General features: G+C 59.6%; 53 protein-coding genes (2 of these 53 only partly in view). 36 read left to right on the top strand and 17 right to left on the bottom strand.

The genetic code is table 11. The features are described from left to right. The 3 genes from BLW70_RS03825 to BLW70_RS03815 all read right to left on the bottom strand — a co-directional run. A protein-coding gene (locus tag BLW70_RS03825; RefSeq protein ID WP_074871813.1) for a DUF2388 domain-containing protein crosses the window boundary here: on the bottom strand, positions 1-309 show its 5' portion. It extends 9 nt beyond the left edge of the window; 309 of the gene's 318 nt are visible here — the first part of the coding sequence; it begins with the start codon at positions 307-309; its stop codon lies beyond the left edge, outside the window. Between the two features lie 72 nt (positions 310-381). Continuing rightward, positions 382-2,166: a type IV pilus assembly ATPase TfpB gene (locus tag BLW70_RS03820; RefSeq protein ID WP_074871812.1), complete on the bottom strand. Its 1,785-nt coding sequence runs from the start codon at positions 2,164-2,166 to the stop codon at positions 382-384. Between the two features lie 90 nt (positions 2,167-2,256). Then, on the bottom strand, positions 2,257-2,595 hold the full coding sequence (locus BLW70_RS03815; RefSeq protein ID WP_074871810.1) for a hypothetical protein: 339 nt from the start codon (positions 2,593-2,595) through the stop codon (positions 2,257-2,259). A gap of 125 nt (positions 2,596-2,720) precedes the next feature. Between BLW70_RS03815 and BLW70_RS03810 the strand changes: the two genes are divergently transcribed. Next, entirely contained in the window at positions 2,721-3,191 is a 471-nt protein-coding gene (locus BLW70_RS03810; RefSeq protein WP_018927598.1) for an Lrp/AsnC family transcriptional regulator, read from the top strand. Positions 3,192-3,317: 126 nt separating this feature from the next. Here BLW70_RS03810 and BLW70_RS03805 read toward each other — a convergent pair whose 3' ends face one another. Continuing rightward, a complete protein-coding gene (locus BLW70_RS03805; RefSeq protein WP_074871808.1) occupies positions 3,318-4,685 on the bottom strand; it encodes a CYTH domain-containing protein in 1,368 nt (455 codons plus the stop codon). 157 nt (positions 4,686-4,842) lie between these two features. Here BLW70_RS03805 and argE point away from each other — a divergent pair, with 157 nt between their 5' ends. Continuing rightward, a complete protein-coding gene (argE, locus tag BLW70_RS03800) occupies positions 4,843-6,012 on the top strand; it encodes an acetylornithine deacetylase (protein WP_074871807.1) in 1,170 nt (389 codons plus the stop codon). Between the two features lie 265 nt (positions 6,013-6,277). Continuing rightward, positions 6,278-7,576: an amino-acid N-acetyltransferase gene (gene argA / locus BLW70_RS03795; RefSeq protein WP_074871805.1), complete on the top strand. Its 1,299-nt coding sequence runs from the start codon at positions 6,278-6,280 to the stop codon at positions 7,574-7,576. A 133-nt stretch (positions 7,577-7,709) separates the two neighbouring features. Here the strand turns inward: argA and tauA are convergent, their stop codons facing one another. Next, entirely contained in the window at positions 7,710-8,699 is a 990-nt protein-coding gene (gene tauA, locus BLW70_RS03790; protein ID WP_074871803.1) for a taurine ABC transporter substrate-binding protein, read from the bottom strand. Between the two features lie 350 nt (positions 8,700-9,049). Between tauA and BLW70_RS03785 the strand changes: the two genes are divergently transcribed. The 9 genes from BLW70_RS03785 to BLW70_RS03745 all read left to right on the top strand — a co-directional run bounded on the left by BLW70_RS03785 (position 9,050) and on the right by BLW70_RS03745 (position 17,924). Further along, positions 9,050-10,381 (top strand): OprD family outer membrane porin, encoded by a 1,332-nt coding sequence (locus BLW70_RS03785; protein ID WP_074871802.1) that lies wholly within the window; start codon positions 9,050-9,052, stop codon positions 10,379-10,381. Between the two features lie 348 nt (positions 10,382-10,729). After that, positions 10,730-12,073, top strand: a complete 1,344-nt coding sequence (locus BLW70_RS03780) for an OprD family porin (protein ID WP_074871800.1) — start codon at positions 10,730-10,732, stop codon at positions 12,071-12,073. Between the two features lie 296 nt (positions 12,074-12,369). Further along, complete coding sequence (locus BLW70_RS03775; RefSeq protein WP_046053759.1) at positions 12,370-13,008, top strand: peroxiredoxin; 639 nt, start codon at positions 12,370-12,372, stop codon at positions 13,006-13,008. Positions 13,009-13,245: 237 nt separating this feature from the next. Next, the gene (gene ssuE, locus BLW70_RS03770) at positions 13,246-13,839 is read left to right on the top strand and encodes an NADPH-dependent FMN reductase (RefSeq protein WP_074871799.1); all 594 of its coding nucleotides are present in this window, start codon (positions 13,246-13,248) and stop codon (positions 13,837-13,839) included. A gap of 101 nt (positions 13,840-13,940) precedes the next feature. Then, positions 13,941-14,906, top strand: coding sequence for a sulfonate ABC transporter substrate-binding protein (locus BLW70_RS03765; protein ID WP_074871797.1), 966 nt, complete (start codon positions 13,941-13,943; stop codon positions 14,904-14,906). Between the two features lie 26 nt (positions 14,907-14,932). Beyond that, positions 14,933-16,081: an FMNH2-dependent alkanesulfonate monooxygenase gene (ssuD, locus tag BLW70_RS03760; protein WP_008026018.1), complete on the top strand. Its 1,149-nt coding sequence runs from the start codon at positions 14,933-14,935 to the stop codon at positions 16,079-16,081. An 8-nt stretch (positions 16,082-16,089) separates the two neighbouring features. After that, on the top strand, positions 16,090-16,872 hold the full coding sequence (gene ssuC / locus BLW70_RS03755) for an aliphatic sulfonate ABC transporter permease SsuC (protein WP_074871795.1): 783 nt from the start codon (positions 16,090-16,092) through the stop codon (positions 16,870-16,872). Next, positions 16,869-17,675 carry an aliphatic sulfonates ABC transporter ATP-binding protein gene (gene ssuB / locus BLW70_RS03750; RefSeq protein ID WP_074871793.1) on the top strand — a complete coding sequence of 269 codons (807 nt, stop codon included), beginning with the start codon at positions 16,869-16,871 and terminating at the stop codon, positions 17,673-17,675. Before ssuC ends, ssuB begins: the two co-directional genes overlap by 4 nt. A 33-nt stretch (positions 17,676-17,708) precedes the next feature. After that, on the top strand, positions 17,709-17,924 hold the full coding sequence (locus BLW70_RS03745; protein ID WP_003229256.1) for a TOBE domain-containing protein: 216 nt from the start codon (positions 17,709-17,711) through the stop codon (positions 17,922-17,924). 94 nt (positions 17,925-18,018) lie between these two features. On the opposite strand, the gene BLW70_RS03740 is transcribed toward BLW70_RS03745, so the two are convergent. The 3 genes from BLW70_RS03740 to BLW70_RS03730 form a co-directional block, all read right to left on the bottom strand. Continuing rightward, positions 18,019-18,783 carry a hypothetical protein gene (locus BLW70_RS03740; protein WP_074871791.1) on the bottom strand — a complete coding sequence of 255 codons (765 nt, stop codon included), beginning with the start codon at positions 18,781-18,783 and terminating at the stop codon, positions 18,019-18,021. A 15-nt stretch (positions 18,784-18,798) separates the two neighbouring features. Beyond that, positions 18,799-19,431, bottom strand: a complete 633-nt coding sequence (locus BLW70_RS03735; protein WP_074871789.1) for a TetR/AcrR family transcriptional regulator — start codon at positions 19,429-19,431, stop codon at positions 18,799-18,801. A gap of 214 nt (positions 19,432-19,645) precedes the next feature. After that, a complete protein-coding gene (locus tag BLW70_RS03730) occupies positions 19,646-21,022 on the bottom strand; it encodes a glutamine synthetase family protein (RefSeq protein WP_008150449.1) in 1,377 nt (458 codons plus the stop codon). Between the two features lie 278 nt (positions 21,023-21,300). On the opposite strand from BLW70_RS03730, the gene BLW70_RS03725 reads away from it, so the two are divergent. From BLW70_RS03725 to BLW70_RS03690, 8 genes are all read left to right on the top strand, one after another. Next, a complete protein-coding gene (locus BLW70_RS03725) occupies positions 21,301-22,077 on the top strand; it encodes a gamma-glutamyl-gamma-aminobutyrate hydrolase family protein (protein ID WP_074871787.1) in 777 nt (258 codons plus the stop codon). Between the two features lie 37 nt (positions 22,078-22,114). Beyond that, positions 22,115-23,473 (top strand): glutamine synthetase family protein, encoded by a 1,359-nt coding sequence (locus tag BLW70_RS03720; RefSeq protein ID WP_074871785.1) that lies wholly within the window; start codon positions 22,115-22,117, stop codon positions 23,471-23,473. Positions 23,474-23,531: 58 nt separating this feature from the next. Beyond that, the gene (locus BLW70_RS03715) at positions 23,532-24,896 is read left to right on the top strand and encodes an aspartate aminotransferase family protein (protein ID WP_074871784.1); all 1,365 of its coding nucleotides are present in this window, start codon (positions 23,532-23,534) and stop codon (positions 24,894-24,896) included. A 197-nt stretch (positions 24,897-25,093) separates the two neighbouring features. Then, entirely contained in the window at positions 25,094-26,191 is a 1,098-nt protein-coding gene (locus BLW70_RS03710) for a polyamine ABC transporter substrate-binding protein (RefSeq protein ID WP_074871782.1), read from the top strand. A 244-nt stretch (positions 26,192-26,435) separates the two neighbouring features. Next, entirely contained in the window at positions 26,436-27,533 is a 1,098-nt protein-coding gene (locus BLW70_RS03705; RefSeq protein WP_074871779.1) for a polyamine ABC transporter substrate-binding protein, read from the top strand. A 73-nt stretch (positions 27,534-27,606) separates the two neighbouring features. Then, the gene (locus BLW70_RS03700) at positions 27,607-28,749 is read left to right on the top strand and encodes an ABC transporter ATP-binding protein (protein ID WP_074871777.1); all 1,143 of its coding nucleotides are present in this window, start codon (positions 27,607-27,609) and stop codon (positions 28,747-28,749) included. Continuing rightward, positions 28,746-29,666: an ABC transporter permease subunit gene (locus tag BLW70_RS03695; RefSeq protein WP_074871776.1), complete on the top strand. Its 921-nt coding sequence runs from the start codon at positions 28,746-28,748 to the stop codon at positions 29,664-29,666. The genes BLW70_RS03700 and BLW70_RS03695 overlap by 4 nt, the downstream gene beginning before the upstream one ends. Continuing rightward, on the top strand, positions 29,663-30,556 hold the full coding sequence (locus BLW70_RS03690) for an ABC transporter permease subunit (protein ID WP_074871774.1): 894 nt from the start codon (positions 29,663-29,665) through the stop codon (positions 30,554-30,556). Before BLW70_RS03695 ends, BLW70_RS03690 begins: the two co-directional genes overlap by 4 nt. A 124-nt stretch (positions 30,557-30,680) precedes the next feature. Here the strand turns inward: BLW70_RS03690 and BLW70_RS03685 are convergent, their stop codons facing one another. Then, a complete protein-coding gene (locus BLW70_RS03685) occupies positions 30,681-31,322 on the bottom strand; it encodes an HD domain-containing protein (RefSeq protein ID WP_074871772.1) in 642 nt (213 codons plus the stop codon). Positions 31,323-31,695: 373 nt separating this feature from the next. Here BLW70_RS03685 and BLW70_RS03680 point away from each other — a divergent pair, with 373 nt between their 5' ends. Next, the gene (locus BLW70_RS03680; protein ID WP_074880398.1) at positions 31,696-32,661 is read left to right on the top strand and encodes a GlxA family transcriptional regulator; all 966 of its coding nucleotides are present in this window, start codon (positions 31,696-31,698) and stop codon (positions 32,659-32,661) included. A gap of 122 nt (positions 32,662-32,783) precedes the next feature. Here the strand turns inward: BLW70_RS03680 and BLW70_RS03675 are convergent, their stop codons facing one another. Further along, the gene (locus BLW70_RS03675) at positions 32,784-35,195 is read right to left on the bottom strand and encodes a penicillin acylase family protein (protein WP_074871771.1); all 2,412 of its coding nucleotides are present in this window, start codon (positions 35,193-35,195) and stop codon (positions 32,784-32,786) included. Positions 35,196-35,273: 78 nt separating this feature from the next. Next, positions 35,274-35,885, bottom strand: coding sequence for a DUF6436 domain-containing protein (locus BLW70_RS03670; protein ID WP_074871769.1), 612 nt, complete (start codon positions 35,883-35,885; stop codon positions 35,274-35,276). 97 nt (positions 35,886-35,982) lie between these two features. Here BLW70_RS03670 and bipL point away from each other — a divergent pair, with 97 nt between their 5' ends. Continuing rightward, entirely contained in the window at positions 35,983-36,930 is a 948-nt protein-coding gene (bipL, locus tag BLW70_RS03665) for a phospholipase BipL (RefSeq protein WP_074871768.1), read from the top strand. 105 nt (positions 36,931-37,035) lie between these two features. Here the strand turns inward: bipL and BLW70_RS03660 are convergent, their stop codons facing one another. Continuing rightward, positions 37,036-37,767, bottom strand: coding sequence for a DUF2059 domain-containing protein (locus BLW70_RS03660; RefSeq protein ID WP_074871766.1), 732 nt, complete (start codon positions 37,765-37,767; stop codon positions 37,036-37,038). Positions 37,768-37,875: 108 nt separating this feature from the next. On the opposite strand from BLW70_RS03660, the gene BLW70_RS03655 reads away from it, so the two are divergent. Next, positions 37,876-38,508 carry a 2OG-Fe(II) oxygenase gene (locus tag BLW70_RS03655; protein ID WP_074871765.1) on the top strand — a complete coding sequence of 211 codons (633 nt, stop codon included), beginning with the start codon at positions 37,876-37,878 and terminating at the stop codon, positions 38,506-38,508. Between the two features lie 2 nt (positions 38,509-38,510). Then, on the top strand, positions 38,511-38,996 hold the full coding sequence (locus tag BLW70_RS03650) for a 2-thiouracil desulfurase family protein (protein WP_074871764.1): 486 nt from the start codon (positions 38,511-38,513) through the stop codon (positions 38,994-38,996). A gap of 128 nt (positions 38,997-39,124) precedes the next feature. Here BLW70_RS03650 and BLW70_RS03645 read toward each other — a convergent pair whose 3' ends face one another. Next, on the bottom strand, positions 39,125-39,709 hold the full coding sequence (locus tag BLW70_RS03645) for a transporter substrate-binding domain-containing protein (protein WP_074871762.1): 585 nt from the start codon (positions 39,707-39,709) through the stop codon (positions 39,125-39,127). Positions 39,710-39,844: 135 nt separating this feature from the next. Here BLW70_RS03645 and BLW70_RS03640 point away from each other — a divergent pair, with 135 nt between their 5' ends. Next, positions 39,845-40,270, top strand: coding sequence for a DUF4399 domain-containing protein (locus BLW70_RS03640; protein ID WP_008150497.1), 426 nt, complete (start codon positions 39,845-39,847; stop codon positions 40,268-40,270). A gap of 63 nt (positions 40,271-40,333) precedes the next feature. Here BLW70_RS03640 and serA read toward each other — a convergent pair whose 3' ends face one another. After that, positions 40,334-41,563 (bottom strand): phosphoglycerate dehydrogenase, encoded by a 1,230-nt coding sequence (gene serA / locus BLW70_RS03635; RefSeq protein ID WP_074871760.1) that lies wholly within the window; start codon positions 41,561-41,563, stop codon positions 40,334-40,336. Positions 41,564-41,767: 204 nt separating this feature from the next. Between serA and BLW70_RS03625 the strand changes: the two genes are divergently transcribed. The 4 genes from BLW70_RS03625 to BLW70_RS03610 all read left to right on the top strand — a co-directional run bounded on the left by BLW70_RS03625 (position 41,768) and on the right by BLW70_RS03610 (position 46,123). Further along, positions 41,768-43,162 (top strand): FAD-binding oxidoreductase, encoded by a 1,395-nt coding sequence (locus tag BLW70_RS03625; protein WP_074871758.1) that lies wholly within the window; start codon positions 41,768-41,770, stop codon positions 43,160-43,162. 36 nt (positions 43,163-43,198) lie between these two features. Further along, the gene (locus BLW70_RS03620; protein ID WP_074871756.1) at positions 43,199-43,864 is read left to right on the top strand and encodes a fumarylacetoacetate hydrolase family protein; all 666 of its coding nucleotides are present in this window, start codon (positions 43,199-43,201) and stop codon (positions 43,862-43,864) included. Between the two features lie 281 nt (positions 43,865-44,145). Beyond that, positions 44,146-45,075 carry an SdiA-regulated domain-containing protein gene (locus tag BLW70_RS03615; RefSeq protein WP_074871755.1) on the top strand — a complete coding sequence of 310 codons (930 nt, stop codon included), beginning with the start codon at positions 44,146-44,148 and terminating at the stop codon, positions 45,073-45,075. Between the two features lie 130 nt (positions 45,076-45,205). After that, positions 45,206-46,123 carry an SdiA-regulated domain-containing protein gene (locus tag BLW70_RS03610; protein WP_074871753.1) on the top strand — a complete coding sequence of 306 codons (918 nt, stop codon included), beginning with the start codon at positions 45,206-45,208 and terminating at the stop codon, positions 46,121-46,123. A 123-nt stretch (positions 46,124-46,246) separates the two neighbouring features. Here the strand turns inward: BLW70_RS03610 and rpiA are convergent, their stop codons facing one another. Continuing rightward, positions 46,247-46,921 (bottom strand): ribose-5-phosphate isomerase RpiA, encoded by a 675-nt coding sequence (rpiA, locus tag BLW70_RS03605; protein ID WP_074871751.1) that lies wholly within the window; start codon positions 46,919-46,921, stop codon positions 46,247-46,249. A 339-nt stretch (positions 46,922-47,260) separates the two neighbouring features. Here rpiA and ilvA point away from each other — a divergent pair, with 339 nt between their 5' ends. After that, positions 47,261-48,775: a threonine ammonia-lyase, biosynthetic gene (gene ilvA / locus BLW70_RS03600; protein ID WP_074871749.1), complete on the top strand. Its 1,515-nt coding sequence runs from the start codon at positions 47,261-47,263 to the stop codon at positions 48,773-48,775. 39 nt (positions 48,776-48,814) lie between these two features. Beyond that, positions 48,815-49,243 (top strand): DUF2269 domain-containing protein, encoded by a 429-nt coding sequence (locus BLW70_RS03595; RefSeq protein ID WP_074871748.1) that lies wholly within the window; start codon positions 48,815-48,817, stop codon positions 49,241-49,243. Between the two features lie 119 nt (positions 49,244-49,362). Here the strand turns inward: BLW70_RS03595 and BLW70_RS03590 are convergent, their stop codons facing one another. After that, entirely contained in the window at positions 49,363-50,019 is a 657-nt protein-coding gene (locus tag BLW70_RS03590; RefSeq protein WP_074871746.1) for a histidinol-phosphatase, read from the bottom strand. A gap of 143 nt (positions 50,020-50,162) precedes the next feature. Here BLW70_RS03590 and BLW70_RS03585 point away from each other — a divergent pair, with 143 nt between their 5' ends. Both BLW70_RS03585 and ptsP read left to right on the top strand, forming a co-directional pair. Then, on the top strand, positions 50,163-50,642 hold the full coding sequence (locus BLW70_RS03585; protein WP_008150514.1) for an RNA pyrophosphohydrolase: 480 nt from the start codon (positions 50,163-50,165) through the stop codon (positions 50,640-50,642). 22 nt (positions 50,643-50,664) lie between these two features. Continuing rightward, positions 50,665-52,944, top strand: a complete 2,280-nt coding sequence (gene ptsP, locus BLW70_RS03580; RefSeq protein WP_074871745.1) for a phosphoenolpyruvate--protein phosphotransferase — start codon at positions 50,665-50,667, stop codon at positions 52,942-52,944. Between the two features lie 174 nt (positions 52,945-53,118). On the opposite strand, the gene BLW70_RS03575 is transcribed toward ptsP, so the two are convergent. After that, a complete protein-coding gene (locus tag BLW70_RS03575) occupies positions 53,119-53,850 on the bottom strand; it encodes an NRDE family protein (RefSeq protein WP_074871743.1) in 732 nt (243 codons plus the stop codon). Between the two features lie 134 nt (positions 53,851-53,984). Here BLW70_RS03575 and BLW70_RS03570 point away from each other — a divergent pair, with 134 nt between their 5' ends. The 3 genes from BLW70_RS03570 to BLW70_RS03560 form a co-directional block, all read left to right on the top strand. Further along, positions 53,985-54,767, top strand: a complete 783-nt coding sequence (locus BLW70_RS03570; RefSeq protein ID WP_074880394.1) for a sulfite exporter TauE/SafE family protein — start codon at positions 53,985-53,987, stop codon at positions 54,765-54,767. A gap of 82 nt (positions 54,768-54,849) precedes the next feature. Continuing rightward, complete coding sequence (gene lgt, locus BLW70_RS03565; protein WP_074871742.1) at positions 54,850-55,656, top strand: prolipoprotein diacylglyceryl transferase; 807 nt, start codon at positions 54,850-54,852, stop codon at positions 55,654-55,656. A gap of 48 nt (positions 55,657-55,704) precedes the next feature. After that, positions 55,705-56,265: the 5' portion of a thymidylate synthase gene (locus tag BLW70_RS03560; protein WP_033060541.1), read on the top strand. 411 nt of this gene lie beyond the right edge of the window; the window shows 561 of its 972 coding nt (coding positions 1-561); it begins with the start codon at positions 55,705-55,707; its stop codon lies off the right edge, out of view.

The raw sequence follows: 56,265 nt of genomic DNA, 5'->3' as shown, positions 1-56,265 counted from the left end.
CGCGACGGCATTCTTCGCCAGGATCGCGTTCGCCAGTTCCATGTCCGTGGCTTGCAGGCCAGGGTTGTCGGCACGGACTTTCTGCATCGCGGCCTCCAGGTATGGACCGCGAATGCCGCCGTCGCTGGCGACAAAGCTGCCGGCATCGTCCTGGGCAGCAACGATCAGTTTGTGATCCTTGAACGTCAGGTAGGTCGAACCGGTGGTCGCACCGGATGAGATGACGTTACGCCAAAAGCTATCAGCCATCGCCGAACCGACAGGAAGGGACAACAAGGCGATGGTAGCGACAGCAAGTTTGAAACGCATATTGGGTGACTCCACTGGTTAACTACGGCCTTTGATTGCCAATTCCCCAATCGAGTTCCATAGCGGCCGCGCCTACTTTTGCTCGCTCTGCGGCGTTACCCGCAACACCTCCTCAATCGTCGTCAAACCCGCCGCCACTTTCTGCGCGCCTGACAATCGCAAGCTGCGCATGCCTTCCTTGAACGCCTGTCGCCGCACGGCCAGCAAATCGGTGTCGGGGCTGATCAGCGCTTTGACGCCGTCCGTCAGCTGCATGATTTCGTAGACCCCGGCGCGGCCGCGGTAACCGGTATCGCGGCATTCAAGGCAACCGATGGCACGATGTGCGTTGTGCGGCAACGGTGCCTGCCAGGGCCGCGTCAGGGTTTGCCAGTCTTCTTCACCCAGGGTCAGCGGCGCCTTGCAATGCGGGCACAAGGTGCGGACCAGGCGCTGGGCCATGACGCCAAGCACCGTGGCTTTGATCAGGTAATGCGGCACGCCCAGTTCCAGCAAGCGGCTGATTGCGCTCGGCGCATCGTTGGTGTGCAGCGTCGAGAGCACCAAGTGGCCAGTGAGCGCAGCCTGGATCGCCATTTCAGCGGTTTCCAGATCACGGATCTCACCGATCATGATGATGTCGGGATCCTGCCGCATCAGCGCGCGCACACCGGCGGCGAAGGTCAGGTCGATGTTGTGCTGGACCTGCATCTGGTTGAACGCCGGCTCGACCATTTCGATCGGGTCTTCGATGGTGCAGAGGTTGACCTCCGGCGTCGCCAGTTTCTTCAGGGTGGTGTACAGCGTGGTGGTCTTGCCGGAACCGGTCGGCCCGGTGACCAGGATGATGCCGTTGGGCTGGCTCGTCATGTCCTGCCAGCGGCGCAAGTCATCGGCGGAGAAGCCCAACTGATCGAAGTTCTTGAGCAGTACTTCCGGGTCGAAGATCCGCATGACCATTTTTTCGCCGAACGCAGTGGGTAATGTCGACAGCCGCAGCTCGACTTCGCCACCGCCCGGGGTCTTGGTTTTCACCCGGCCGTCCTGGGGTTTGCGTTTTTCTGCGACGTTCATCCGCCCCAGGCTTTTCAGGCGGCTGACGATGGCCATGGTCACTTGCGGCGGGAATTGATAGACGTTGTGCAGCACGCCGTCGATGCGAAAGCGCACCGTGCCTTGTTCGCGCCGGGGTTCGATGTGGATGTCACTGGCGCGTTGCTGGAACGCGTACTGAAACAGCCAATCGACGATGTTGACGATGTGCGCGTCGTTGGCGTCCGGTTCCTGGTCGCTGGCGCCGAGGTTGAGCAACTGCTCGAAATTGCCCAGGGTGTTCATCTGCTGATCGGCGTTGGTCGCGCCGCTGACCGATTTGGCCAGGCGGAAAAACTCCACGCTGAAGCGCTGGATATCCACCGGGTTGGCAACCACACGCTTGATCGGCAGCTTCAGCACATGGGTCAGGTCGGCTTCCCAACCGGTGACGTAGGGCTGGGCGCTGGCCACGGTCACCGCGTCGCGGTCGATGGACACCGCCAGAATCTTGTGGCGCTGGGCGAAGGCGTAGGACATCAGCGGCGTAATCGCTGCAACGTTGATTTTCAGCGGATCGATACGAAGATAAGGCTGACCGGCCTGTTGCGACAGCCACAGGGTCAGGCTTTCCAGATCAAGGTGTTTACCGGGACGGCTGAGATCGTCCAGCAGTTGGCTGGCAATGAATTCCAGCGGGTGCATCTGGCCATTGGCAGCGTGACGGCGTCGAGCATTGAGCGCGTGTTCGGCCGAGTCCTGGCTGATGAAACCTTGGGCGACCAGTTCACGCAGCAAATCATTGAGATCCAGCCAGCGGTCCTGAATGGCAAGTTGAACGGACATGCGGGCTCCTCATGAACAACAGTTCGCAAAGGATAGTCGCGGACCCGCAGACCGTTGGGCCACTACGCGACGAAGCCGTGTCGAGTTTTTTCAGCCCGCCGCCTGAGCCGGTTCATTCCACATGCAATCAACCGCTTGCAGATCAACCGAACAGACGCTGATCAGGTTACGTAATTTTTCTGCGATCACCTGGGCGCGGTGCCAGCTCAGGCCGTCTATCACGATGGCGATCGACAACAGATCGTCCATTCGCTGCACGCTGACCTGTTGCGGTGTCAGAAACTGCAAAGCGAACAGGTTGAGCGCCCGGCACAGCAGGTCGGGTTCGGCCTCGGCTAACAGTTGATAGTGCACGCGGCAGTGGGCGTTGCTGACGTTCCAGACATCGGCGCGGGTGTGCGGGGTGTTGACGGCTTCTAGATGCGGCATGCTCGTTCTCCAAACTGGTGGAGGAATTTTTACATTCGGTGCCGGGCATTTCTTATCTATGATTGGGCATATTGGCGATTGTTTGAATTGCTCGATTCGGTAAGTTATCAATTTAAGGTTTTTTTATGCATAGCGAATTGGATGGCTACGACCGCAAGATTCTCGCGTTGCTGCAAGAGGACGCTTCGCTTTCCAGTGCACAGATTGCCGAACAGGTGGGGCTGTCGCAGTCGCCGTGCTGGCGGCGGATTCAGCGGATGAAGGAGGAGGGGATCATTCGCGGGCAGGTGACCTTGCTTGACCGGAAGAAAATCGGGCTTAACACGCAGATCTTCGCCGAAATCAAACTCAACGCTCACGGGCGATCGAACTTCACCGAATTCACCGAGGCGATTCGCGGTTTTCCCGAAGTGCTGGAGTGTTATGTGCTGATGGGGTCGGTGGATTTCTTGCTGCGGATTGTGACGGCGGACATCGAGGCGTATGAGCGCTTCTTCTTCGAGAAGCTGTCGATGGTGCCGGGGATCCAGGAGGTGAACTCGATTGTGGCGTTGTCGGAGATCAAATCAACGACGAGTTTGCCGGTGTTGCGCTGACCCTACACTGATCGTTCCCACGCTCCTGCGTGGGAATGCAGCCTGTGACGCTCCGCGTCACCTGGACGCGGAGCGTCCCTTGAGGCATTCCCACGCAGAGCGTGGGAACGATCATCATCGCGAGATTTACATGCGCAGCAGCATTTTCCAGGCACGATTCTGATACACCGCAATCGCCTGCTGCTTACGCGCATCCAGCGATTCATCGGTGATCGGCTCGTTGGCCAATTGAGCAAGCTGTTTCAGCTCACCGTACAGGCGATCCATTTCCGGGATGTCCAGCACGTTGCGGGCGTGGTGCAGCCAGGCCTGGATGCGCTCGATACGCGGCAGTTGCTCGGCCAGGTCTTCCGGTTGTTGCTGATAACGCTGCAGTTGCAGGGAAGTCGCTTCCTCGCCCAGCAGACGCGGCAGCCAGCTACCCAATTGCGCAGCGCCCTGGCGATTGCCGCGGACGTTGCGATCGGCAGCCCAGGTGCGGGCCAGCAACCAGCGCGAAGTGTTCAACGAGAACAAGCCCCAGCGCGGATCTTCCAGTTCTTCGAGGAACTGCTCCGGCGCGGCTTTGCGCACGTCTTCGTCATCGATACCGGCCTGTACCAGCGGACGCCAGTCTTCGAGCAAGGCGTCCAGCGCGACGCGCAGATCGTGCGTTGACTGACGTGGCGCGGCTTGGCCCAGGCTGCTCAGCAGCGCGCGCAATTCAGCCAGGTTTTCGACCCAGTCCTGCAACAGGCGCCAGTGGCCATTGAAGCGATACTGCTCGGCCAGGCGCTGGCTGCTGCTCAGCAAGTGCCAGCTCAGCGCGGCAAAAGCGTCGTCCAGCGGCATTTCGGCAGTGATCTGCGGCGCCGGCAGGCTCAACGAATAGCTGTTGGCGTCGTACAAGCGATAACCGCGCTCGGCCTTGCTGATGTCACATGGCATCAGGGCCAGGGTCGCGGCCAGTTCGGCGGCCAGTTCCAGCAGTGCGGCCGGCTCGCCTTCGCGCAGTTCCAGTTCCAGCTCGCAGATTTCTTCTTTCTGCTTGCCCACGATCACATGTCCCAGGTCCAGTGCGGCTTCGATCACCACTTTGGTCTTGCCACGGCCCCAGGCGATTTCCGCGCGTTCGCGGACGAAATCGGTGGTGAAGATCGGCTTGAGGGTTTTCTTGTCCAGCTCGGCCAATTCTTCAGGCCAGCATTCGCCGTCGAGTTTCTTCACGTCGAGCTTGGCTTTGGGCAGGTTCCAGTCGTATTCGTTACGCTCGGACAAACCGGCGACGCTCTGGCCGCGGGTCTTGAGGGTCTGAATCACTTCTTCGCCATCGCGGCGCAGGCGCAGGGCAACCTTGGCGCGGGCCAGGTCGCGCTCAGGCGTGTCGAAGTACTGGTTCATCAACTCACGGCGTTCCCAGCCACTTTTGTTGCGTTTTTTCAGGAGCGGGTGCTCGCGCAGGGCAGCGAGCGTTTCTCGGCTGACGCGGAGTTTGATTTCGGTTTCTTTCTGCATGGCCGGAAAATCCAGGATCGGGAGCGCAGCCGGGGGAAATGTGTGGCTGCCAAGGTCGTGCAGTGTACAGGACTCCTCCGAGATAGGGTCCGCGACGGTTTATTCCTGTCGCCGGATGGTTCTATGATGGAGTTCAAATCGGGAGTTGGAGTCAGCGATGCCTTTGCCGTCCATGAAAGATCAGTTCGCTGCGCTGATCGCCGCGCCGTCCGTCAGCTGTACGCAGGCCCGCCTCGATCAATCCAACCGACCGGTGATTGATTTGCTGGCGACGTGGCTCGGCGATCTGGGTTTTGCCTGCGACATCCAGCAGGTCAGCCCCGGCAAATTCAATCTGCTGGCCAGTTTCGGCTCCGGCCCCGGTGGCCTGGTGCTGGCCGGTCACAGCGACACCGTGCCATTCGATGGTGCGCTGTGGCAGACCGATCCGCTGAAACTGACCGAAGTCGACGGCCGCTGGGTCGGGCTGGGCAGTTGCGACATGAAGGGCTTTTTCGCGCTGGCCATCGAGGCCGTCATACCGCTGCTCGATCAGCCGTTCAAGCAACCGCTGCTGATCCTCGCCACCTGCGATGAAGAAAGCTCGATGTCCGGCGCTCGCGCCCTGGCCGAAGCCGGGCGGCCGCTCGGTCGTGCGGCGGTGATCGGCGAGCCGACCGGGCTCAAGCCGATCCGCATGCACAAAGGCATCATGATGGAGCGCATCGACATCCTCGGTCAGAGCGGCCACTCCTCGGATCCGCGACTGGGTCACAGCGCCCTCGAAGCCATGCACGATGCCATCGGTGAACTGCGTGGTTTGCGATTGGCATGGCAGCGTGAGTTCCGTAATCCACAGTTCAGCGTGCCGACGCCGACCCTGAATTTCGGCTGCATCCATGGTGGCGATAATCCCAACCGTATTTGCGGCCAGTGCTCGCTGGAATTCGATCTGCGTCCATTGCCGGGCATGGACCCCAATGCCCTGCGTGCGCAGATTCTGCAGAAGCTCAAGCCCATTGCCGAGTGGCATCAGGTGAAGATCGATTACGCGCCACTGTTCCCCGAAGTGCCGCCGTTCGAGCAGGCCGAGGACGCCGAATTGGTCCGTGTCGCGGAAAAGCTCACCGGCCATCGTGCCGAAGCAGTGGCGTTTGGCACCGAAGCGCCTTATCTTCAGCGTCTTGGCTGCGAAACCCTGGTGCTCGGCCCTGGCGACATCGCCTGTGCGCACCAACCGGGGGAATACCTCGAAATGTCACGTTTGCAGCCTACGGTGCATCTATTACGTCAACTGATTGAACATTACTGCCTGACACCGGCCAAAACGCCAATGCCAGTCGGTTGAGCGAGATCCCTGTGGGAGTGAGCCTGCTCGCGATAGCGGTGTGTCAGATACTTCAGTATCGACTGACATTCCGCTATCGCGAGCAGGCTCACTCCCACAGGGGCTGTGTCACGGCTGGCAAGCCTCGTAAATTGCCGGTGTCCCAACCCGTATTCATGAGGAGAGCGCGCGTGTCGCCAAGCCTGTTCCGACGATAACCATCAGCCCGCTGTGCGTTTTCTGTTTCGCCCATTTTTTGGCTGCTATTTATTACAGGCCCAGGTTCATGCCCGAATACGTTAATTGGCTTCGTCACGCTTCGCCTTACATCAACGCCCACCGTGATTGCACGTTCGTCGTCATGCTGCCCGGCGACGGCGTGGAGCACCCGAACTTCGGCAATATCGTCCACGACCTGGTGCTGTTGCACAGTCTGGGCGTGCGGCTGGTGCTGGTTCACGGTTCCCGTCCGCAAATTGAAACCCGCCTCGCTGCACGCGGCCTGACCCCGCATTACCACCACGGCATGCGCATCACCGATGCCGCAACGCTGGAATGTGTGATCGATGCGGTAGGCCAGCTGCGCATCGCCATCGAAGCGCGGCTGTCGATGGACATGGCTTCATCGCCAATGCAGGGCTCGCGTTTGCGGGTGGCCAGCGGCAACCTGGTGACGGCGCGGCCGATTGGCGTGCTGGAAGGTGTCGACTATCACCACACCGGCGAAGTGCGTCGGGTCGACCGCAAGGGCATCAATCGCCTGCTGGATGAGCGTTCCATCGTGCTGCTGTCGCCGCTGGGTTACTCGCCGACCGGTGAAATTTTCAACCTCGCGTGCGAAGACGTCGCCACCCGCGCGGCCATCGATCTGGGGGCGGACAAGCTGCTGTTGTTCGGCGCCGACCTCGGCCTGATCGATGAAAACGGTCGCCTGGTTCGTGAGCTGCGTCCGCAACAGGTGCCGGCGCATTTGCAGCGACTGGGCAGCAACTATCAAGCAGAGCTGTTGGATGCGGCTGCCGAGGCCTGCCGCGGTGGTGTGGCGCGCAGTCATATCGTCAGCTACGCCGAAGACGGCGCGCTGCTGACCGAACTGTTCACCCGCGACGGTGGCGGTACGCTGGTGGCCCAGGAGCAATTCGAGATTGTCCGCGAAGCGGCCATCGAAGACGTCGGTGGTTTGCTGGATTTGATCAGCCCGTTGGAAGAGCAGGGCATTCTGGTGCGGCGTTCCCGCGAGGTGCTGGAGCGTGAGATCGAGCAGTTCAGCGTGGTCGAGCGCGAAGGCATGATCATCGCGTGTGCGGCGCTGTATCAGATTGCTGATTCGGATGCGGGGGAGTTGGCGTGTCTGGCGGTGAACCCGGAGTATCGCCATGGCGGTCGTGGAGATGAGCTGCTGGAGCGCATCGAAACCCGCGCCCGGGCGCAGGGGCTGAAAACCCTGTTCGTACTGACGACCCGCACCGCTCACTGGTTTCGCGAGCGTGGGTTTGTGCCGAGCAGCGTTGAACGTCTGCCATCAGCGCGTGCGTCGCTGTACAACTACCAGCGTAATTCGAAGATCTTCGAAAAAACCCTGTGACCTGATCGTTCCCACGCTCTGCGTGGGAATGTAGCCCGGGACGCTCCGCGTCCCATCCAGAGCCGAACGCGGAGCGTCCGTTGAGGCATTCCCACGCGGAGCGTGGGAACGATCATCACAGGTTTTCAGCCTGTTACTCAGTGACAAACTTCGCGCTGACATACGGCGAATAATCCGGCAGCACCGTCTCGACCTTCCCCTGTTCCTTCAAGAACTTCGCCGTCTCGCCAATCGCCTTGGCCGTGCCGCCGTTCAGCAACGCAGCGGTCTGTTGAGCCTTAGCGTCCGGGAACGTGGAACCGGCCAGCAACTCCGGCACATCCACAGCATTGGCACCGGTCAGTTTGGCGATTTTTTGCACCGGTACCGAGTCGGCAGTCCAGCTGTCCTTATGCGCGGCATAGTCGGCGAAAGAGTCCAGCGTGACCTTGGCGAATCTGGCCACAACCTCTGGGTGCTTCTCGGCGTAATCCTTGCGCGCGACCCAGACCTCGAAGGTCGGTGCTCCCCATTGGCCGACCTGTGCCGCGTCGGTCAACGTCTTGCCAGTCTTGCGAATTTCCCCCAGCGCCGGCGACCAGACAAACGCCCCATCGATATCACCGCGCTTCCACGCGGCAGCAATTTCCGCTGGCTGTAAATTCACCACTTTGACTTTCGAGGCATCCAGGCCCCAGTGCTTCAACGCACCCAGCAAACTGTAATGGGAGGTTGAAACGAAGGGTGTGGCGATGGTCTTGCCGATCAAATCTTCCGGTTTATCAATACCGCTGTCGTTGCGTACCACCAGTGCTTCAGCGGCGTTGATCTGGGCGGAAACAATAAACGCAACGATTGGCAGATTGCGCGAAGCGGCGGCAGCCAGCGGACTGGAGCCGAGATTACCAATCTGCACGTCGCCGGAAGCGATGGCTGTAACCACTTCCGGGCCGCTATTGAAACGACGCCAGTCAATTTTCTGACCCAGGGTTTTCTCGTACAGTCCGTCTGCCTGGGGGACTTTGCTGGGGTCGATACCGGTTTGATAACCGATCGTGAGGTTCGCCGCCTGAGCGCTGACGGAAATTAATAGCGATACACAAACTGTAACAATTGGACCGGATAGTGCGCGTTTGGTCGTCATGGCGCTGCCTTTCGATAGGGATTGATCGTGTGTGGCATCAAGCTAATCGATCTAAAAAAAGGCTAATAAATACCATTTAGGAATTAGCTTATGAGTCGGTGACCGTGTCCCGACTCAAGGGAGAGTTCGGAGCTAAATTCCTGAACAGTATGAAAAAGAACGGGGTGATTCTTTTTGGGTTTAAGGCCCGAAAAGGAAGGGATTTAGAGAGGGGTTAGACCATGGTCGTAGACACACGAAGTTACGATTGACTTGTGAGTCACGGTCTGGCGCTAATCGCGGATCTTAGGAGCCCGGGCGAACGACCCAGGACCAGGAACACAAGAATTAGAAACGAGAGGAGCGAAACAATGAACAAGTCCACCTTGGCTCTGGCCGTGGCTGTAGGGGTTTTGGCGCAGCAGGCAGGCGCCGCCGGTTTCCTGGAAGACAGCAAGGCTTCCGTCAGTTCCCGCACCATGTATTTCAACGACGATAACCGTGATGCCGGTGGCTCGGATCAGAGAGAGAGCGGTGAAGGCCTCAAGTTCGATTATCTGTCCGGTTTCACCCAAGGGACGGTCGGTTTCGGTATCGACGCCCAGGCCCTTGTGGGTATCCATCTGGACGGCGGCAAAGGTCACCACCCAGCCAACAACAACACGTTCTTCCCAAGCGACACCGATGGTTCGGCCGTGCACGAGTGGAGCCGCGCGGCAGCCAACGTCAAGGCCCGCTTCTCGAAGACCGAAGCCCACCTGGGTGGCGCGCTGCAACCGAACATGCCGATCCTGGTTGCGAACGACAGCCGCCTGCTGCCACAGACCTTTGACGGTGGCACCCTCACCTCGAAGGAAATCGACAACGTAACCCTCAATGTGGGTCAGTTGGAGCACTCGGCGGGTCGCGCTTCTTCAAACTCCACCGGCCTGGCCGTGGCTGGCGGTACTCAGGACAGCAACCAGTTCCGCTACGCCGGTGCTGACTGGAAGGTCACCAAGGACCTCACCCTGCAGTACTACCACTCGAATCTGAAGGATTACTACAAGCAGGACTTCCTTGGCTTGATTCACGTTTTTCCGATCGACGCCAAACAGTCCTTCAAGACGGACCTGCGCTATTTTGACAGCGGCTCCGATGGCAAGAACGGCGATCCCGGTTACCGCTTCAACAACAACGGTGGTTTCGCCAAGACGCCAGGCGAGGTCGATAACAAGACCTGGAGCGCCATGTTCACCTACACCCTGGGTGGCAACGCTTTCCTGCTTGGTCACCAACGCGTCAATGATGACGGCGGTTTCGTCTACCTGAACCAGGGCAACGTGGTCGACAGCAATGGTCGTCCGGAAGCCAACGGAGGCGCGAGCTTCTACCTGTTCACCGATGCCATGATCAACGGTTTTGTCCGTGCCGGTGAAAACACCACCTTCGGTCAATACAGCTACGACTTCGCCGCTGCGGGTGTGCCGGGTCTGAAAGCCTCGGTGGCTTACTTGAAGGGCGAAAACATCAAATCCGCAACCGGTGGCAGCGATGCGTCCGAGTGGGAGCGCGATATGCGGGTGGACTACACCATTCAGCAAGGCGCGCTCAAAGGCTTGGGCGCAACGGTGCGTCATGGCGTCTACCGTGGCGACGCTGCTGGCATTGCCGACAAGGACCAGACCCGTCTGATCTTCAACTACACCTACAGCTTCCTCTAAAAACCATCCGGAAAAGCCTCGCTGGCAAGCGAGGCTTTTTTGTGGGCTTGTATATTCCAAATAGCAATTAATCAGTAATTTATTATTCTTTTTAGCTTTTATGATAAACGCCTAAAGTGAGTGGCACAGGAGCCGATACCTTGTGTCCCGACTCAGCGTAATAGCGCGAAGCCATATTCCTGAATGGCATGAAAAAAGATGAAATAATTCTTTTTGTGTTTATTATGCGGGCCAAAATCACAGGGTCAGACCAACGCCGTAGTTATACGGTCTGGTACTCACCGAGCTTTCAGGATCCAGGGCATTCGACCCAGGACCTAAAAATTAGAAACGAGAGGAGCGAAACAAATGAACAAGTCCACCTTGGCCCTGGCTGTGGCCGTAGGGGTTGTGGCGCAGCAGGCAGGCGCCGCCGGTTTCATCGAAGACAGCAAAGCTACTTTGGGGCTGCGTAACTTCTACATCAACACCGATAACCGTAGCGGTGCTGCCGATCCAAGCAGAAACGAAGAATGGGGCCAAGGCTTCGACCTGCGCTTCATCTCCGGCTACACCCAAGGCACCGTAGGTTTTGGTATCGATGCTATCGGCCTGCTGGGTGTGCGTCTGGATTCGGGCGGCGGCACTAATGGCAACGTTAGCGCCAATGGCTCCCCTGGTAGCGCTTATGGCGGCACTGTTTTCCCAAGCGAGTCCAACGGCGAAGCGGTTGATAACTTCTCCAGCCTGGGCCTGACTGCCAAAGCCAAGATTTCCCAGACCGAACTGAAGCTGGGTACCTTGCAGCCAAAACTGCCGGTGATCGTGACCAACGACGGTCGTCTGCTGCCGCAAACTTTCCAGGGCGGCCAGATCACTTCGGGCGAGATCAAGGACCTGACATTGATCGGTGGTCAGATCGAGCACGTAAAGGGTCGTAACTCCAGCAACAATGAACAAATGTCTATCGGGGGCGCTTCCGCGCGTACCGCCAACAGCAACAAGTTCATTTACGCCGGTGGTGACTACAAGATCACCAAAGACCTGACTGCCCAGTACTACTACGGCAATCTGGAAGACTTCTACAAGCAACACTTCCTGGGTCTGGTACACAACTGGGCGATCGGTCCAGGTGTGTTGAAATCTGACCTGCGTTACTTCAACAGCTCCGATGACGGTCTCAATAGCAACACTCCGACCTATTACAGCAGCGGTAACTACAACAGCACCCCCAACGGTAAAGGCAAGGTCGACAACAACCTGTACAGCGGCCTGTTCCTGTACACCGTTGCCGGTCATACCTTCGGCGGCGGTTATCAGGTCAGCAACGGCAGCAGCGACTTCCCTTGGTTGAACCAGGGTGACGGCTCGTCGGCTTACCTGACTACCGACAGCCAGATCGCCAAGTTCGCCCGTGCCGGCGAACGTACCTGGCAGGCACGCTACTCGTATGACTTCGCCAAGGTTGGCGTGCCTGGCTTGACCGCCGGCATGGTTTACTTGCATGGCGACGACATCGATACCCGTTCCCCAGCAAGCACTGGCAGCTCCGAATGGGAACGCGATCTGACTGTTGGTTATGTCGTACCGGAAGGCCCGTTGAAAAACGTTGGCCTGATGTGGAAAAACGCTACATGGCGCACCAACATCCCGGGCCAACGCGACCAGGACGAAAACCGCCTGATCGTCAGCTACTCGATCCCGCTGTTGTAATAGCGCTCGGGTAACTGAAGTAAAAAAAAGCCCCGCCCGGCATCTCGCCGGGCGGGGCTTTTGCGTTTTCAAGTCAGGCTCACCCCCGTAAACCCTCCTCGAAATTTCCCTCTTTGTGCAGCAACTCAAGGCCTTCTCGAACCTTGAGGGCGATAGTCGTCCTGACCGCTGCCGAGGTCCAGTGAACAGTTTTTTAATATTCATTAATGATCTAAATAAATCGATATTTATTCTTTTTAATGAATAAGAAATACAGGCACAGTTGCCCTCAACAAGCACTCACCAGGAGCAGCACCATGAGCCTCAGACTGGGCGATATCGCCCCCGACTTTGAACAGGATTCCAGCGCCGGCACCCTCCGTTTCCACGAATGGCTGGGCGATAGCTGGGGCGTGCTGTTTTCCCACCCGGCGGACTTCACTCCAGTGTGCACCACCGAGTTGGGCTTCACTGCCAAGCTCAAGGACGAATTCGCCCAACGCGGCGTGAAAGCCATTGCCCTGTCCGTGGACCCGGTGGACTCGCACCACAAGTGGATCGAAGACATCAACGAAACCCAGAACACTCTCGTCAACTTCCCGATCCTTGCCGATGCCGACCGAAAGGTCTCGGACCTCTACGACCTGATCCATCCCAATGCCAACGACACCCTGACCGTGCGTTCGCTGTTCGTGATCGACCCGAACAAAAAGGTTCGGCTGACCATCACCTACCCGGCGAGCACCGGCCGTAACTTCCATGAAATTCTGCGGGTGATCGACTCGCTGCAACTCACCGACAACTACAAGGTAGCCACCCCGGCCAATTGGCAGGACGGTGATGAAGTGGTGATCGTGCCGTCGCTCAAGGACGAAGACGAAATCAACAAACGCTTTCCCAAGGGCTATCGCGCGGTGAAGCCGTACCTGCGTCTGACGCCACAACCGAACAGATAACTCAGCTGACTCTCGTTCCCACGCAGAGCGTGGGAACGATTACCACAAAGCAGGGGATTTCAGGCCGTTTATACGGCCTGTTTTTTTGCCTGGGAAAAGACATTCCTTATAGATCTGTAAGGAATAACCAAATGAATAAATATGATTTATGGATATAACAATCACCTGTTAAGGTCACTTCCATCAAAGCGAGATCGCAAGCCGCGAATCGCCCACACCGTTCAAGGAATCGTCTGAATGTTGGTTGTCTCACTCGGTGGCAGTCCTAGCCAACGCTCCCGTTCCGGGGTGCTGCTGGCACGCTCTCAACGCTGGTTGCAGGAGCAAGGTGTGGAAGTGGTGAGTTATCAGGTGCGGGACTTCCCGGCCGAGGATTTGCTGCATGCGCGCTTCGACAGCCCGAAGGTGATCGACCTGCTGCAACAGATTGAAAACGCCGATGGCCTGCTGATCGCCACGCCGGTCTACAAAGCGTCGTTCTCCGGCGCACTGAAAACTGTATTGGACCTGCTGCCCGAGCGTGCCCTGGCCCACAAAGTGGTGTTGCCAATGGCCACCGGCGGCAGCATCGCTCACATGTTGGCGGTGGACTATGCACTCAAACCGGTGCTGTCGGCGTTGAAAGCCCAGGAGATGCTCCACGGGATTTTCGCCGTAGACAGCCAGATCGCTTATGGCGAAGGCAGCGCCCAGGCGCAGTTGGCACCGGAGCTGGAAGAACGACTGAATGAATCGCTGGAGCTGTTTTTCAGCGCCATGGCCCGACGGCCCAAGCCGATCGATCCGAACCTCTTGAATGAACGTTTGTTGAGTGCTCGCTGGAGCATTTAAGCCAGCACTCAAGCCACACCTGAATTTGAAATACTCACCTTACTCAGCCGCCAACGGCCAAGCAGGTGCAGCCAAAACCCAACTGCAAAAAGGAGAGCGCCATGCGCACTGTCATTTTGCGTCGTGGTCTGGTCGCTCTGTTTGCTGCGGCTGTCACCTTCGGCGCCATTACTCAAGTTCAAGCCGAGACGCTTCGAATCGGCTATCAAAAATACGGCACCCTGGTGCTGCTCAAAGCCAAAGGTACCTTGGAAAAACGCCTCGCCGCCCAAGGCGTGGACGTGCAATGGACTGAATTCCCCGGCGGCCCGCAATTGCTCGAAGGGCTGAACGTCGGCTCCATCGACTTCGGCGTGACGGGTGAAACGCCACCGGTATTCGCTCAAGCCGCCGGCGCCGATCTGCTCTACGTCGCCTACGAACCACCCGCGCCTCACAGCGAAGCGATCCTGGTGCCGAAGGACTCGCCGATCAAATCGGTGCTGGACCTCAAGGGCAAGAAAGTCGTTCTGAACAAAGGCTCCAACGTTCACTACCTGCTGGTCCGCGCATTGGAAGATGCCGGCCTCAAATACACCGACATCCAGACCGTCTTCCTGCCGCCGGCCGATGCCCGCGCCGCGTTCGAACGTGGCAGCGTCGATGCCTGGGTGATCTGGGATCCGTACCAGGCCGCCGCCGAACAACAGTTGCAGGCGCGCACCCTGCGTGATGGCCAAGGCATCGTCGACAACCATCAGTTCTACCTCGCGACCAAGCCTTATGCGCAGAAAAATCCGCAGGTAATCAAGACCCTCGTGGAAGAAGTGCGCGCGGTCGGTGAATGGTCCAAGGCCAATCCCGTCGAGGTGACCCAACAAGTCTCGCCGCTGCTCGGCCTGCCCGCCGACATCACCCTCACTTCGATGAAGCGCCAAGGTTTCGGCGCACTGTTCATCACGCCAGACGTGGTCGCCGCGCAGCAGAAAATCGCCGATTCCTTCTATCAGCTCAAGCTGATTCCAAAGCCACTGAGCATCAAAGACGTGATCTGGACGCCTCCGGCGGCCGTTGCCAACGCTCAGTAATTCGAATCCCCAAGGAGACCACTCCAATGAGCCTCAATATCTTCTGGTTCCTGCCTACCCACGGCGACGGCCATTACCTTGGTACCGCCGAAGGCGCTCGCGCCGTCGACCACGGTTATCTGCAACAAGTCGCGCAAGCGGCGGATCGGCTGGGCTTCGGCGGGGTACTGATTCCTACCGGGCGTTCTTGCGAAGATTCGTGGCTGGTGGCCGCGTCGCTGATCCCGGTGACCCAGCGTTTGAAATTCCTCGTCGCCCTGCGCCCCGGGATCATTTCCCCGACGGTGGCCGCGCGTCAGGCTGCGACGCTGGATCGCCTGTCCGGCGGCCGTGCCTTGTTCAATCTGGTAACCGGCGGTGATCCGGAAGAATTGGCCGGCGACGGTTTGTTCCTGACTCACGAAGAGCGCTATCAAGCCTCGGTGGAATTCACCCGCATCTGGCGCCGCGTGCTGGAAGGCGAAACCGTTGATTACGACGGTCAGCACATCAGCGTGAAGGGCGCGAAGTTGCTCTACCCGCCGATCCAGCAACCGCGTCCGCCGCTGTACTTCGGCGGTTCTTCGGAAGCGGCGCAGGATCTGGCAGCTGAGCAGGTTGAAATGGTTTTGACCTGGGGCGAACCGCCGGCCGCCGTTGCCGAGAAGATCGAACAAGTGCGCGCCAAAGCCGCGAAGCTCGGGCGCACCGTGCGCTTCGGCATTCGCTTGCATGTGATCGTTCGTGAAACCAATGCCGAAGCCTGGCAAGCGGCGGATCGGCTGATCTCTCATCTGGACGACGACACCATCGCTCGCGCCCAGGCTTCTCTGGCGCGCTTCGACTCGGTCGGCCAGCAACGCATGGCCGCCCTGCATGGCGGCAGCCGTGACAACCTGGAAGTCAGCCCCAACCTGTGGGCGGGTGTCGGCCTGGTGCGTGGCGGTGCCGGTACGGCATTGGTGGGCGACGGTCCGACTGTGGCCGCCCGCGTGAAGGAATACGCGGACCTGGGCATCGACACGTTCATCTTCTCCGGTTACCCACACCTGGAAGAGTCGTACCGTGTCGCCGAATTGCTGTTCCCGCACCTCGATATCGAGCGTCCGGAACTACCGAAAAGCGCCGGTTACGTCAGCCCGTTTGGCGAGATGGTCGCCAACGACATCCTCCCCAAAGCCGCCTCGCAGAGCTGAGGCGCGCCATGAAGAAACTTATCCATAGCCTCGCGCCATGGGCGTTGCCGGTGTTGCTGCTGGCGGTGTGGCAGTTGTCGGTGTCGGCGGGCTGGTTGTCGACACGGATTTTGCCGGCACCCATCGCCGTCATCGAAGCCGCCGTCAGCCTGGTGCGCAGCGGTGAAATCTGGACGCACCTGGCGATCAGCGGCTGGCGCGCAGCGCTGGGCTTCGCCATCGGCGGCAGCATCGGCCTGGCTTTGGGCTTCATCACTGGCCTGTCGAAATGGGGCGAACGGCTGCTCGACAGTTCGGTGCAGATGATCCGCAACGTGCCGCACCTGGCGCTGATTCCACTGGTGATCCTGTGGTTCGGCATCGATGAGTCGGCGAAGATTTTCCTGGTGGCGTTGGGCACGTTGTTCCCGATCTACCTCAACACTTATCACGGCATTCGCAACGTCGATCCGGCACTGGTGGAAATGTCCCGCAGTTATGGCTTGTCCGGTTTCAGCCTGTTCCGACAGGTGATCCTGCCGGGCGCGCTGCCTTCGATTCTGGTCGGCGTGCGGTTCGCGCTGGGCTTCATGTGGCTGACGTTGATCGTCGCGGAAACCATTTCCGCCAGCTCCGGCATCGGCTACCTGGCGATGAATGCCCGGGAGTTCTTGCAGACGGACGTGGTGGTGCTGGCGATTCTTTTGTATGCCGTGCTCGGCAAACTCGCCGACCTCGCGGCCCGTGGACTTGAACGCGTGTGGTTGCGCTGGCACCCGGCCTATCAGGTTGTCAAAGGCGGTGCGGCATGACGGCTCAACAACCTCCACGCCTGCTGCACGGGATTCCGCTGGCAGTGCGCAAACTGCAGAAGACGTTTGGTGCACGACAGGTTTTGCGCGAGATCGATCTGCACATCCCGGCGGGTCAGTTTGTCGCCGTGGTCGGTCGTAGCGGTTGCGGCAAAAGCACCTTGCTGCGCTTGCTCGCCGGTCTCGACAAACCCACGGGCGGTGAACTGCGCGCGGGCTCCGCGCCCCTGAGTGCGGCGCGGGAAGACACTCGATTGATGTTTCAGGAAGCGCGCTTGCTGCCATGGAAAAAGGTTATCGACAACGTCGGCCTCGGGCTCAAGGGCAACTGGCGTGCGCAAGCGCTGGAAGCGTTGGAGTCGGTGGGCCTGGCTGATCGCGCCAATGAATGGCCGGCCGCCTTGTCCGGCGGCCAGAAGCAACGCGTGGCCCTGGCCCGCGCGCTGATTCACCAACCGCGTTTGCTGTTGCTCGACGAACCACTGGGCGCGCTGGATGCCCTGACCCGAATTGAAATGCAGCAACTGATCGAACGGCTCTGGCAAAAGCACGGTTTCACTGTGTTGCTGGTCACCCACGACGTCAGTGAAGCGGTGTCGATTGCCGACCGGGTGATCCTGATCGAAGAGGGCGAAGTCGGCCTCGACCTCCATGTTGAGTTGCCGCGCCCTCGGGTTCGCGGCTCCCATCGGCTTGCGGCGCTGGAAACCGAAGTCCTCAATCGCGTACTGGCGTTGCCCGGGGAACCGCCGGCTCCGGAACCTGTTTCACCCTTGCCCACGCAATTGCGCTGGGCTCAATAACTCAAGCCTTATCCAACGACAGGAATCAACATCATGACGATCAAAGCCATCAACGTTCGTAACCAGTTCAAAGGCTCCATCAAGGAAATCGTACTCGGCGACGTGCTGTCGGAAATCGACGTACAAACCGCTTCCGGCATCGTCACTTCGGTAATCACCACTCGCTCGGTGAAAGAGCTGGAACTGGTAGTCGGCAGCGAAGTGATCGCGTTTGTGAAATCCACCGAAGTGTCGATCGCCAAGTTGTAAGCGTGTGCACAAACAACAACCCCGAACGGTTTAAGCCCTGATCGTTCCCACGCTCTGCGTGGGAATGCCTCTACGGACGCTCTGCGTTCGGCTCTCAGGGCTCCGGCTCGCAGCGCCAACCGGCGGCGGGCGCGTAGGAGCCGAGTGAAGACAACAGGCGTGGGTCGCGGAATATCTCGCCGGCGTTTGGATCGATGTCTGCCGGTAACAGTGGTTGCCCGGTCAGCATGGGCAGTGTCGAATAGTCGATGTGCCACGGGGTTTGCCCGGCATGGTGGCGACCGAAAGAGAGTTCGCAGGCAAGCTGTTGCGGGGCGGTTGCCGTATTGATGTGTTCACGCAAATGGCCGCCGGGATTGAGCGCGACCGCGCGGCTGGCGGCGAACAAAAAGTAGTCGCCGGCCAGCACCAGGCAGGCAACGCGTGTTGGATCATCAACCGCCTGCAGCCACTGGCCGCGACAAGTGCCGCGAGAGTCCGGCAACCGCTCCCAGATCTCGTAGTAATTGTCGTCCAGAGCGGTTTCGATCAGGCGTTCGCTGGTTTCGAAATGCATGCGCCCGATGTCTTCTTCGGTGCTGACCGGCTGGTAGTCGAGTTTGCGATGCCACTGGCAAATGTCGCCGTCGACCTGGGTCACGCCGGCGAAGCCTTTTTGCTCGCTCAGGGTCAGCAGGTCAGCGTGATTCTGTTGCTCCAGCGGCAAGGCCGGAAGCGGGGCAGGCGGGATGCGCAGATCGGCAAACAAGCGCGGTGTTTGCAGCCAGTACACAGCCGTTTCGCTGTCGACGCGCCCCGACTGGAATTTGATCAGGCGTCGTTGCCACACGCCAAGGTAGTTGTCTGGAACGTGCGGCATGAAGACCTCGTTGTATTACAGGCTGCGCTTGGGCAGATAGGGCGGCAAATACAGGCCCAGGTAGGCGTCGAATACTCGCATGCCTTCCTCTGCCATGCGCGGCGTGATCTGCCCGTGTTGTTGCACCGAGCGCGCATAGACGCGATCGCCCAGCTCCATGGCCAGCGCAAACACGTCGACATCATTGGGAAGCCTCGGCAGTTCGAAGTGATGATCGAACAGCTTGTGCATCAGGTCGCCGAGTTCGATGTCGTGCTGGCGGTCGGCCTGGGTGACTTCGGTCAGCCCGTGCTGGGCAAGGATCAGTTGGCGGGCGGCGGCGTCTTCGTCGTAGATGTCGAGCATGCGTTGTTCCACCAGGCGCGACAAATCGCGCCAGCCGTGGAGGGCGTCGTGGTCGATGGGCGCTTGCAGGCAGGCACGGAATGCCGCGTGAACGTCGGCCGTCAGGGCTTCGAGCAATGCAGGGACGCTGGCGAAGAAGTGATAGACGGAGGAGGGCGGGATCTCTGCGCGTTCGGCGACGCTGTAGATCGACAGGCTGGCCACGCCCTCGGCAGCCAGCAGCGTGCGGGCGGCATCGAGTATCGAATCGATCCGGGCCTGGCTGCGGGCGCGGGGTTTGCGAAGGGTGGCGGTGCGCGTCATTGAAGTCTCCTGCGGGGCAGCGGGCATTGTACGAGCAGGCATCTGTGTTGTCTGCCAGGACGCCATCGCGAGCAGGCTCGCTCCCACATTTGATTTGTGGGTACCTGTGGGAGCGAGCCTGCTCGCGATGAGTCCAACTCGGTTTAACTGAATAAACCCCATAAAAAAACGCCGCAAGCTGTGAGGCCGGCGGCGTTGTTTTTACTGCAACCGCTTACACGGTATGCAGGTACCAGTTGTACTCGAGGTCGGAGATGGAGTGTTCGAACTCCTCCAGCTCGCTCTCTTTGCACGCGACGAAGATATCGATGTATTTCGGATCGATGTACTTGGCCATGACTTCGCTGTCGTCCAGCTCGCGCAATGCATCGCGCAGGTTGTTTGGCAGGCTTTGCTCGTTCTGCTCGTAGGAGTTGCCTTCCACGGGTGCGCCCGGCTCGATCTTGTTGGTCAGGCCGTGGTGCACGCCTGCCAGGACCGAAGCCATCAGCAGGTACGGGTTGGCATCGGCGCCGGCAACGCGGTGCTCCAGACGGACCGCGTCGGCGGAACCGGTCGGCACACGCACCGCAACGGTACGGTTGTCCAGACCCCAGCACGGTGCGTTCGGCACGTAGAACTGTGCGCCAAAACGACGGTAGGAGTTGACGTTCGGGCAGAGGAAAGCCATCTGCGCCGGTAGGGTCTCGAGCACACCGCCGATCGCGTGACGCAGTGCGGCGTTCTGCTCGGGATCCTCGCTGGCAAAAATGTTCTTGCCATCTTTATCAAGAATCGAGATGTGGACGTGCAGACCGTTGCCCGCCTGGCCCGGGTAAGGCTTGGCCATGAACGTGGTGTCCATTTCATGGTCGTAGGCGATGTTTTTGATCAGGCGTTTCAGCAGGACCGCGTAGTCGCAGGCCTTGATCGGGTCGGCAACGTGGTGCAGGTTCACTTCGAACTGCGCCGGGGCACTTTCCTTGACGATCGCGTCGGCAGGGATGCCTTGCTCTTTCGCACCTTCCAGAATGTCCTGGAGGCAGTCGACGTATTCGTCGAGGTCGTCGATCAGGTAAACCTGGGTCGAATGCGGACGCTTGCCGGAGATTGGCGAGCGAGGCGGTTGTGGGCGACCGTTCACGTTCTCCTGGTCGATCAGGTAGAACTCCAGTTCGAACGCGGCGCAGATCGTCAGACCCATCTCGTCGAACTTGGCAACAACTTGACGCAGAACTTCACGGGGATCCGCGAAGAAAGGTTCACCTTCAAGTTCGTGCATGGTCATTAACAGTTGCGCGGTAGGGCGCTTCTGCCAAGGTTCATTGCACAGGGTGTCAGGGATTGGATAGCAGATTCGGTCAGCATCGCCGATGTCCAGGCCCAGGCCGGTGCTTTCCACCGTCGAGCCATTGATATCCAGAGCAAATAGAGAGGCCGGCAGGTTGATGCCTTTCTCGTAAACCTTGTGGAGGCTGGTGCGTTCAATGCGCTTGCCGCGCACCACACCATTCATATCCGCAATCAGAAGGTCAACGTACAGAACCTCAGGATGTTCCTTAAGGAACGCGTTCGCTTCGTTAAGCTGAACGGCACGCGGGGGTACCGACATGATGCAACACCTTTGTTGTTAAAAATATCAATCATTGATCTCTTCGGATTCCAGTCAACCCGAACGGCATGCCGAAGTCAAGCGAGGCCTTTTTTGCCCTAAAAAAGCACCCATTGAGCTTTTTTGAGGCACTTTGGGGCGTTTTTATGCCTTTGAGCGCTTTAGCGTCTGCGGGCTTGAGCGGGCCGTGTTGTATTTTTTACGGGGGTGTTGTGTAAAAAAATGAACAAGGCTAAGCTCGATTCAAACCCATAACAGCAATAATACCGGGGTGCTTCATGTCTCGCCTGCCGTTAATCGGCGTCACCGCCTGCTCTAAGCAGATCGGTCTGCATGCTTATCACATCAGTGGCGACAAGTACGTCCGCGCCGTGGCCTCGGCGGCCAAGGGCCTGCCGGTGATTCTTCCGTCCCTGGCCGATTTGCTGGCACCGTCCGATATTCTGGACGGTCTGGATGGCATCCTCTTTACAGGTTCACCTTCCAATATAGAACCGTTTCACTATAGCGGCCCCGCCAGCGCGCCGGGCACTGCTCATGATTCTGCACGTGATGCCACCACCCTCCCGTTGATCCGCGCCGCTGTCGAGGCCGGTGTTCCCGTGCTCGGCATTTGCCGCGGCTTCCAGGAAATGAATGTGGCGTTTGGCGGCACCCTGCATCAAAAAGTTCACGAAGCCGGTCCATTCATGGATCACCGTGAAGACGATAGCCTACCGCTTGAAGGACAGTATGCGCCAAGTCATCCGGTGCACATTCAACCGGGTGGCGTGCTCGCGGGCCTGGGGCTGGCGAGTGAGATACAGGTCAATTCGATTCATGGCCAGGGCGTTGAACGTCTGGCGCCGGGCCTTTGCATCGAAGCCTTGGCGCCTGACGGGTTGATCGAGGCCGTCTCGGTCCCGCAGGGCAAGAGTTTTGCTTTGGGAGTGCAATGGCATCCCGAATGGCAGGTAAGCTCAAACCCGGATTACCTTGCGATCTTCCAGGCATTTGGCGATGCCTGCCGTAAGCGCGCATTACAACGCGACGCCGATGCGTCAAACAACGCCTGACTTATCAGAGTCAGGAAACTCAGCCTAAGAGGCATTTATGAGTAACAACCTCGACCAGCTCACCGATTGGTTGAAAGACCACAAGATCACAGAAGTCGAATGCATGATCGCCGACTTGACCGGGATCACCCGGGGCAAGATTTCGCCGACCAACAAGTTCATTGCCGAAAAAGGCATGCGCCTGCCCGAGAGCGTTCTGTTGCAGACCGTGACCGGCGACTATGTCGAAGACGACATCTATTACGAACTGCTCGACCCGGCCGACATCGACATGATCTGCCGCCCCGACCAGAACGCGGTGTACCTTGTGCCCTGGGCCATTGAGCCCACCGCTCAGGTGATCCACGACACCTACGACAAGCAAGGCAACCCGATCGAGCTGTCGCCGCGCAACGTGCTCAAAAAGGTGCTGAAACTCTATTCCGACAAGGGCTGGCAGCCGATCGTGGCGCCAGAAATGGAGTTCTACCTGACCAAGCGCTGCGAAGACCCGGACTTCCCGCTGCAACCGCCGATTGGCCGTTCCGGTCGTCCGGAAACCGGTCGTCAGTCCTTCTCGATTGAAGCGGCGAACGAATTCGATCCGCTGTTCGAAGACGTCTACGACTGGTGCGAATTGCAGGAACTGGACCTGGACACGTTGATCCACGAGGACGGCACGGCGCAGATGGAAATCAACTTCCGTCACGGCGATGCCCTGTCCCTGGCCGACCAGATCCTGGTGTTCAAGCGCACCATGCGCGAAGCCGCGCTCAAGCACGATGTGGCTGCCACCTTCATGGCCAAGCCCATGACCGGCGAGCCGGGCAGTGCGATGCACTTGCACCAGAGCATCATCGACATCGAGACCGGCAAGAACGTCTTCTCCAATGAAGACGGGAGCATGAGCCAGCTGTTCCTGAACCACATCGGTGGTTTGCAGAAACTGATCCCCGAGCTGTTGCCGCTGTTCGCACCGAACGTCAACTCGTTCCGCCGCTTCTTGCCGGACACCTCGGCGCCGGTGAACGTGGAATGGGGCGAAGAGAACCGCACCGTGGGCCTGCGGGTTCCGGATGCCGGGCCGCAAAACCGTCGGGTGGAAAACCGCCTGCCGGGCGCCGACGCCAACCCGTACCTGGCGATTGCCGCGAGCCTGCTCTGCGGTTACATCGGCATGGTCGAAGGCCTCAACCCGAGTGCGCCGGTGGTGGGGCGTGGCTATGAACGCCGCAACCTGCGCCTGCCACTGACCATCGAAGACGCGCTGGAACGCATGGAACACAGCGCGACTATCGAGAAATACCTGGGCAAGAAATTCATCACTGGCTACGTCGCGGTCAAGCGGGCCGAGCATGAAAACTTCAAGCGCGTGATCAGTTCGTGGGAGCGGGAATTCCTGCTGTTCGCCGTCTGATGCGCCGGGCGCCGCTGATGTTGGCGGCGCTCTCACTGAAAATCTTAGGAGAGTTCGCATGACCAGCAACAACCCGCAAACCCGTGAATGGCAAACCCTGAGCAACGATCACCACCTGGCCCCGTTCAGCGATTTCAAGCAGCTGAAAGAGAAAGGCCCGCGGATTATCACCAACGCCAAAGGCGTTTATCTCTGGGACAGCGAAGGCAACAAGATCCTCGACGGCATGGCCGGCCTGTGGTGCGTAGCCATCGGCTACGGTCGCGATGAACTGGCCGATGCCGCCAGTAAACAGATGCGCGAACTGCCTTACTACAACCTGTTCTTCCAGACGGCTCACCCACCGGTGCTGGAACTGGCCAAGGCCATTTCCGACATCGCGCCACAAGGCATGAACCATGTGTTCTTCACCGGTTCCGGTTCTGAAGGCAACGACACCATGCTGCGTATGGTTCGTCACTACTGGGCGATCAAGGGTCAGCCGAAGAAGAAAGTCATCATCAGCCGCAAGAACGGCTATCACGGTTCCACCGTGGCCGGCGCGAGCCTGGGTGGCATGACGTACATGCACGAACAAGGCGACTTGCCGATTCCGGGCATCGTCCACATCGCGCAGCCGTACTGGTTCGCTGAAGGCGGCGAGATGACACCGGAAGAGTTCGGTGTCTGGGCGGCCAATCAGCTGGAAGAGAAGATTCTGGAAGTCGGCGTGGACAACGTCGGTGCCTTTATTGCCGAGCCGATCCAGGGTGCCGGCGGCGTGATCATTCCGCCAGCCACCTACTGGCCGCGCATCAAGGAAATCCTCGCCAAGTACGACATCCTGTTCGTGGCTGACGAAGTGATCTGTGGTTTCGGCCGTACCGGCGAGTGGTTCGGTAGCGATTTCTACGACCTCAAACCCGACATGATGACCATCGCCAAAGGCCTGACCTCCGGCTACATCCCTATGGGTGGCCTGATCGTGCGTGATGAAGTGGTTGAGGTGCTCAACGAAGGCGGCGATTTCAACCACGGTTTCACCTATTCCGGGCACCCGGTGGCCGCTGCGGTGGCACTGGAGAACATCCGCATCCTGCGCGAAGAAAAAATTATCGAGCGCGTTCATGCAGAAACGGCACCCTATTTGCAGAAGCGTCTACGGGAACTGAGCGATCACCCGTTGGTGGGCGAAGTGCGTGGCGTGGGTCTGTTGGGGGCCATAGAACTGGTTCAGGACAAAGCCACTCGCAAACGTTTCGAAGGCAAGGGCGCCGGCATGATTTGCCGCACGTTCTGCTTCGAAAACGGCCTGATCATGCGCGCCGTGGGCGACACCATGATCATTGCTCCGCCACTGGTGATTACACCGGCTGAAATCGACGAGTTGGTGACCAAGGCACGCAAGTGCCTGGACCTGACCCTGAGTGCGTTGCAGGGCTAAGTGCTAGGCTCTGAGCGAGGTGTGAAGTGTGCACTTCGCTCAGCGCAAACAAAGGATGGGTCTTTCCTTGAAAGCCTGCCTTGGATCTTGCCAGACTACCGGTTGTTTTAGTTGCCCAGGAAAAGGCCGCTGGCTCTTGGTTAACAAGAACGTGGTTAAAAAGAATAATTGGAGCATTACCCATGAAGGCATTAGGTATGAAGATAGCTGGCAAGACCCTCCTCGCCATGTCCCTGATGGGCATGATGGCGGGCGCAGTTCAGGCGGACGACAAGGTTCTTCGCGTGTACAACTGGTCCGATTACATCGCGCCGGACACCGTCAAGAAGTTCGAAGCCGAGTCGGGGATCAAGGTTGTTTACGACGTCTTCGACAGTAATGAAACCCTGGAAGCCAAGTTGCTGGCAGGCAAGTCCGGCTACGACATCGTCGTACCGTCGAACAACTTCCTGGCCAAGCAGATCAAGGCCGGCGTTTACCAGAAGCTCGACAAGTCCAAGCTGCCTAACTGGAAGAACCTGAACACTGACCTGCTTAAAGCAGTATCGGTAAGCGACCCGGGCAACGAACACGCGTTCCCGTACATGTGGGGTTCGATCGGTATCGGCTTCAACGCCGAGAAGGTCAAGGCTGCACTGGGCGCCGATGCGCCAACCAACTCCTGGGACCTGCTGTTCAAACCTGAAAACGCTGCCAAGTTGAAATCGTGCGGTATCAGCTTCCTCGATTCGCCAACCGAGATGATTCCGGTGGCGTTGCACTACCTCGGTTACCCAACCGACAGCCAGGACAAAAAACAACTGGCCGAAGCCGAAGCGCTTTTCCTGAAGATTCGTCCGTCGGTGGGCTACTTCCACTCGTCCAAGTACATCTCCGACCTGGCCAACGGCAACATCTGCGTGGCCGTGGGTTACTCGGGCGACATCTACCAGGCCAAGGCTCGCGCGGCTGAAGCCGGTGACAAGGTGAAAGTCAGCTACAACATTCCGAAAGAAGGTGCAGGCAGCTTCTACGACATGGTCGCCATCCCTAAAGATGCCGAAAACGTCGAAGGCGCCTACAAGTTCATGACCTTCCTGCAGAAGCCGGAAATCATGGCTGAAATCACCAACGCCGTACGTTTCCCGAACGGTAACGCAGCCGCCACCGCATTGGTCGATAAAGAAATCACCGCCGACCCGGGCATCTACCCGCCAGAAGACGTGCTGGCCAAGCTGTACGCGATTGCCGACTTGCCGGCCGCGACGCAGCGGATCCTGACTCGCAGCTGGACCAAGATCAAATCCGGTAAGTAAGTAACAAACCCTGTAGCAGCTGCCGCAGGCTGCGTCCAACCGCGCAGCGGTTGCGCTCTCAAGAACGCGGGAAGGTCCTTCGGACCTTAACGCAGCCTTCGGCAGCTGTTACAGGGTTCTGCATAAAAGTTTTGCTGGAACGGTTTTTCGAGGGTAAGTTGCGCGCCGGTTTTGTTGCCAGGCAGCCATGGCTGTCATGTAACGCGGGGCAACTTGGGCCCAACTAATTTTAGAGGACCTCCACGTGCCTGTTTTTTCTTTGTTGCGCAATGCACTGCTGGTCGGCGCCGGACTGACACTTGCCGTGAGTGTCCAGGCCGCTGGCACTGTGCATATTTATAACTGGTCGGACTACATCGGTTCGACAACCCTGGCCGACTTCCAGAAAGAGACCGGCATCAAGCCGGTGTATGACGTCTTCGACTCCAACGAAACCCTGGAAGGCAAGTTGCTGGCCGGGCGTACCGGTTATGACGTGGTCGTACCGTCCAACCACTTCCTCGGCAAGCAGATCAAGGCGGGCGCTTTCCAGAAGCTCGACAAGTCCAAGCTGCCCAACTATGCCAACCTCGACCCGGTGCTGCTCAAGCGCCTGGAGCAAAACGATCCGGGTAACGTGTACGCCGTGCCGTACCTGTGGGGCACCAACGGCATCGGTTACAACGTCGACAAAGTGAAGGCTGTTTTGGGCCTCGACAAGATCGATTCCTGGGATGTGGTGTTCGAGCCGGAAAACATCAAGAAACTGCAAAGCTGCGGCGTGGCGTTCCTCGACTCCGCCGATGAAATGATGCCCACGGTCCTCAACTACATGGGCCTGAACGCCAACAGCACCAACCCCGAAGACTACAAAAAGGCCGAAGCCAAGTTGCTGGCGGTGCGGCCTTACGTGACCTATTTCCACTCGTCCAAATACATCGCGGACCTGGCCAACGGCGATATCTGCGTGGCGATCGGTTTTTCCGGCGACATGTTCCAGGCCAAGGCCCGCGCGGCTGAAGCCGGCAAAGGCATGAACATCGCCTACTCGATTCCGAAAGAGGGCGGCGCGCTCTGGTTCGACATGCTGGCGATCCCCAAGGATGCAGCCAACGTCAAGGAAGCCCACGCCTTCATCAATTATTTGCTGAAACCCGAGGTGATCGCCCAAGTCAGCGATTACGTGGGTTACGCCAACCCTAACCCAGGGTCGGACAAGCTGATGGACGAATCCATTCGCACCGACGAATCGGTTTATCCACCGCAAGCCGTCCTCGACAAGACTTACGTGTCTATCGAGTTGCCACCAAACATTCAACGTTTGATGACCCGCAGCTGGACCAAGGTCAAGTCGGGTAAATAGCGACAAGGCTCAAACTATCCAAGGTTGGCTCACCTTGAGCGAACTGCACTCTTTTTTTCTGGGAGTTTCGTAAATGGCAGTTGCCTCCGGCGCCTATAAGAAAGCCCTCGAGGGCGACCAATCACCTAAACAGGTGTTGGTCAAAATCGACCGGGTCACGAAGAAGTTCGACGAGACGATTGCCGTGGACGACGTGTCCCTGGAAATCAAGAAAGGCGAGATTTTCGCCCTGCTCGGCGGTTCGGGATCGGGCAAATCCACGTTGCTGCGCATGCTCGCAGGCTTCGAACGGCCCACGGAGGGGCGCATTTTCCTCGATGGCGTAGACATCACGGACATGCCGCCCTACGAGCGACCGATCAACATGATGTTCCAGTCCTACGCGTTGTTCCCGCACATGACCGTGGCGCAGAACATCGCATTTGGCCTCAAACAGGACAAAATCCCCGCCGCTGAAGTCGATGCCCGTGTCGCGGACATGCTCAAGCTGGTTCAGATGACGCAGTACGCCAAGCGCAAGCCGCATCAGTTGTCCGGTGGCCAGCGTCAGCGTGTGGCCCTGGCGCGTTCCCTGGCCAAGCGGCCGAAGCTGTTGCTGCTCGACGAACCGATGGGGGCTCTGGACAAGAAGCTGCGTTCGCAAATGCAGCTGGAGCTGGTCGAGATCATCGAGCGGGTCGGCGTAACCTGCGTCATGGTGACCCACGACCAGGAAGAGGCCATGACCATGGCCGAGCGTATCGCGATCATGCACCTGGGCTGGATCGCCCAGATCGGCAGCCCGATCGACATCTACGAAACCCCGACCAGCCGCCTGGTTTGCGAGTTCATCGGCAACGTCAACATCTTCGAAGGTGAAGTGATCGACGACGCCGAAGGCCACGCAATCATCACCTGCAAGGATCTGGACCGGCAGATTTACGTGGGCCACGGTATCAGCACGTCGGTGCAGGACAAATCCGTGACCTACGCGATCCGTCCGGAAAAACTGCTGGTGACGCCGACCATGCCGACCTGCGAATACAACTGGTCCAGCGGCAAGGTGCACGACATCGCCTACCTCGGCGGCCACTCGGTGTTCTACGTCGAACTGCCGAGCGGCAAGATCGTCCAGTCTTTCGTCGCCAACGCCGAGCGCCGCGGCCAGCGCCCAACCTGGGGTGACCAGGTTTATGTGTACTGGGAAGACGACAGCGGCGTGGTACTTCGCTCATGAACATGCGCAAATTCAAACGCCGCCTCAATCGAATAATTCCCGGTGGCCGCCAGTTGGTCATCGGGGTTCCGTTCATTTGGCTGTTCCTGTTCTTCATGTTGCCGTTCTTCATTGTCCTGAAGATCAGCTTCGCCGAAGCCGACGTGGCCATTCCGCCGTACACCGAGATCTACAGCTACCTCGACCAAAAAGTGCAGTTGCTGCTTAACCTGAGCAACTACGCGATGCTGGCGGGCGATGATTTGTACATCGCCGCCTACCTCGGTTCGTTGAAGATGGCGCTGATCAGCACCGTCCTCTGTTTGCTGATCGGCTACCCGATGGCCTACGCCATCGCCAGTGCCCGCAAAGAGATGCAAACGGTACTCGTGCTGCTGATCATGATGCCGACCTGGACCGCGATCCTGATCCGCGTTTACGCGTGGATGGGCATCCTCAGCAACAACGGTCTGCTCAATGGTTTCCTGATGACCATGGGCTGGATCGACGAACCGCTGCAGATCCTCAACACCAACCTCGCGGTGTACATCGGCGTGGTTTATTCGTACCTGCCGTTCATGATCCTGCCGCTCTACGCCAACCTGGTGAAGCACGACAACAGCCTGCTGGAAGCCGCCTCCGACCTGGGTTCAAGCACGTTCAACAGCTTCTGGAAGATCACCATTCCGCTGTCCAAGAACGGCATCGTCGCCGGCTGCATGCTGGTGTTCATTCCGGTGGTGGGCGAGTTCGTGATCCCGGAACTGCTCGGCGGTCCGGAAACCCTGATGATCGGCAAGGTGCTCTGGCAAGAGTTCTTCAACAACCGTGACTGGCCGGTGGCGTCTGCCCTGGCGGTGGTGATGCTGGCGATACTGATTGTGCCGATCATCCTGTTCAACCGCAGTCAGGCCAAGGAAATGGAGGGTAAAGAATGAAGCGCTTCCGTTTCTCAAGTTTCATGCTGGTGGCGGGTTTGCTGTTCATTTACGCGCCGATGCTGATCCTGGTGATCTACTCGTTCAACGCCTCGAAACTGGTGACGGTGTGGGGCGGCTGGTCGATCAAGTGGTACGTCGGCTTGATGGACAACACCCAACTGATGGGCTCGGTGGTGCGCTCGCTGGAAATCGCCTGCTACACGGCGATTGCAGCGGTGGCACTGGGGACGCTGGCGGCATTCGTACTCACCCGTATCACCCACTTCAAGGGCCGCACGCTGTTCGGTGGCCTGGTCACCGCGCCGCTGGTGATGCCTGAGGTGATCACCGGTCTGTCGCTGTTGCTGCTGTTCGTGGCGATGGCGCAGATGATCGGTTGGCCACAGGAACGCGGCATCCTCACCATCTGGATCGCCCACACCACGTTCTGTGCGGCGTATGTGGCGGTGGTGGTCTCGGCGCGCTTGCGTGAGCTGGACCTGTCCATCGAAGAAGCAGCCATGGACCTTGGGGCGCGGCCGTGGAAGGTGTTCTTCCTGATCACCATTCCGATGATCGCGCCATCGTTGGGGGCTGGCGGCATGATGTCGTTCGCCTTGTCCCTGGATGACCTGGTATTGGCGAGCTTCGTGTCCGGCCCGGGTTCCACGACCCTGCCGATGGAAGTGTTCTCGGCGGTGCGTCTGGGCGTGAAACCCGAGATCAACGCCGTGGCCAGTCTGATTCTGCTGGCGGTATCGCTGATGACGTTCCTGGTCTGGTTCTTCAGCCGCCGTGCCGAAGAAAGTCGCAAGCGTGCGATCCAGCAGGCGATCGAAGAAAGCGCTGCCGACTCCTGGAAACAACCGGACGTGCGTCGCGCCCCGCAGGCGCCGGAAGCGGCTTGAGCCTCACCTGATCGTTCCCACGCTCTGCGTGGGAATGCCTCAACGGACGCTCCGCGTTCGGCTTTGGAGGGGACGCGGAGCGTCCCGGGCTGCATTCCCACGCGGAGCGTGGGAACGATCAAGATCAGGAAACCCAAGGGGACTTGCGGATGATCTCGACGAAGTTCATCGGTTTGAAGCCCTGCTCGCTATCCACCAGCACATCCGCGTTCACGGTGCCAAACGTGGTATCCGGCTTGTGTTTGAAGCCATTGGCAAACGCACACAGGATGCATTCCTTGAACCCTTCGCCACGCGGGTGGGCATGCACCACTGCTTCGCGTTGCGCGCTGGGGAATGCTGCGTAATCGATGCCCAGCACATCCATTTCAACACCCGCGGTGACCAGCGCCACATTAGGTCGCAGGTGTTGCGGCACGCCCGGTGTGGTGTGCAGGGCAATCGACAACCAGACCTGCTCGATATCGTCATCGGACAAACCGTAAGGCTTGAGGAACGCTTTGGCGGCATTGGCGCTATCGACTTCGAAGCGTTCGTTGTCGCTGCGATGACCCTCCACCAGACCCAAGTCATGGAACATCGCGCCGACGTACAGCAGTTCGGGGTTGTAGGTCAGTTGCTTGCGTTCACCGCTCAAGGCGCCGAACAGAAACACCCGGCGCGAGTGGTGATACAGCAAGTCTGATTCGACGTCGCGAATGTATTCCGTGGTGGCTTTGGCCAACGCACTGTCGGGGATTTTGATACCGGCGATGGTGCTGCTCATCGTGCTGTCCTCATGGGGAGCGCCGTGGCGGCGCTGATGGGTTCAGTCTGTCCGCGCCCCCGAAACCGGACAATCGATCCAAGGCTGCGATCCCGGCCAATGAGCATGCATATCGTGCCAACCTCGCGTGTTGGGCGAGGATTGGCTAAGTTTGAATCAGGATACACGCACCCCCTGTAGCAGCTGCCGAGCTTGCGAGGCTGCGTCCGGCTGCGCAGCAGTCGTAAACCCTGCGCACGCGATTCACCTGAAAGACCGCAGTGCCTGATTTCACGACTGCTGCGCAGCCGGACGCAGCCTCGCAGGCTCGGCAGCTGCTACAGGTCGTGTGATGGCTGACTTTCATTTCAATACCTGGAAGGCGATTCCTGCCATGAGTAAAACCGTTGCCATCGTGGTCTTTGCCGGCGTTCAGTCCCTGGACGTCACCGGTCCCATGGATGTGTTTTGCGAAGCCAATCGTTTCCTTGAACCCCCCGATCACTATCGACTGGAGGTGATCGGCGTCGAGCGCGGGATGATGGCGTGTTCCAACGGTTTGTCACTCAATGCCCATCGGCATTTCAGCGAAGCGCTGGAGGCGTATGACTTGCTGCTGGTGGCCGGTGGGCCGCAGTTGCCGTTCATGGATTTTGGTGCGGCGTTCGATACCTGGCTGCGCGACGCCTGCGCTCAGGCGCAACGCTTTGGCTCGATCTGCAACGGCGCGTTCATGCTCGCCCGGGCCGGGTTGCTGGAAGGGCGAATGGTCACCACCCACTGGGGTGACGCCGCGGCGCTGGCGCAGTTGTGCCCGTCGACTCAGGTCGAGGCGGATCGCCTTTACGTGCAGGACGGCGAGCTCTACACCTCGGCGGGTGTCACGGCGGGGATTGATTTGTCGCTGTATTTACTGGCCAGGGATCACGGGCCGGAAGTCGCGCTGAATGTGGCAAAGCGACTGGTGGTGTTCACTCAGCGCTCGGGTGGGCAGTCACAGTTCAGCCCATTCCTCACGCCACACGCCGAGCCCACTTCGGCCGTGGCGTTGGTGCAGCTCTATGTATTGGCCAACCTGACGGGCGACCTGGCGATTGCCGACCTGGCCAACGCCGCCAACATGAGCGCCCGCAACTTTTCCCGGGTGTTTGCCAAAGAGGCGAAAGTCACCCCGGCAGAATTCGTCGAACGGGCCAGGGTGGATGCGGCGCGGGTGTTGCTTGAAAGCACCCACTCGCCGCTGAAGACCGTGGCTTACCAGTGCGGATTTCGCGATGCCCAGCACATGCGCAGTGTGTTCAATCGCAGGCTGGGCGTGACGCCACAGCAGTTCAGGCTGAACTTTGCGGCGATGGTTTGAACGCTGATCTATCGTTCCCATGCTCTGCGTGGGAATGCCTCCACGGACGCTCCGCGTTCGGCTCTGTAAGGGACGCAGAGCGTCCCGGGCTGCATTCCCACGCAGAGCGTGGGAACGATCAACTACTGAGCTGAACGCGCCGGCAACAGCTTCAACGTACTGCGGGTATTGGCCGCGACTTCTTCGTCGTTGAGATACGCCTGGTAGTAGATCCCTTCGATATACGCCTCAGCCTGATCGTCATAGTGGCTGTCGAACGGTACGCCACTCTGGCCGACCGGGTTGACGGTCAGGCTGTGGGTCGGGTCGGCGAAGTCGATCAGGCGCCGGGTCGACGGGCCGTAAGTCACTGGCCACGGCGCGGGGCCGATTTTGGCCGAGAGGTTGTTGGGTACTTCATGGGTGCCGGGTGCCGCGAACGGGCCGACATTGAAAATCCGCTCCAGCGGCTTTTGCTGCCCTAGCGGATGGCCATGGGTCAGCGTGTGCGCCTTGCCCCACTGCCATTGCGCGAAATCGCCGCCGAGGGAGGCCTTGAGATGAGCAATGCTCGCCAGCCAGGCAACCTTGACCGTATCGGCGCGGGTTTCCTTGTCGGGGGTGTTGCGGTTGTCCCACCACGGCGAATCGGCAGTCGCGGCCAGGCGAGGCAGTGCGGAATCAATCACCCGGGTCGACAGCAAAGTCTCGAAGAAGTCATTGCCCAGCTCATCGTGCATCGTCGCGTCAGCCAGGTTGAACAGGAACTGGTTGAACAACGTGGCGCTGGTGGAATCGAGCGGGTAGTCACCTTGCCATTGGGCCAGTTGCTCAACCAGTTTGAGTTCGGCGGGATCGCTCACTACTTCACGCAATACCGGCGATAGCGGCGCCAGCAGGCGCGGGCCGTAAGCGGTGGTGGTGCCCAGTTGCAGCTTCTGGCTGGCGTCCAGATCCCACTTGATGTTTTTGTCTCCGAGCTGGCGATTGAGCTGCTGACCTCGATCGGCCAGGTTGTAGTAACCGGGAATCTCCATGCCGGTCGGCGACACCGGCTGGAAGTTGGCCGAGACGATGTAACCGCGTGCCGGGTTCTCTTCCTGCGGGTTGGCGCTGAACGGGTAGAAACCTTCCTTGTCCGCGTCGGCGGTGCTGCCATCGAGTATGAACCCCGGACGCACACCCGCCGGACGTTTCGGCAATTGCGCCGCCGCCCACCAGCCGATGTCACCCTTGGCGTTGGCCCAGACGATGTTCAGGCCCGGCGCCTGGATCTTTGCAGAGGCACTGCGCGCCTTGGCCAGGGTGTCGGCGCGGTTGAGCTGATAGAAGCCCTCAAGGATCGGATTCTGGCTTTCGAGAAAACCCCACCACATGGCGATCGGCGTTTTACCGACGCTGCTGCCCAGCGCATCGTTGACGATCGGGCCGTGGGGCGACTGGCGCAGCACCAATGTCACTGGTGCCTGGCCCTTGACCGCGATCTGCTGTTCGCTGGTCACCATGTCCACCCACTTGCCGCGATACCAGACCTGATTGGCGTTGTCCGGGTTGACCTTCTCGGCAATCAGATCGAGGTCGTCGTTCTGGAACATGGTGATGCTCCAGCCGAAGTCGCGGTTCATCCCGAGAGAGGCAAATGGCATCAATGCCTGATAGTGGCCGTAGAGCTCGAAGCCCGGTGCCGAGAGCTGCGCTTCATACCACACCGACGGCGCGGAAAAACGGATATGCGGGTCGCCGGCCAACAGCGGCTTGCCGCTTTTGGTCCGACTGCCGGAGACCGCCCAGGCGTTGCTGCCCTCGAACTGCGGCAAGCCGTTGTCGGCCAGCGCCTGTTCGCTGAGACGGGCGAGGGCGTTGAGGTCTTTCCAGTCGGTACTGGCGAGGGGCGGCAGGGCAGCGCTGCGGTTTTTCGTCAGTACACCCTTGGGCTGCCAGTCGAGATCGAAGACGTTCAGGTAGTTGGCGCCCAACTGATCGCGCACGTAGGTCAGCAACGGTTCGGTGCGAAACGCCGCAGCAAAACTGTAGGCCATGTAACCGGCGATGCTGATGGTGTCCTGGGCGGTGAAAGGACGTTTGGGAATGCCCAGTACATCAAATTCCGCAGGTTTTGAATGGCCGTCCTGATATTGGTTGATGCCATCCAGATAGGCTTGCATGGCGATAAAGGCCGGCGACTGTTTGTCCATGTTCGCCAGGTAGGTGTCGGCGCGTTCGCGAATGCGCAGGCTGCGCATCAGCTTGTCGGTGTCGAGCAGTTTCGGGCCCAGTACCTCGGCCAGCTCGCCGCGTGCGAGACGGCGCAGGACTTCCATCTGGAACAGCCGATCCTGGGCGTGCACGTAGCCGAGGGCGCGGTACAGGTCGGTTTCGTTATCGGCGCGGATGTGCGGGATGCCGCGCTCGTCGTAGCGCACGGTGACCGAACCTTGCAGGTGTTGCAGCTCCACCATGCCTTGGCGTGTCGGCTGCTTGCTGAAAACGTACCAGCCTGCACCTGCGGCGAGTGCGGCAACCAGCAGGGCGAGGACGGTCAGGCTGCGTTTCATGGTGATTCCTTGTTGTTATGTGTGGCAGCAGTTCCTGGCGCCACTGTTTAACACGGCTTGCCGACCTGGCCATCGCACTTAGGAGGGATTCGCGTCTCCTGTCAGCGTTTGCTTCTGTGTGTCGACTGGCCACGGGCAGTAACAACCCACGGCCAGTGTGTGCGTGGCATTCACCGCGCGGCCTTCGTTCAACGCTTGCAGAATCGGTTCGATAAAGCTGTTGCTGGAATTGCAGGTCAGGCCTTCGCTGTACGGGCCGAAATACGCCAGTTTGCCGTTGCGATCCCAGATCGCCACGGCCGGGCTTGCGGGGATCTGTTCGGCACCCGGCAGGACGACGATGCTTTTCAGGCTGCTTAAGGTGTTCGGCAACTGGCCGTGGCTGCCAGGCTTTTGTACCGCATAAAACTCCACGCCTTGCGGTACATAGTGCTCAACCAGTTCGCTCAGGTGTTGTTGGTTGCCGACGTTGCACGGGCAGGCCGGGTCCCAGAAGTGCACGAGGCGGATGGGGCCGGGGCCGGCGAGGTTGTCGGGCAGGCGCAGCGGGTCGCCGGAGAACACCGCGGTGTGCTCGCTGAACGCTCGCAGGTAGCGCCCCTCAAACCAGTCGTAGGCAGCCCATAGCACGCCGGCACACACGAGGGTGAGCAGGCTGGCAAGCAATGTGGCGCGGTAGGGCGAGCGCATGGATTTCAGTCCTCGAAGGTGCGCTAGCTTGCCATGCTTGCCCCAACAGATGAATATCGCAGGCCCATAAAGTCTGTTTCGCGTTCTGGAATTGCTCATGTCTGCCACTTTCGACCCCGATCATCTGCGTGCCAGCCTGCGGCCGCTGGCCGACTGGCAGCCGCTGTCGGTAGAGGCGCTGGCTTACCAGCGTTTCTACGGGCTGGATTTTGCGGGGCGCAACGTGCGCAGTGGCCTTGGGCGTTTTGCGGTCGATGGTTATGAAGTGGTCAGCCAGGTCTGGTGGCCCGAGCGGGCGAAGGCGACGCTGTTTTTGTTCCACGGTTATTACGATCACACGGGGCTTTACCGGCATGTGATCGAGTGGGCGCTGGAGCAGGATTTTGCGGTGATTGCCTGCGACCTGCCGGGACACGGGCTGTCCAGTGGCGAACGGGCCAGCATCAAGGATTTCACCGAGTATCAGGACACGCTGCAAGGGTTGTTCACCGAGGCGCAATCTCTCGATCTGCCGCAGCCGTGGCACCTGTGCGGGCAAAGCACGGGTGGCGCGATCGTGATCGATCATGTGCTCAATCAGGGGGCCAGCAGTCCGGCCCAGGGCCAGGTCATCTTGCTGTCACCGTTGGTAAGGCCGCGGGCCTGGGGCTGGTCGCAGCTCAGTTATTACCTGCTCAAACCTTTCGTCAAAGCCATCGCCCGGCGCTTCAGCGAGAACTCCAACGACCCGGATTTTTTGCCCTTCCTGCAAGCGGACCCGTTGCAACCGCTCCGTTTGCCGACTGCCTGGGTCGGTGCGCTGGCGCGCTGGATCAAGCACATCGAAGCCGCACCGTACAGCATGCGGCGACCGCTGATTGTGCAGGGGCAGGCGGACATGACCGTGGACTGGGAGCATAACCTTGAAGTGTTGCGGGGCAAGTTCGATCGGCCGCAAGTGCTGATGTTGCCTGAGGCACGGCATCACCTGGCGAATGAAACGATGGCGTTGCGGCGGGAGTATTTCGGGTTTTTGACCAAGCGGATCAAGGGGCGGAATCTTTAGCGTCTGTGCTGGCCTCTTCGCGAGCAGGCTCGCTCCCACATGTGAACAACTCGCTCACTGTGGGAGCGAGCCTGCTCGCGATAACGATTTATCAGGCGCTAAACATTACTGCCCAACCGCCAACCCCGCGCGAATCGCCGCCAAGGCTGCCTGGTAATAAGCCTTGCCCTCGGCGGACTCGGCGAAGGTCGCGAATTCTTCCAGTTCTTCATCCGACAGGTCGCGATAGACATACAACAGCGTGTTGTTCAGGTCGTTGCCGATCTGCTCCATCAAGCGCTGACGCTGACCATTCAACATGCCTTGAGCCTGACCGCCGCCGAGCAGGCCGGGGATCATCGAACTGAGGCTGTCGGCCGCGACGCCGGCGATCGCCAGGCTGACTTCCGCGCCGGCTTCGCGAGCGGGCAAGGCCTGGGCCAGATGGCCGATGATCAGCATGCGGGTGTCGCTGGCCTGGATCTTGGGCAAGCCCTTGGCGTTTTTTGCCAACTGATCGCGACGGGTCGCAAGCAATTCGGCGGCCACGATTTTCTTGCCCAAGGGTGACTGAAAGAATGTCAGCGCAGGTTTCGGATCGGCGAGGGCCTTGCGCAATTGCGCTTCGGCGCGCTGGTCCACGGCCTGGGGGGCAAAGCGCTGATTGCTGTTATTCACCAGCGCCTGGAACACTGCCGGCGGCAGGCTGTTCTGGTACCGCTGCTGAGCGGCCGAGAGAGCGTCGTTGAAATGCGCGCGTTGTTCTGGCCAACCGGCGACCTTGTACAGCTGGTCGTGGCCGTCTGCCCAAGCGGGCAATACACAGAACATCAACAGTGAAAAAAGCAAACGGCGCATAGGGACTCCTGTCAGCAGGCGACTATTCTCCGTGTGGCATTCGTCCTTGTCGAGAATTCGTATCAACCCGCTGCGCGGCTCTGTCGGATTTTCAGGCACAGGAATACTATGCGCGGCATGCGAATACCCTCTGATCACCCGCTGCTGTTACGTATCGTCGACGACCTGGCCGAGCACGGCTGGTCGCAGCAGCATATTTTCCTTCCTCTGGGTCTGACCCGGGAACTGGCGGCTGAGTGCCGTAAACGTGCTGCCGAGGGCGAATTGGCCCCGGCCGCCGTAGGGCGCGGGGCGACATCCGAAGTTCGCGAGGGGATTCGCGGCGACCATATCCAGTGGATCGAGCGCGGCCAGGCGTTGGCGTGTGACAGTTATCTGGATTTGATGGACAGCCTGCGCGAGGCGATGAATCGCGGTTTGTTTCTGGGGCTGGAAGATTTCGAAAGCCATTTCGCGCTGTACCCGCCCGGCGCGTTCTACCTCAAGCATGTCGACCGCTTCCGCGACGACGACCGGCGCATGGTGTCGGCGGTGGTCTATCTCAACGACGCCTGGCTGCCCGAACACGGCGGCCAGTTGCGCATGTACCTCGATGAAAGCGTCGAACATGATGTGGTGCCCGCAGGTGGTTGCCTGGTGGTGTTCCTGTCGGGTGAAGTACCCCATGAAGTCCTGCCCGCGACCCGCGATCGCCTGTCGTTGACCGGCTGGTTCCGGCGCCGTGGCAACGAGCCGTTCTGATTATGCAAAAGATTCTGGTAAGCCGCTGTCTGCTGGGCCACCGCGTACGTTACGACGGCGGGGCGAGTGGGCCGTTCGATCAGCTTCAGCAGTGGCTTGATGAAGGTCGGGTGGTGCCGTTGTGTCCGGAGGTGGCCGGTGGCTTGCCGACGCCAAGGGCAGCGGCCGAGATTCCGGGCGGGCAGGGTGGTGAAGTGCTGGATGGCCACGCCTCAGTGATCACCACCGAGGGCGACGACGTCAGCGCCGAGTTTCTCTCGGGGGCTTTTCAGGCGTTGGAACTGGTGCAAAAGCACGGCATCCGCATTGCCGTGCTCAAGGCCAACAGCCCGTCTTGCGGGAATCTGTTGACCTACGACGGGACGTTCAGTGGGGTGAAGGTGAGTGGCGAGGGCGTGACTGCCGCATTGCTCAAGCGCAATGGGGTTCAGGTCTTCAGCGAAATCGAGTTGCTACAAGCGGCGCAGGCCCTGGCAACACTCGACTGAGAACCTACACAAAACCACTGTGGGAGTGAGCCTGCTCGCGAAGGCGATATGTCTGGCAGCCTAATGTCGACTGATACACCGCTTTCGCGAGCAGGCTCGCTCCCACAGGGTTACTCATCAGCCTGAAATCAGGGTTTCGGCGCCACGCTCGCATCCGCTCCCAACCACTTCTGTTCCAGTGCCTCCAGTCGCCCATCCGCCTTGATCCGCTGCAGGGCGTTCTCCAGGCTGGCATGAAATGCCGGGTTGCCCTTCTGAAACGGAATCGCCAGGTTAACCGGCGATGTGTCTTTTGGTTTCTCTTGCGTCAGCGACTGCACCAGCAAAATCGAACGTGGCTCTTCCTTCTGCGCGATCAATTGCGGGTTGGTCTGAACGTAAGGCTCGCTGAAATCGAAACGATCCTTGAGGTCCGGGGTCACTGCTATGTGGTTGATGGCGATGTCGTATTTACCGCTTTCGACACCGGCCAGCAGATCGTTGGAATCGGTAATGACGAAGTCGGCCCGCACATCCAGCTCATTGGCCAGCATTTGCCCCAACTCGACTTCAAAACCCGAGAGTTGGCCGTCTTCCTTGAAATTGAAGGGCGGTGTATTAGCCTCAATGGCAATACGCAATTCGCCGCGGTCGTTTACGTCGTCAATCAGTTCGGCATGAACCAAAGGGCTCAGAAGGGGTAGCAGGCAGATCAGGCCAGGCAAAAAGCGCATGGTCACTCCTTTGAGTTCATTATTGCGATGCTCTGATTCAGGCTCGCTTTGCTATGGTTGTCGAGTGCCTTCGACAACGATTGGCCGTGAAGTTGTCATGGCCACACGGATTTTACGAAAAAACTGGAGAAGAAAATGAAAACCTTTATGTCACGTGCAGCATTGGCTGGCCTGTTGATGGGGGCTTCGATGCTGGCAACGGCGGCTACACCGGCTCCAAAAGGTGCAGAAGTATCCATCGTTTCTCCTGCGGATGGCGCCACGGTTCCGCAGACCGTTGTCGTCAAGTTCGCTGTCGAGAACATTGCGCTGGCACCAGCGGGCGATGTCACCAAGAACACCGGCCATCACCATTTGCTGATCGACGTCGACAAACTGCCAGCTGCTGGCGCCCCGATTCCGAATGATGCCAACCATTTGCACTTCGGCAAGGCGCAGACCCAGGCCGAAATCAAGCTGACACCGGGCAAGCACACCTTGCAGCTGGAACTGGGCGATAGCGGCCACATGCCGTTCGATCCGCCGATCGTCTCGGAAAAAATTACCGTCAACGTTAAGTAACGTTAGTCGCGCCCATGAAAAAGGAGACCCGAAGGTCTCCTTTTTTTGTCGCTCAAGTCACTATCAGAACAACACGCGGCAACGAATGGTGCCGTTGATGTGCTGCAGCTTCTCTTGCGCCATTTCCGAGTATTCGGCGTCGACATCGATCACGACGTAGCCGACTTTCTCGTTGGTCTGCAGGAACTGACCGGAAATGTTGATGCCGTTTTCGGCGAAGACCTTGTTGATCTCGCTCATCACACCCGGAATGTTTTCGTGGATGTGCAGCAGACGGTGCTTGCCAGGGTGAGCCGGCAGGGCCACTTCCGGGAAGTTCACCGACGATACCGAGGTACCGTTGTCGCTGTACTTGACCAGTTTTTCCGCCACTTCCAGACCGATGTTGGCTTGCGCCTCAGCGGTGGAACCGCCGATGTGCGGGGTCAGGATCACGTTGTCCAGGCCACGCAGCGGGCTTTCGAACTCTTCTTCGTTGGAGCGTGGCTCCACCGGGAAGACGTCGATGGCCGCGCCGATCAGGTGCTTGTCCTTGATCGCGTCCGCCAGGGCTTGCAGTTCAACTACAGTGCCGCGAGCCGCGTTGATCAGGATGCCGCCCTTCTTGATGGCGCGGATTTCCTTCTCGCCGATCATCCACTGGGTCGCCGCGGTTTCCGGAACGTGCAGGGTGACGATGTCGGACATGCCCAGCAGCTCGTGCAGGTTGCCGACCTGAGTGGCGTTGCCCAATGGCAGCTTGGTCACGGTGTCGTAGAAGCACACCTGCATGCCCAGGCCTTCAGCCAGGACCGACAGTTGAGTACCGATCGAGCCGTAACCGACGATGCCGAGCTTCTTGCCACGGATCTCGAAGGAGTTGGCAGCGCTCTTGATCCAGCCGCCACGGTGGCAGGAAGCGTTCTTCTCAGGGATGCCGCGCAGCAACAGGATCGCTTCGGCCAGCACCAGCTCGGCAACGGAGCGAGTGTTGGAGTACGGAGCGTTGAACACGGCGATGCCGCGTTCGCGGGCAGCGTTAAGGTCGACCTGGTTGGTGCCGATGCAGAAACAGCCGACAGCGACCAGTTTCTTCGCGTGATCGAAGATCTCTTCGGTCAGTTGAGTGCGCGAGCGAATGCCGATGAAGTGCGCATCAGCGATCTTTTCCTTCAGCTGGGCTTCCGGCAGAGAACCTGTGAGGTACTCGATGCTGGTGTAGCCCGCCGACTTGAGGACGTCGACAGCCGATTGGTGGACGCCTTCGAGAAGAAGGAACTTGATCTTGCTCTTATCGAGAGAAGTCTTGCTCATCTGCGTAAACCTGTATCCCGGAGAAAAATGGCAGGAAATAGCCAGCAGACGCTGACCCGAACGGCAAGAATGCCGTTACCGCAGAATAGCCGTTGGGCACTACCCTGCGGGGTCGGTATGCTAGCATACGCACCCCGCTAAACACTCATTCCTGCGACGTGAAGCGTTCTCAGGATGACCATGAATTGTTCGAGAGTTCTGTCGATGACCAATCCTGCCCTGATTGAAGAGCTGAAGACCCTGGTTGAGCCTGGCAAGGTGCTGACCGATGCCGACTCCCTGAATGCTTACGGTAAGGATTGGACCAAGCATTTCGCCCCGGCCCCGACCGCCATCGTGTTCCCCAAGACCACCGGGCAGGTCCAGGCCATCGTCCGTTGGGCCAATGAGCACAAGGTTGCGCTGGTGCCGTCCGGCGGTCGTACCGGGCTGTCCGCCGCTGCCGTGGCTGCCAATGGCGAAGTCGTCGTGTCCTTCGACTACATGAACCAGATTCTCGACGTCAACCTGACTGACCGCACTGCGGTCTGCCAGCCGGGCGTGGTCACCGAACACCTGCAGAACGTCGCCGAAGAAAAAGGCCTGTACTACCCGGTGGATTTCGCTTCGGCAGGTTCCAGCCAGATTGGCGGCAATATCGGCACCAATGCCGGCGGGATCAAGGTCATTCGCTACGGCATGACCCGAAACTGGGTCGCTGGCATGAAAGTGGTCACCGGCAAGGGCGATCTGCTGGAACTGAACAAAGACCTGATCAAGAACGCCACCGGTTACGACCTGCGCCAGCTGTTCATTGGCGCTGAAGGCACCCTCGGTTTTGTGGTCGAAGCCACCATGCGTCTGGACCGCGCGCCGAAAAACCTCACCGCGATGGTCCTCGGTACTACCGATTTCGACTCGATCATGCCGGTGCTGCACGCGTTCCAGAGCAAGCTCGACCTGACCGCGTTCGAATTCTTCTCCGATAAAGCCTTGGCCAAGGTCATGGGCCGGGGCGACGTACCCGCGCCCTTCGAAACAGATTGCCCGTTCTACGCGCTGCTGGAATTCGAAGCGACCACCGAAGAAGTGGCCAACCACGCCCTGGAAACCTTCGAGCACTGCGTTGAGCAGGGCTGGGTGCTGGACGGCGTGATGAGCCAGAGCGAAACCCAGCTGCAGAACCTCTGGAAGCTGCGCGAATACATCTCCGAAACCATTTCCCACTGGACGCCGTATAAGAACGACATTTCGGTCACTGTGTCGAAAGTCCCGGCGTTCCTGAAGGAAATCGACGCGATCGTCGGCGAACACTACCCGGATTTCGAAATCGTCTGGTTCGGCCACATCGGTGACGGCAACCTGCACCTGAACATCCTCAAGCCGGAAAACCTGAGCAAGGACGAGTTCTTCGCCAAGTGCGCGACCGTCAACAAGTGGGTGTTCGAAACCGTCGAGAAGTACAACGGCTCGATTTCCGCCGAGCACGGCGTGGGCATGACCAAGCGTGATTACTTGACCTACAGCCGCTCGCCGGTTGAGATCGAGTACATGAAAGCGGTCAAAGCGGTGTTCGATCCGAACGGCATCATGAACCCGGGCAAGATTTTCGCTGTTTGACTTTTGAATTTAAAAGCTACGAAACAGGGGGCGGTAATGAGCTATCAGCACCAGTATGTCGACGGCACGCGTATTCACTTTCCGTTGGGGAAAGTGGTGTGCATCGGCCGTAACTACGCCGAACACGCCAAGGAACTGGACAACCCGGTGCCTACAGAACCGCTGTTGTTCATCAAGCCGGGCAGTTGCGTCGTGCCGCTGGAAGGTGGTTTCAGCATTCCGACCGAACGTGGTTCGGTGCATTACGAAGCGGAAATCGCGGTGTTGATCGGCAAGCCTTTGTCGACCAAACCGAGCCGTGAAGAAGTGCTGGATGCTATTTCTGGCTTCGCCCCGGCCCTGGACCTGACCCTGCGCGACAAGCAGGCCGAGCTGAAAGCCAAGGGCCTGCCGTGGGAAATCGCCAAGTCCTTCGACGGTGCGGCGGTGATTGCGCCATTCGTGTCCGGCAGCACATTCGCTGACCTGACCGACATCGGCATCCGCCTGACCATCAACGGCGAAGTGCGCCAGGACGGCAACAGCAGCGCGATGCTCAACCCGATCGTGCCGATGATCCAGCACATGGCCGGTTGCTTCTCGCTGCAGGCCGGTGACGTGATCCTCACGGGTACGCCGGTTGGCGTCGGTCCGCTGAATGTCGGTGACGAACTGGTACTGGAATTGCCAGGCGTCAGCCGTTTCACCAGCAGCGTCCGCTAGTCAGATCACCGCTGACCCCTGTGATGATCGTTCCCACGCTCTGCGTGGGAATGCCGCCATGGACGCTCCGCGTCCCGCTTCGAATGTGACGCGGAGCGTCACGGGATGCATTCCCACGCGGAGCGTGGGAACGATCATCAGGCTGGGGTGCCCGCAAAGGGCTTTACCGCCATTTCCCGTTTTTTTCACATATCTTCCGGATAATTCCAGGACTTGCGGCGTCTGAGCCGGTCCCACTTGTGCTATTACCCTTAGCCTGAATTTCTGGAACGCATCCCTCGATGGTCACCCAACCCCTGCCCAAGCTTAAAACTGCACGCCGTTCGCGCTTTGTCATGCGTTGGTATTCCTGGATTTTGCTGGTGGCCGCTGCCGCCTATGGCCTCGCGTTCGCGATGCATTGGGATGACCGAGGCGTGCTCTGGCTGCTGGAGCGTTTCGAAAGCCCCGCCGAACGCCAGGAAAGCACTTGGCTACCGGATTATCGGGCAGTGATCGATGCCAAGGTGCTGCCGGGCATGGAGAAGGACGAGGCGTCGGACCTGGCTTACGACCCTCAGTCAAAAACCCTGTTTTCGGTCATGGGCAATAAACCGTTCCTGGTCGAGCTGACGTTGCAAGGCGACGTGCTGCGCAAGATGCCGCTGGTGGGTTGGAGCAATCCGGAGGGGGTCACCGCCATGGGCAACGGTCTGCTGGCCATCGTCGATGAGCGCGACCACATGCTCTCCATCGTCAAGGTCGATGCCGATACCCGCGAGCTGAACATCGCCAACTTCCCGAAATACGACCTCGGTCCTTCGAAAGACCAGAACAAGGCGTTCGAAGCCATTGCCTGGGATTCGCGCAATCAGCAAATGTTGCTGGGTGTAGAACGTCCCCCGGCGTTGTTCACCTGGAAAAGCAACGACGGCCAGACACTCACCGGTGACAAGCAAAAACTCGCCAGTGACGAACTGGACATCCGCAACCTCTCGGCCCTGGCCATCGACCCGCGCACGGGCCATATGCTGGTGCTGTCTGCTGACTCGCACTTGTTGCTGGAGCTGGACGAGAAGGGCGAGCAGGTCAGCTTCATGACCTTGCTGAGCGGCTTCAATGGTTTGAACAAGACCATCCCTCGCGCCGAAGGCGTGACCATGGATGAAGCGGGCACGTTGTATCTGGTGAGCGAACCAAATCTGTTCTACCGCTTCGAAAAGCACAAATAAGCCCATCGTGAGGGTGGCGCGCGGCCGTCTGTTGGGGTACACCTGCGGGACCGCGGCCACTGGCCATTAAGCTTCAATTCAGACTGGCGTGGTATTTCATCCACCCGTTTTGATTCCGAGCTTTGCCCGAATGCGCCGACTTGCCCGCCCCAAACCCCTGATTCTGATTGTGTCGGTCATTGCGCTGATCGCTTTGGTTGCGGCCGGCCAGTACCTGCGCCTGTTCGAGCGCGCCTGGTTCAACCTGAACACCCTTTGGCAGCCCATGAACGGTCAGTCCATCGCTCTGGATCAGTACCAGGTAGCGGTCGAGGCGCGAGTCATTGTCGGGCTGGATGACGATGTGTCGGCGTTGACTTTCGATCCTGTGCGCAAAAGCCTGTTCACCGTCACCAACAAAAACTCAGAGCTGATCGAGCTGTCGCTGGACGGTCAGATTATTCGACGCATTGCGTTGGTCGGGTTTGGCGATCCGGAAGCCGTGGAATTCATCAGTGCCGACACCTACGTGATCACTGACGAGCGCGAGCAGCGGCTGATCAAGATTCATCTGGAAAACGACACAACGTTCCTCGACGCGGCGGATGCCGAGCAGATGACCCTTGGTGTACACATGAGCGGCAACAAGGGCTTCGAAGGCCTGGCTTACGACTCGGTGGGCAAGCGGTTGTTTGTCGCCAAGGAACGCGACCCGATGCTGATCTACGAAGTGCAGGGTTTTCCCCATTACAACCCGGAAAAATCCTACGCAGTGCACGTAGTGAACAACCCCAAGCGTGATGCCGGGATGTTCGTGACGGACCTGTCGAGCCTGCAATACGACGAGCGCAGCGGCCATCTGTTGGCGTTGTCGGATGAATCGCGGCTGATTCTGGAGCTTGATGTAGACGGGCGACCGCTGAGCACCATGTCATTGAGCAAGGGGCGTCAGGGGTTGCAGAAGACAGTGCCGCAAGCGGAAGGGATCGCCATGGATGACGACGGCACGATGTACCTGGTGAGCGAGCCGAACCTGTTCTACGTCTTCAAAAAACCGGCACAACCCTGACCAACACCCCAAATCTACTGTGGGAGCGAGCCTGCTCGCGATGAGGCCGTGTCAGTCGATCGAGATGTTGACTGAAAGACCGCTATCGCGAGCAGGCTCACTCCCACAGGTTTTGCGTATGTTTTATTTTGCGCGCAGGGTCTTCACGCCTTCGCTGGTGCCCAGCAGCAGCAAATCCGCCGGACGTGCGGCGAACAAACCGTTGGTGACCACGCCGACGATGGCGTTGATCTGCTTCTCCAGCTCCACCGGGTTGGTGATCTGCATGTTGAACACATCGAGGATGATGTTGCCGTTGTCGGTCAGCACGCCTTCGCGGTAAACCGGGTCGCCGCCCAGCTTCACCAGCTCGCGGGCCACGTGGCTGCGGGCCATCGGGATGACTTCTACCGGTAGCGGGAACGCACCGAGCACCGGCACCAGTTTGCTGGCGTCGGCGATGCAGATGAAGGTCTTGGCCACAGCCGCCACAATCTTCTCGCGGGTCAGGGCTGCGCCGCCGCCCTTGATCAGGTTCAGGTGCTCGTCGCTTTCGTCGGCGCCGTCGACGTAGAACTCCAGGTCGCTGACCGTGTTCAGCTCATACACCGGAATGCCGTGGCCCTTGAGGCGGGCGGCGGTGGCTTCGGAACTGGCGACCGCGCCGTCGAACGCGCCTTTGTGCTTGGCCAGTGCGTCGATGAAGCAGTTGGCGGTGGAGCCGGTGCCGACCCCGACGATGCTCTTGTCGTCGAGTTTCGGGAGGATGAAGTCGACGGCGGCCTGAGCCACTGCCTGTTTGAGTTGATCCTGGGTCATGCGGGCTCCGAAGTGCCGAAGAGGGAACGAAAGGCCGGCATTATAGGCTTCGCGATGGGGAAGGTCATTGCCGGTATGTCGAATGGTGGCGATGGGGCTTGCCTGTGGCGAGGGAGCTTGCTCCCGCTCGGCTGCGCAGCAGCCGTAAAAACCTGCCCGCGCGGTATGTCTGAAAGAATGCAGGGGGACCGCTTCGCGCTCCAACGGGAGCAAGCTCCCTCGCCACAATGGATCTCCAGCGCCAGTGAGCGGCTAAAACCACCTGTTTAGTGTGGTCGCTCAGGCGAAAGCCGGGTTAGACTCCTTGGCCCTGCCCAACCCGCTCAGTGATGCTTTCCGATGCTCGAACAGTACGTCAAAAAGATCCTCACCTCGCGCGTTTATGACGTTGCCGTAGAAACCCCATTGCAGACTGCCCGCCAGCTCTCCGAGCGGCTGGGCAACAGTATCTGGCTCAAGCGCGAAGACTTGCAGCCGGTGTTCTCGTTCAAGATTCGTGGCGCCTATAACAAGCTCACGCAGCTTTCCGATGAAGAACGCGCTCGCGGCGTGGTCACGGCTTCCGCGGGCAACCACGCCCAAGGCCTGGCCCTGGCGGCGAAAGTGTTGGGCGTGAAAGCGACCATCGTGATGCCCAAGACCACCCCGGAAATCAAAGTCGAAGGCGTGCGCTCACGTGGCGGCAAAGTGGTGCTGCACGGGGATTCGTTCCCCGAAGCCCTGGCCTACTCGCTGAAACTGGTCGACGAAAAAGGCTACGTCTACATCCACCCTTACGACGATCCCCACACCATTGCCGGGCAGGGCACGGTGGCCATGGAGATCCTGCGCCAGCACCCTGGCCGTCTGGACGCAATCTTCGTTCCGGTGGGCGGTGGCGGACTGATCGCCGGGATCGCGGCATACGTGAAGTACCTGCGGCCTGAAATCAAAATCATCGGCGTAGAGCCGGACGATTCCAACTGCCTGCAAGCCGCCATGGCCGCTGGTGAACGCGTGATCCTGCCGACCGTGGGCCTCTTCGCCGACGGCGTCGCTGTGGCGCAGATTGGTCAGCACACGTTCGACATCTGCAAAGATTATGTCGATGAAGTGATCACCGTCAGCACCGATGAAATCTGCGCGGCGATCAAGGACATCTACGACGATACCCGCTCGATCACCGAACCTGCCGGCGCCCTGGGCGTGGCCGGGATCAAGAAGTACGTCGAGCAGCGCGGTGTCACCGGGCATACCTTCGTGGCCATCGACTCCGGTGCCAACGTCAACTTCGACCGCCTGCGCCACGTCGCCGAGCGCGCCGAACTGGGCGAGGGCCGCGAAGCGATTATCGCCGTGACCATCCCCGAGAAACCGGGCAGCTTCAAGGCGTTCTGCGAGGCCATCGGCAAGCGCCAGATCACCGAATTCAACTATCGCTACAACACCGGCAGCGAGGCGCACATCTTCGTCGGCGTGCAGACGCACCCTGAAAACGATCCGCGCAGTGCGCTGCTTGCCAGCCTGACCGAGCAGGGTTTCCCGGTGCTCGACCTGACCGACAACGAACTCGCCAAGTTGCACATCCGCCACATGGTCGGCGGCCGTGCGGCGCATGTGGTGGATGAAGTGATTCTGCGCTTCGAATTCCCGGAGCGTCCGGGCGCGCTGTTCAACTTCCTCAACAAGCTTGGCGGGCGCTGGAACATTTCGATGTTCCATTACCGCAACCATGGCGCGGCGGATGGTCGTGTGGTCGCGGGCCTGCAAGTGCCTCATGAAGAACGTCATCTGGTGCCCGCAGCGCTGGAAGAAATCGGCTACCCGTACTGGGACGAAAGCGACAACCCGGCCTATCAGCTGTTTCTCGGCTGAGCGGCTACGCTGATGGCCAGGCCATAAGGAAATCGAACAATGGAAACGTTAACCGCCCTGAAAATCGCTCATATGGTGGCGACGGTGTTGCTGCTGGTCAGCGCGCTGGGTCTGGCGATCTGGGTCTGGCGCACGCGCCGTAACGGCGACGCAACGGCTCACACGCGCACGTTGCAGCGACCGTGGGTGTTTATCTGGCTGGTGATGGGGCTGGCGCTGCTGAGCATGCCGTTTACCGGCTGGTGGATGGTGCATCTGGTGGGCTGGCCGCTGGGGCAGATCTGGTTGTTGGCTTCCAGTGTGCTGTACACCGTCGCGGCGTTGGGCTGGTTCTGGTTGCTGGTGCGGCTGAATCGGCTGCGTAAAGCGCCGGCAGCGGGCACTGGGCGGTTTACCTTTGCCCTCGCACTGTTCAGTTTTGTCTGCTTTGTTGCCATTGCGGGGTTGATGGGGGCCAAGCCGGTTTAGCGCGAAATCTGTAGCAGCTGCCGAGGTACGAGGCTGCGTTGCGTGTCCGCAGGACCGCCCCCCGGGGCCGCTGCGCAGCCCAACGCAGCCTCGTACCTCGGCAGCTGCTACAGGCGATTTCAATCGCGCAACGAAATCACCGGCCAGCCACGCTTCTCGGCTTCAGCGCGCAAATTCGGGTCCGGATCGACCGCAACCGGATTGGCCACTTGCTCCAGCAGCGCGAAATCATTCATCGAGTCGCTGTAGAAATAGCTGTCCTCCAACGAATACCCGGTTTCTTCCAGCCAACGATTCAACCGCGTCACCTTGCCTTCCCGGAAGCACGGAACGTCGGTGCTGCGCCCGGTATAGCGGCCATCAACCATTTCACATTCGGTGGCGATCAGGGTTTCAACGCCCAGACGTGCTGCAATCGGCCCGGTAACAAAACGGTTGGTCGCGGTGATGATCACCAGTTTGTCGCCGGCCTCGCGGTGCTTGGCCAGCAGTTCGATAGCCTTGGGCAAGACAATCGGCTCAATGCAATCGCGCATGTAATCCAGGTGCCATTGATCCAGCGTGGCCATCTCGGTGCGGCCGAGGACTTCGAGGCAGAAGTTCAGGTAGGCATCGTTATCGAGCTTGCCGGCCAGGTAATCCTGATAGAACTCGTCGTTGCGTGCCTTGTAGGCAACGGCGTCGAGGAAGCCGCGCTCGCACAGGTAATCGCCCCAGGCGTGGTCACTGTCACCGCCCAAGAGCGTGTTGTCCAAGTCGAATAAAGCCAGCCGCATTGCAGTTACTCGCTGAAAAGTCTGTAGAAAGGCGTCCAGAATACGGACTTTTCACAAGAGTGCACATAAGGTAGACCGGCTCGTTGCTGCTATCACAACCTTTGTGGAACAATGCGGCGACATGCGTTTGCGAGGTTGTTGCCGTGATCGACCCCGATGGTTTCCGCCCCAATGTCGGGATCATTCTCACGAATGATGCCGGACAGGTGCTATGGGCTCGCCGTATCAATCAAGATGCCTGGCAGTTTCCACAGGGCGGGATCAACCCCCAGGAGACGCCGGAAGACGCCTTGTACCGCGAGTTGAACGAAGAAGTGGGTCTAGAGCGCGAAGATGTTGAAATTCTCGCCTGCACCCGGGGCTGGTTGCGCTATCGTTTGCCGCAACGTCTGGTCCGCACGCACAGCCAACCGCTGTGCATCGGCCAGAAACAGAAATGGTTTCTCCTGCGCCTGGTCTCCAACGAGCAGCGGGTGCGGATGGATTTGACCGGTAAACCGGAATTCGATGGCTGGCGCTGGGTCAGCTATTGGTATCCGTTGGGCCAGGTGGTGACATTCAAGCGCGAAGTGTATCGACGCGCTCTCAAAGAGCTTGCCCCGCGCCTTTTATCGCGCGACTGACGACGGAGTTCGACCCCGAGCCATGCTCAATACGCTGCGCAAGATCGTCCAGGAAGTTAACTCCGCCAAGGATCTCAAGGCGGCGTTGGGCATTATTGTATTGCGCGTCAAAGAGGCCATGGGCAGCCAGGTCTGCTCGGTCTACCTGCTTGACCCTGAGACCAACCGCTTCGTGCTGATGGCCACCGAGGGCTTGAACAAGCGCTCGATCGGCAAAGTCAGCATGGCACCCAACGAAGGTCTGGTTGGCCTGGTCGGCACGCGTGAAGAACCGCTGAACCTCGAAAACGCCGCGGATCACCCGCGCTACCGCTACTTCGCCGAAACCGGTGAAGAGCGTTATGCCTCGTTCCTCGGGGCGCCGATCATTCACCACCGCCGCGTTGTCGGCGTGTTGGTCATTCAGCAAAAAGAACGTCGCCAGTTCGACGAAGGTGAAGAAGCCTTCCTCGTGACCATGAGCGCGCAGCTCGCCGGCGTTATCGCCCACGCCGAGGCCACCGGTTCGATCCGCGGGCTGGGCCGTCAGGGCAAGGGCATCCAGGAAGCCAAGTTCATCGGCGTACCGGGTTCGCCGGGTGCGGCGGTCGGTACCGCGGTGGTCATGCTGCCGCCGGCCGACCTGGACGTGGTGCCGGACAAGACCATCACCGACATCGCGGCTGAGCTCGGGCTGTTCAAGACCGCCATCGAAGGCGTGCGCGCCGACATGCGCGCCTTGTCCGCCAAACTGGCCAACCAGTTGCGCCCGGAAGAGCGCGCGCTGTTCGATGTTTACCTGATGATGCTCGACGACGCGTCACTGGGTAGCGAAATCACTACCGTGATCAAGACTGGCCAGTGGGCCCAAGGCGCATTGCGTCAGGTGGTCGCCGAACACGTCAACCGTTTCGAATTGATGGACGACGCCTACCTGCGTGAGCGCGCCTCGGACGTCAAGGACCTCGGTCGGCGCTTGCTCGCCTACTTGCAGGAAGAGCGTCAGCAGACCCTGGTCTACCCCGACAACACCATTCTGATCAGCGAAGAACTGACGCCGGCAATGCTCGGCGAGGTGCCGGAAGGCAAACTGGTCGGCCTGGTGTCGGTACTCGGTTCCGGCAACTCTCACGTGGCGATCCTGGCACGCGCCATGGGTATCCCGACGGTGATGGGCCTGGTCGACTTGCCGTATTCCAAGGTCGACGGCATCCAGATGATCGTCGACGGCTACCACGGCGAGGTCTACACCAACCCCAGCGAAGTGCTGCGCAAGCAGTTCGCCGAAGTGGTCGAGGAAGAGAAGCAACTGGCCCTCGGGCTGGATGCACTGCGGGACTTGCCGTGCGTGACCCTCGATGGCCATCGCATGCCGCTGTGGGTCAATACCGGCCTGCTGGCGGATGTGGCGCGAGCGCAGAAGCGCGGAGCCGAAGGCGTCGGTCTGTACCGCACCGAAGTGCCGTTCATGATCAATCAGAGGTTCCCAAGCGAAAAGGAGCAGCTGGCGATCTATCGCGAGCAGCTCGCCGCCTTCCACCCGCAACCGGTGACGATGCGCAGCCTGGACATCGGCGGCGACAAATCGCTGTCGTACTTCCCGATCAAGGAAGACAACCCGTTCCTCGGCTGGCGCGGCATTCGCGTCACGCTCGACCACCCGGAAATCTTCCTGGTGCAGACCCGCGCCATGCTCAAGGCCAGCGAAGGCTTGAACAATCTGCGGATTCTGCTGCCGATGATCTCCGGCACTCACGAACTGGAAGAAGCCCTGCACCTGATTCACCGGGCCTGGGGCGAAGTCCGCGACGAAGGCTGTGACGTGCCTATGCCGCCGATCGGCGTGATGATCGAAATTCCGGCAGCGGTTTATCAGACCAAGGAACTGGCGCGGCAAGTAGACTTCCTGTCGGTCGGTTCCAACGACCTGACCCAGTACCTGTTGGCGGTGGATCGAAACAACCCGCGGGTAGCCGACCTCTACGACTATCTGCACCCGGCGGTGCTGCAAGCCCTTCAGAGCGTGGTGCGTGACGCGCATGCCGAAGGCAAGCCAGTGAGCATCTGCGGTGAGATGGCCGGTGACCCGGCGGCGGCGGTGCTGTTGATGGCGATGGGCTTCGACAGCCTGTCGATGAACGCCACCAACCTGCCGAAAGTGAAGTGGATGTTGCGTCAGATCAACCTGAGCAAGGCCAAGGAATTGCTCGCGGAGCTGATGACCATCGACAACCCGCAAGTTATCCACAGCTCGCTGCAATTGGCGCTGAAGAACCTTGGGTTGGCGCGGATGATTAATCCGGCTTCGGCCAAGACCCTCTAAAAGGCTGATGGCCTGTGGCGAGGGAGCTTGCTCCCGTTCGGCTGCGAAGCAGTCGTAATCCGGCCGATGCGATTTTTCTGAAAGAACGCATTGGCCGGATCGGGAGCGCTTCGCACTCCAGCGGGAGCAAGCTCCCTCGCCACAATTAATCGCCCGAGCTTCAAACCCTGACCTCTACCTCCCCAAATGCCCGCCATACGGCCCAAAACTCCGCTCGACCAAATGCCGCGTCCCATCCGCATGCACGATCAACGCCGTACTCGCTCGCGTCCCATAAGTCGGACTGGCAATAAACACACTCGACAGCAATGTCTCGGTGGCCAACCCGACCCCGGTATCCGGCAGTTCGGCAAAGGGTGCGGTCTGCGGATCATTCAGCAAGGCCAATAAAGCCTGGGGTTGCGGGTCGTCCAGCACTTCTTCCAGCGCCGCCCGCGCCTTGAGCAGTTTCGGCCATGGCGTATCCAGCCCGGCGTTCGACAACCCATAAACCCCCGGTGGCAGCATTACCGCCTCAGTCTCCCGGGCATTGAAGTGCCACAGTTCGTTGGCATTGCCAACCAGCAGGTTAAATCCGGAATATTCCAGCGAACGTGCAACAACGTCGCTCAAGTAGTCATCTATCGGCATATCCCCGCCAAGAAATCGCGCCACCAGCTCTCCTCGCGACTTGCGTGCGGGCGGTTGATGCGGATCGCGGATATTGGTCAGTGCGGCGAAGCGTCCATTGGCGCCAACACCGAGCCAGGTGCCGCCGGCCTCCAGGTCGCGACCGGCATACACCTGTGGTGCTTCGGGCCACTGCGCCAGCGGCAGGCTGGGCCGGGCATAGAATTCGTCGCGGTTGGCCGCCACGATCAGCGGCTGGGCGTGACCCGGTCGCCAAGCGAAAACAATCAGGCACATAAGGTGGTCCTTGTGTGTTTTTTGCTCACTCTACGCAGACATCGCTCATCGATCCATCGCCATCCACAGTGGAGCCAGAGGCCATGCTTCCGTTACCATGCCGCTCCTGATTCGGGATGCTTGGGGATGTGGCCATGGAATTTCTGCTCTATCTGGCGCTGGGCGCCTGTGCGGGCGTGCTGGCCGGGCTGTTCGGGGTAGGCGGCGGGATCATCATTGTCCCGGTGCTGGTGTTCAGTTTCACCTTGCAGGGATTTGATGCGTCGATCCTGACGCATCTGGCAGTCGGCACCTCCCTGGCGACCATCATATTTACCTCGATCAATGCGATCCGCGAACATCACCGTCGCGGTGCCGTGCGTTGGCCGATTTTTGCCTGGATGACCCTCGGCATTCTGATTGGTGCCGGTTTCGGCGCGCTGACGGCCGAAGCGATTTCCGGGCCTAATTTGCAGAAGATTATTGGTGTATTTGCGCTGATCATCGCCGTTCAACTCGCTTTGGACTTCAAACCCAAGGCCAGCCGAACGGTGCCGGGCAAAGTCGGTCTGACCGTGGCGGGCAGTGTGATTGGCTGGGCCTCGGCGATTTTCGGGATCGGCGGCGGTTCGTTGACCGTGCCGTTCCTGACCTGGCGCAGCGTGCCGATGCAGCAGGCGGTGGCCACTTCGTCGGCCTGTGGCCTGCCAATCGCCTTGGCCAGTGCATTAAGTTTCATGATTCTGGGGTGGCACGATCCGCTGCTGCCGGCCCATAGTCTCGGTTTTGTTTATTTGCCGGCGTTGCTGGGGATTGCCCTGACCAGCATGGTCTTCGCCCGCCTCGGTGCGCGACTGGCCCACTCGCTGTCGCCGCGCTTGCTGAAAAGACTGTTTGCCGCTTTGCTGTTTTGCGTCGGCTTGAGCTTCTTGCTCTGACGCGTAGCGCAATCCTGGCTTAATCCTGGCGTGACAGCGTCGCCCGGGAATTTGAAGGTTTCAACTCTAACGAGGAGTCGCAATGCTGCCTTACCCGCAGATTGACCCGGTGGCCTTGGCCATCGGTCCGCTGAAAATCCACTGGTACGGCTTGATGTACCTGATCGGCATCGGCGGCGCCTGGCTGCTGGCGTCGCGCCGGTTGAACCGCTTCGACCCGACCTGGAGTAAAGAGAAGCTCTCCGACATGGTGTTCTGGATGTCGATGGGGGTCATCGTCGGCGGCCGCTTGGGCTATGTGCTGTTCTACGATCTGAGTGCTTACATCGCCAATCCGTTGTTGATCTTTGAAGTGTGGAAGGGCGGCATGTCGTTCCACGGCGGGTTCATCGGCGTGATGCTGGCGGCGTTGTGGTTTGGTAAAAAGAACGGCAAGTCGTTCTTCCAGCTGATGGACTTCGTCGCACCGATGGTGCCGATCGGTCTGGGTGCCGGACGGATCGGCAACTTCATCAACGCCGAGTTGTGGGGCAAGGCCACCGATGTGCCGTGGGCAATGGTCTTCCCGACCGATCCGGCGCAACTGGCGCGCCACCCGTCGCAGCTGTATCAGTTCGCGCTCGAAGGCGTGGCGCTGTTCGCCATTCTCTGGTTGTTCTCGCGCAAGCCGCGGCCGACCATGGCGGTGTCCGGGATGTTCGCGCTGTTCTATGGCATCTTCCGTTTCATCGTCGAATTCGTCCGCGTACCGGACGCGCAACTGGGCTATCTGGCCTGGAACTGGCTGACCATGGGTCAGGTACTGTGCGTACCGATGATCCTCGGCGGTCTGTTCCTGATCTGGCTGGCGTATCGCCGTGCACCGGCGGCTCCAGCAGCGGTTGTATAAATTCGAACCCCGGGGCGACGGTCCCGGGTTCAAGGACACAGGTAACTCATGAAGCAATATCTCGAACTGGTCGCCCACGTCATCAAGAACGGCACCAAACAGGCCAACCGCACCGGCGTGAACACCATCAGCTTCCCTGGCGCGATGCTGCGTTATGACCTCAAGGAAGGTTTCCCGGCGATCACTACCCGCAAAATGGCCTTCAAATCGGCCATCGGCGAGATGTGCGGTTTTCTGCGCGGGGTGAACAACGCCGCCGAATTCCGTGCGCTGGGCTGCAAGGTCTGGGATCAGAACGCCAACGAAAACGCCCAGTGGCTGGCCAATCCGTTCCGTCAGGGCGAAGACGACCTTGGCGAGATCTACGGCGTGCAATGGCGCAAATGGCCGGCATACAAGCAGATCCCGGTCAGCAACCAGGCCGCCATCGAACAGACCCTGAGTCAGGGCTATCGCCAGATCGCCGAAGGCGAAGAAGACGGTCAAGCCTACGTGGTGCTGTACAAGGCGATCGACCAGATCCGCCAGTGCGTCGACACCATCATCAAGGACCCGGGCAGCCGCCGCATCCTGTTCCACGGCTGGAACGTGGCCCAGCTCGACGAAATG

Origin of the sequence: Pseudomonas frederiksbergensis (assembly GCF_900105495.1) — a bacterium.
Classification (GTDB): Bacteria; Pseudomonadota; Gammaproteobacteria; order Pseudomonadales; family Pseudomonadaceae; genus Aquipseudomonas; species Aquipseudomonas frederiksbergensis.
Note: the sequence above shows the minus strand (reverse complement) of the source record. Positions and strands in the feature narration are given on the sequence as shown.

What these genes read in the sequence shown, in the direction of transcription:
- ssuB (WP_074871793.1), top strand. Translation starts at nt 16,869, where the DNA reads ATGACGGCTCAACAACCTCCACGCCTGCTGCACGGGATTCCGCTGGCA.
- BLW70_RS03685 (WP_074871772.1), bottom strand. Translation starts at nt 31,322, where the DNA reads ATGAGCAGCACCATCGCCGGTATCAAAATCCCCGACAGTGCGTTGGCC.
- BLW70_RS03615 (WP_074871755.1), top strand. Translation starts at nt 44,146, where the DNA reads ATGGTCACCCAACCCCTGCCCAAGCTTAAAACTGCACGCCGTTCGCGC.
- BLW70_RS03640 (WP_008150497.1), top strand. Translation starts at nt 39,845, where the DNA reads ATGAAAACCTTTATGTCACGTGCAGCATTGGCTGGCCTGTTGATGGGG.
- BLW70_RS03650 (WP_074871764.1), top strand. Translation starts at nt 38,511, where the DNA reads ATGCAAAAGATTCTGGTAAGCCGCTGTCTGCTGGGCCACCGCGTACGT.
- lgt (WP_074871742.1), top strand. Translation starts at nt 54,850, where the DNA reads ATGCTGCCTTACCCGCAGATTGACCCGGTGGCCTTGGCCATCGGTCCG.
- BLW70_RS03670 (WP_074871769.1), bottom strand. Translation starts at nt 35,885, where the DNA reads ATGCGCTCGCCCTACCGCGCCACATTGCTTGCCAGCCTGCTCACCCTC.
- BLW70_RS03675 (WP_074871771.1), bottom strand. Translation starts at nt 35,195, where the DNA reads ATGAAACGCAGCCTGACCGTCCTCGCCCTGCTGGTTGCCGCACTCGCC.
- ilvA (WP_074871749.1), top strand. Translation starts at nt 47,261, where the DNA reads ATGCTCGAACAGTACGTCAAAAAGATCCTCACCTCGCGCGTTTATGAC.
- BLW70_RS03745 (WP_003229256.1), top strand. Translation starts at nt 17,709, where the DNA reads ATGACGATCAAAGCCATCAACGTTCGTAACCAGTTCAAAGGCTCCATC.
- ptsP (WP_074871745.1), top strand. Translation starts at nt 50,665, where the DNA reads ATGCTCAATACGCTGCGCAAGATCGTCCAGGAAGTTAACTCCGCCAAG.
- BLW70_RS03620 (WP_074871756.1), top strand. Translation starts at nt 43,199, where the DNA reads ATGAGCTATCAGCACCAGTATGTCGACGGCACGCGTATTCACTTTCCG.
- BLW70_RS03690 (WP_074871774.1), top strand. Translation starts at nt 29,663, where the DNA reads ATGAAGCGCTTCCGTTTCTCAAGTTTCATGCTGGTGGCGGGTTTGCTG.
- BLW70_RS03645 (WP_074871762.1), bottom strand. Translation starts at nt 39,709, where the DNA reads ATGCGCTTTTTGCCTGGCCTGATCTGCCTGCTACCCCTTCTGAGCCCT.
- ssuE (WP_074871799.1), top strand. Translation starts at nt 13,246, where the DNA reads ATGTTGGTTGTCTCACTCGGTGGCAGTCCTAGCCAACGCTCCCGTTCC.
- BLW70_RS03570 (WP_074880394.1), top strand. Translation starts at nt 53,985, where the DNA reads ATGGAATTTCTGCTCTATCTGGCGCTGGGCGCCTGTGCGGGCGTGCTG.
- BLW70_RS03655 (WP_074871765.1), top strand. Translation starts at nt 37,876, where the DNA reads ATGCGCGGCATGCGAATACCCTCTGATCACCCGCTGCTGTTACGTATC.
- BLW70_RS03765 (WP_074871797.1), top strand. Translation starts at nt 13,941, where the DNA reads ATGCGCACTGTCATTTTGCGTCGTGGTCTGGTCGCTCTGTTTGCTGCG.
- BLW70_RS03780 (WP_074871800.1), top strand. Translation starts at nt 10,730, where the DNA reads ATGAACAAGTCCACCTTGGCCCTGGCTGTGGCCGTAGGGGTTGTGGCG.
- BLW70_RS03710 (WP_074871782.1), top strand. Translation starts at nt 25,094, where the DNA reads ATGAAGATAGCTGGCAAGACCCTCCTCGCCATGTCCCTGATGGGCATG.
- argA (WP_074871805.1), top strand. Translation starts at nt 6,278, where the DNA reads ATGCCCGAATACGTTAATTGGCTTCGTCACGCTTCGCCTTACATCAAC.
- BLW70_RS03595 (WP_074871748.1), top strand. Translation starts at nt 48,815, where the DNA reads ATGGAAACGTTAACCGCCCTGAAAATCGCTCATATGGTGGCGACGGTG.
- serA (WP_074871760.1), bottom strand. Translation starts at nt 41,563, where the DNA reads ATGAGCAAGACTTCTCTCGATAAGAGCAAGATCAAGTTCCTTCTTCTC.
- ssuC (WP_074871795.1), top strand. Translation starts at nt 16,090, where the DNA reads ATGAAGAAACTTATCCATAGCCTCGCGCCATGGGCGTTGCCGGTGTTG.
- BLW70_RS03810 (WP_018927598.1), top strand. Translation starts at nt 2,721, where the DNA reads ATGCATAGCGAATTGGATGGCTACGACCGCAAGATTCTCGCGTTGCTG.
- tauA (WP_074871803.1), bottom strand. Translation starts at nt 8,699, where the DNA reads ATGACGACCAAACGCGCACTATCCGGTCCAATTGTTACAGTTTGTGTA.
- BLW70_RS03805 (WP_074871808.1), bottom strand. Translation starts at nt 4,685, where the DNA reads ATGCAGAAAGAAACCGAAATCAAACTCCGCGTCAGCCGAGAAACGCTC.
- BLW70_RS03715 (WP_074871784.1), top strand. Translation starts at nt 23,532, where the DNA reads ATGACCAGCAACAACCCGCAAACCCGTGAATGGCAAACCCTGAGCAAC.
- BLW70_RS03815 (WP_074871810.1), bottom strand. Translation starts at nt 2,595, where the DNA reads ATGCCGCATCTAGAAGCCGTCAACACCCCGCACACCCGCGCCGATGTC.
- BLW70_RS03820 (WP_074871812.1), bottom strand. Translation starts at nt 2,166, where the DNA reads ATGTCCGTTCAACTTGCCATTCAGGACCGCTGGCTGGATCTCAATGAT.
- BLW70_RS03680 (WP_074880398.1), top strand. Translation starts at nt 31,696, where the DNA reads ATGAGTAAAACCGTTGCCATCGTGGTCTTTGCCGGCGTTCAGTCCCTG.
- BLW70_RS03660 (WP_074871766.1), bottom strand. Translation starts at nt 37,767, where the DNA reads ATGCGCCGTTTGCTTTTTTCACTGTTGATGTTCTGTGTATTGCCCGCT.
- argE (WP_074871807.1), top strand. Translation starts at nt 4,843, where the DNA reads ATGCCTTTGCCGTCCATGAAAGATCAGTTCGCTGCGCTGATCGCCGCG.
- BLW70_RS03590 (WP_074871746.1), bottom strand. Translation starts at nt 50,019, where the DNA reads ATGCGGCTGGCTTTATTCGACTTGGACAACACGCTCTTGGGCGGTGAC.
- BLW70_RS03720 (WP_074871785.1), top strand. Translation starts at nt 22,115, where the DNA reads ATGAGTAACAACCTCGACCAGCTCACCGATTGGTTGAAAGACCACAAG.
- BLW70_RS03695 (WP_074871776.1), top strand. Translation starts at nt 28,746, where the DNA reads ATGAACATGCGCAAATTCAAACGCCGCCTCAATCGAATAATTCCCGGT.
- BLW70_RS03730 (WP_008150449.1), bottom strand. Translation starts at nt 21,022, where the DNA reads ATGTCGGTACCCCCGCGTGCCGTTCAGCTTAACGAAGCGAACGCGTTC.
- BLW70_RS03625 (WP_074871758.1), top strand. Translation starts at nt 41,768, where the DNA reads ATGACCAATCCTGCCCTGATTGAAGAGCTGAAGACCCTGGTTGAGCCT.
- BLW70_RS03735 (WP_074871789.1), bottom strand. Translation starts at nt 19,431, where the DNA reads ATGACGCGCACCGCCACCCTTCGCAAACCCCGCGCCCGCAGCCAGGCC.
- rpiA (WP_074871751.1), bottom strand. Translation starts at nt 46,921, where the DNA reads ATGACCCAGGATCAACTCAAACAGGCAGTGGCTCAGGCCGCCGTCGAC.
- BLW70_RS03785 (WP_074871802.1), top strand. Translation starts at nt 9,050, where the DNA reads ATGAACAAGTCCACCTTGGCTCTGGCCGTGGCTGTAGGGGTTTTGGCG.
- BLW70_RS03775 (WP_046053759.1), top strand. Translation starts at nt 12,370, where the DNA reads ATGAGCCTCAGACTGGGCGATATCGCCCCCGACTTTGAACAGGATTCC.
- bipL (WP_074871768.1), top strand. Translation starts at nt 35,983, where the DNA reads ATGTCTGCCACTTTCGACCCCGATCATCTGCGTGCCAGCCTGCGGCCG.
- BLW70_RS03610 (WP_074871753.1), top strand. Translation starts at nt 45,206, where the DNA reads ATGCGCCGACTTGCCCGCCCCAAACCCCTGATTCTGATTGTGTCGGTC.
- ssuD (WP_008026018.1), top strand. Translation starts at nt 14,933, where the DNA reads ATGAGCCTCAATATCTTCTGGTTCCTGCCTACCCACGGCGACGGCCAT.
- BLW70_RS03740 (WP_074871791.1), bottom strand. Translation starts at nt 18,783, where the DNA reads ATGCCGCACGTTCCAGACAACTACCTTGGCGTGTGGCAACGACGCCTG.
- BLW70_RS03725 (WP_074871787.1), top strand. Translation starts at nt 21,301, where the DNA reads ATGTCTCGCCTGCCGTTAATCGGCGTCACCGCCTGCTCTAAGCAGATC.
- BLW70_RS03575 (WP_074871743.1), bottom strand. Translation starts at nt 53,850, where the DNA reads ATGTGCCTGATTGTTTTCGCTTGGCGACCGGGTCACGCCCAGCCGCTG.
- BLW70_RS03700 (WP_074871777.1), top strand. Translation starts at nt 27,607, where the DNA reads ATGGCAGTTGCCTCCGGCGCCTATAAGAAAGCCCTCGAGGGCGACCAA.